49 protein-coding genes (2 of these 49 running past the window's edge) are annotated in these 57,671 nt (G+C 57.4%); 17 read left to right on the top strand and 32 right to left on the bottom strand.

Annotated elements, in window-relative coordinates; genetic code table 11:
- Positions 1 to 116, top strand: the final stretch of a protein-coding gene (queC, locus tag Poly51_RS10380; RefSeq protein ID WP_146457371.1) for a 7-cyano-7-deazaguanine synthase QueC. 586 nt of this gene lie to the left of the window's left edge; 116 of the gene's 702 nt are visible here — the last part of the coding sequence; its start codon lies off the left edge, out of view; the stop codon is at positions 114 to 116.
- Here the strand turns inward: queC and Poly51_RS10375 are convergent.
- The 15 genes from Poly51_RS10375 to Poly51_RS10310 all read right to left on the bottom strand — a co-directional run bounded on the left by Poly51_RS10375 (position 113) and on the right by Poly51_RS10310 (position 13,987).
- Positions 113 to 2,728, bottom strand: a complete 2,616-nt coding sequence (locus Poly51_RS10375; RefSeq protein WP_146456930.1) for a glycosyl hydrolase-related protein — start codon at positions 2,726 to 2,728, stop codon at positions 113 to 115. The genes queC and Poly51_RS10375 overlap by 4 nt on opposite strands.
- A gap of 27 nt (positions 2,729 to 2,755) precedes the next feature.
- Positions 2,756 to 3,208 (bottom strand): YraN family protein, encoded by a 453-nt coding sequence (locus tag Poly51_RS10370; RefSeq protein WP_246114398.1) that lies wholly within the window; start codon positions 3,206 to 3,208, stop codon positions 2,756 to 2,758.
- Between the two features lie 154 nt (positions 3,209 to 3,362).
- Positions 3,363 to 3,716: a 50S ribosomal protein L19 gene (gene rplS / locus Poly51_RS10365; protein WP_146456928.1), complete on the bottom strand. Its 354-nt coding sequence runs from the start codon at positions 3,714 to 3,716 to the stop codon at positions 3,363 to 3,365.
- Between the two features lie 9 nt (positions 3,717 to 3,725).
- Entirely contained in the window at positions 3,726 to 4,445 is a 720-nt protein-coding gene (gene trmD, locus Poly51_RS10360) for a tRNA (guanosine(37)-N1)-methyltransferase TrmD (RefSeq protein ID WP_146456927.1), read from the bottom strand.
- A gap of 28 nt (positions 4,446 to 4,473) precedes the next feature.
- A complete protein-coding gene (gene rpsP / locus Poly51_RS31675) occupies positions 4,474 to 4,839 on the bottom strand; it encodes a 30S ribosomal protein S16 (protein ID WP_390621775.1) in 366 nt (121 codons plus the stop codon).
- 176 nt (positions 4,840 to 5,015) lie between these two features.
- Positions 5,016 to 6,488: a signal recognition particle protein gene (ffh, locus tag Poly51_RS10350; RefSeq protein ID WP_146456922.1), complete on the bottom strand. Its 1,473-nt coding sequence runs from the start codon at positions 6,486 to 6,488 to the stop codon at positions 5,016 to 5,018.
- A 90-nt stretch (positions 6,489 to 6,578) separates the two neighbouring features.
- Positions 6,579 to 7,046: a DUF420 domain-containing protein gene (locus Poly51_RS10345; protein WP_146456920.1), complete on the bottom strand. Its 468-nt coding sequence runs from the start codon at positions 7,044 to 7,046 to the stop codon at positions 6,579 to 6,581.
- Positions 7,046 to 7,711: an SCO family protein gene (locus tag Poly51_RS10340; protein WP_146456918.1), complete on the bottom strand. Its 666-nt coding sequence runs from the start codon at positions 7,709 to 7,711 to the stop codon at positions 7,046 to 7,048. The genes Poly51_RS10345 and Poly51_RS10340 overlap by 1 nt, the downstream gene beginning before the upstream one ends.
- A gap of 15 nt (positions 7,712 to 7,726) precedes the next feature.
- Positions 7,727 to 8,569, bottom strand: a complete 843-nt coding sequence (locus tag Poly51_RS10335) for an ABC transporter permease (protein WP_246114397.1) — start codon at positions 8,567 to 8,569, stop codon at positions 7,727 to 7,729.
- Positions 8,562 to 9,473: an ABC transporter ATP-binding protein gene (locus Poly51_RS10330; protein WP_146456914.1), complete on the bottom strand. Its 912-nt coding sequence runs from the start codon at positions 9,471 to 9,473 to the stop codon at positions 8,562 to 8,564. The genes Poly51_RS10335 and Poly51_RS10330 overlap by 8 nt, the downstream gene beginning before the upstream one ends.
- A gap of 6 nt (positions 9,474 to 9,479) precedes the next feature.
- Positions 9,480 to 10,472 carry a protoheme IX farnesyltransferase gene (locus Poly51_RS10325; RefSeq protein ID WP_246114396.1) on the bottom strand — a complete coding sequence of 331 codons (993 nt, stop codon included), beginning with the start codon at positions 10,470 to 10,472 and terminating at the stop codon, positions 9,480 to 9,482.
- A 64-nt stretch (positions 10,473 to 10,536) separates the two neighbouring features.
- Complete coding sequence (locus Poly51_RS10320) at positions 10,537 to 11,607, bottom strand: COX15/CtaA family protein (RefSeq protein WP_246114395.1); 1,071 nt, start codon at positions 11,605 to 11,607, stop codon at positions 10,537 to 10,539.
- On the bottom strand, positions 11,604 to 11,780 hold the full coding sequence (locus Poly51_RS30380; RefSeq protein WP_186775457.1) for a hypothetical protein: 177 nt from the start codon (positions 11,778 to 11,780) through the stop codon (positions 11,604 to 11,606). The genes Poly51_RS10320 and Poly51_RS30380 overlap by 4 nt, the downstream gene beginning before the upstream one ends.
- The gene (locus tag Poly51_RS10315; protein WP_146456908.1) at positions 11,777 to 12,979 is read right to left on the bottom strand and encodes a cytochrome c; all 1,203 of its coding nucleotides are present in this window, start codon (positions 12,977 to 12,979) and stop codon (positions 11,777 to 11,779) included. The genes Poly51_RS30380 and Poly51_RS10315 overlap by 4 nt, the downstream gene beginning before the upstream one ends.
- Before the next feature lie 216 nt (positions 12,980 to 13,195).
- Positions 13,196 to 13,987 carry a methylamine utilization protein gene (locus Poly51_RS10310; protein ID WP_246114394.1) on the bottom strand — a complete coding sequence of 264 codons (792 nt, stop codon included), beginning with the start codon at positions 13,985 to 13,987 and terminating at the stop codon, positions 13,196 to 13,198.
- Positions 13,988 to 14,521: 534 nt separating this feature from the next.
- On the opposite strand from Poly51_RS10310, the gene purD reads away from it, so the two are divergent.
- Positions 14,522 to 15,808: a phosphoribosylamine--glycine ligase gene (purD, locus tag Poly51_RS10305; RefSeq protein WP_146456906.1), complete on the top strand. Its 1,287-nt coding sequence runs from the start codon at positions 14,522 to 14,524 to the stop codon at positions 15,806 to 15,808.
- 14 nt (positions 15,809 to 15,822) lie between these two features.
- Here purD and prmC read toward each other — a convergent pair whose 3' ends face one another.
- From prmC to Poly51_RS10280, 5 genes are all read right to left on the bottom strand, one after another.
- Positions 15,823 to 16,710, bottom strand: coding sequence for a peptide chain release factor N(5)-glutamine methyltransferase (prmC, locus tag Poly51_RS10300; RefSeq protein ID WP_146456904.1), 888 nt, complete (start codon positions 16,708 to 16,710; stop codon positions 15,823 to 15,825).
- 102 nt (positions 16,711 to 16,812) lie between these two features.
- Positions 16,813 to 17,895 carry a peptide chain release factor 1 gene (prfA, locus tag Poly51_RS10295; protein WP_146456902.1) on the bottom strand — a complete coding sequence of 361 codons (1,083 nt, stop codon included), beginning with the start codon at positions 17,893 to 17,895 and terminating at the stop codon, positions 16,813 to 16,815.
- 106 nt (positions 17,896 to 18,001) lie between these two features.
- A complete protein-coding gene (gene rpmE, locus Poly51_RS10290; RefSeq protein WP_146456900.1) occupies positions 18,002 to 18,241 on the bottom strand; it encodes a 50S ribosomal protein L31 in 240 nt (79 codons plus the stop codon).
- A 129-nt stretch (positions 18,242 to 18,370) separates the two neighbouring features.
- Entirely contained in the window at positions 18,371 to 19,324 is a 954-nt protein-coding gene (locus Poly51_RS10285; RefSeq protein ID WP_146456898.1) for a class I SAM-dependent methyltransferase, read from the bottom strand.
- A complete protein-coding gene (locus Poly51_RS10280) occupies positions 19,314 to 20,261 on the bottom strand; it encodes a bile acid:sodium symporter family protein (protein ID WP_146456896.1) in 948 nt (315 codons plus the stop codon). Before Poly51_RS10280 ends, Poly51_RS10285 begins: the two co-directional genes overlap by 11 nt.
- Before the next feature lie 103 nt (positions 20,262 to 20,364).
- On the opposite strand from Poly51_RS10280, the gene Poly51_RS10275 reads away from it, so the two are divergent.
- Positions 20,365 to 21,717, top strand: a complete 1,353-nt coding sequence (locus tag Poly51_RS10275) for a hypothetical protein (protein WP_146456894.1) — start codon at positions 20,365 to 20,367, stop codon at positions 21,715 to 21,717.
- A 147-nt stretch (positions 21,718 to 21,864) separates the two neighbouring features.
- On the opposite strand, the gene ccsA is transcribed toward Poly51_RS10275, so the two are convergent.
- The 4 genes from ccsA to Poly51_RS10255 all read right to left on the bottom strand — a co-directional run bounded on the left by ccsA (position 21,865) and on the right by Poly51_RS10255 (position 28,967).
- The gene (gene ccsA / locus Poly51_RS10270; protein ID WP_146456892.1) at positions 21,865 to 25,479 is read right to left on the bottom strand and encodes a cytochrome c biogenesis protein CcsA; all 3,615 of its coding nucleotides are present in this window, start codon (positions 25,477 to 25,479) and stop codon (positions 21,865 to 21,867) included.
- Positions 25,480 to 25,556: 77 nt separating this feature from the next.
- Entirely contained in the window at positions 25,557 to 26,735 is a 1,179-nt protein-coding gene (locus Poly51_RS10265) for a hypothetical protein (protein ID WP_246114393.1), read from the bottom strand.
- Between the two features lie 177 nt (positions 26,736 to 26,912).
- A complete protein-coding gene (locus tag Poly51_RS10260; protein WP_146456890.1) occupies positions 26,913 to 28,505 on the bottom strand; it encodes a helix-turn-helix domain-containing protein in 1,593 nt (530 codons plus the stop codon).
- 81 nt (positions 28,506 to 28,586) lie between these two features.
- A complete protein-coding gene (locus tag Poly51_RS10255) occupies positions 28,587 to 28,967 on the bottom strand; it encodes a hypothetical protein (RefSeq protein ID WP_146456888.1) in 381 nt (126 codons plus the stop codon).
- A gap of 278 nt (positions 28,968 to 29,245) precedes the next feature.
- Here Poly51_RS10255 and Poly51_RS10250 point away from each other — a divergent pair, with 278 nt between their 5' ends.
- The 5 genes from Poly51_RS10250 to Poly51_RS10230 all read left to right on the top strand — a co-directional run bounded on the left by Poly51_RS10250 (position 29,246) and on the right by Poly51_RS10230 (position 35,454).
- On the top strand, positions 29,246 to 30,769 hold the full coding sequence (locus Poly51_RS10250; protein ID WP_146456886.1) for a MotA/TolQ/ExbB proton channel family protein: 1,524 nt from the start codon (positions 29,246 to 29,248) through the stop codon (positions 30,767 to 30,769).
- Positions 30,766 to 32,958 carry a hypothetical protein gene (locus Poly51_RS10245; protein ID WP_146456884.1) on the top strand — a complete coding sequence of 731 codons (2,193 nt, stop codon included), beginning with the start codon at positions 30,766 to 30,768 and terminating at the stop codon, positions 32,956 to 32,958. The genes Poly51_RS10250 and Poly51_RS10245 overlap by 4 nt, the downstream gene beginning before the upstream one ends.
- A complete protein-coding gene (locus Poly51_RS10240) occupies positions 32,955 to 34,031 on the top strand; it encodes a hypothetical protein (protein WP_146456883.1) in 1,077 nt (358 codons plus the stop codon). Before Poly51_RS10245 ends, Poly51_RS10240 begins: the two co-directional genes overlap by 4 nt.
- 332 nt (positions 34,032 to 34,363) lie before the next feature.
- Positions 34,364 to 34,756: a PH domain-containing protein gene (locus Poly51_RS10235; RefSeq protein WP_146456881.1), complete on the top strand. Its 393-nt coding sequence runs from the start codon at positions 34,364 to 34,366 to the stop codon at positions 34,754 to 34,756.
- Positions 34,757 to 34,779: 23 nt separating this feature from the next.
- Positions 34,780 to 35,454: a hypothetical protein gene (locus Poly51_RS10230; protein WP_146456879.1), complete on the top strand. Its 675-nt coding sequence runs from the start codon at positions 34,780 to 34,782 to the stop codon at positions 35,452 to 35,454.
- 119 nt (positions 35,455 to 35,573) lie between these two features.
- Here the strand turns inward: Poly51_RS10230 and Poly51_RS10225 are convergent, their stop codons facing one another.
- Positions 35,574 to 37,586: a hypothetical protein gene (locus Poly51_RS10225; RefSeq protein ID WP_146456877.1), complete on the bottom strand. Its 2,013-nt coding sequence runs from the start codon at positions 37,584 to 37,586 to the stop codon at positions 35,574 to 35,576.
- Between the two features lie 801 nt (positions 37,587 to 38,387).
- Positions 38,388 to 41,456 (bottom strand): protein kinase domain-containing protein, encoded by a 3,069-nt coding sequence (locus Poly51_RS10220; protein ID WP_146456875.1) that lies wholly within the window; start codon positions 41,454 to 41,456, stop codon positions 38,388 to 38,390.
- A 78-nt stretch (positions 41,457 to 41,534) separates the two neighbouring features.
- Here Poly51_RS10220 and Poly51_RS10215 point away from each other — a divergent pair, with 78 nt between their 5' ends.
- Complete coding sequence (locus Poly51_RS10215; RefSeq protein ID WP_146456873.1) at positions 41,535 to 42,173, top strand: RNA polymerase sigma factor; 639 nt, start codon at positions 41,535 to 41,537, stop codon at positions 42,171 to 42,173.
- A 20-nt stretch (positions 42,174 to 42,193) separates the two neighbouring features.
- On the opposite strand, the gene Poly51_RS10210 is transcribed toward Poly51_RS10215, so the two are convergent.
- Together Poly51_RS10210 and Poly51_RS10205 are read right to left on the bottom strand one after the other, a co-directional pair.
- Positions 42,194 to 42,691 (bottom strand): hypothetical protein, encoded by a 498-nt coding sequence (locus tag Poly51_RS10210; RefSeq protein WP_186775456.1) that lies wholly within the window; start codon positions 42,689 to 42,691, stop codon positions 42,194 to 42,196.
- Between the two features lie 296 nt (positions 42,692 to 42,987).
- Entirely contained in the window at positions 42,988 to 44,007 is a 1,020-nt protein-coding gene (locus Poly51_RS10205; protein ID WP_146456871.1) for an ROK family protein, read from the bottom strand.
- Between the two features lie 305 nt (positions 44,008 to 44,312).
- On the opposite strand from Poly51_RS10205, the gene Poly51_RS10200 reads away from it, so the two are divergent.
- The 6 genes from Poly51_RS10200 (at position 44,313) to Poly51_RS10175 (ending at position 51,646) form a co-directional block, all read left to right on the top strand.
- Complete coding sequence (locus Poly51_RS10200) at positions 44,313 to 44,840, top strand: RNA polymerase sigma factor (RefSeq protein WP_261344112.1); 528 nt, start codon at positions 44,313 to 44,315, stop codon at positions 44,838 to 44,840.
- Positions 44,837 to 45,430: a hypothetical protein gene (locus Poly51_RS10195; protein ID WP_146456867.1), complete on the top strand. Its 594-nt coding sequence runs from the start codon at positions 44,837 to 44,839 to the stop codon at positions 45,428 to 45,430. The genes Poly51_RS10200 and Poly51_RS10195 overlap by 4 nt, the downstream gene beginning before the upstream one ends.
- Entirely contained in the window at positions 45,417 to 46,043 is a 627-nt protein-coding gene (locus Poly51_RS10190) for a hypothetical protein (RefSeq protein WP_146456865.1), read from the top strand. The genes Poly51_RS10195 and Poly51_RS10190 overlap by 14 nt, the downstream gene beginning before the upstream one ends.
- 124 nt (positions 46,044 to 46,167) lie before the next feature.
- Positions 46,168 to 48,978 carry a DUF1549 and DUF1553 domain-containing protein gene (locus Poly51_RS10185; protein ID WP_246114392.1) on the top strand — a complete coding sequence of 937 codons (2,811 nt, stop codon included), beginning with the start codon at positions 46,168 to 46,170 and terminating at the stop codon, positions 48,976 to 48,978.
- Positions 48,979 to 49,067: 89 nt separating this feature from the next.
- Positions 49,068 to 50,372, top strand: coding sequence for a DUF1501 domain-containing protein (locus Poly51_RS10180; protein WP_146456863.1), 1,305 nt, complete (start codon positions 49,068 to 49,070; stop codon positions 50,370 to 50,372).
- Between the two features lie 110 nt (positions 50,373 to 50,482).
- On the top strand, positions 50,483 to 51,646 hold the full coding sequence (locus Poly51_RS10175) for an NAD(P)-binding domain-containing protein (protein WP_146456861.1): 1,164 nt from the start codon (positions 50,483 to 50,485) through the stop codon (positions 51,644 to 51,646).
- Between the two features lie 242 nt (positions 51,647 to 51,888).
- Here the strand turns inward: Poly51_RS10175 and Poly51_RS10170 are convergent, their stop codons facing one another.
- The 4 genes from Poly51_RS10170 to Poly51_RS10155 form a co-directional block, all read right to left on the bottom strand.
- Positions 51,889 to 52,656, bottom strand: coding sequence for a hypothetical protein (locus Poly51_RS10170; RefSeq protein WP_146456859.1), 768 nt, complete (start codon positions 52,654 to 52,656; stop codon positions 51,889 to 51,891).
- A 400-nt stretch (positions 52,657 to 53,056) separates the two neighbouring features.
- Positions 53,057 to 55,678: a [protein-PII] uridylyltransferase gene (gene glnD / locus Poly51_RS10165; protein ID WP_146456857.1), complete on the bottom strand. Its 2,622-nt coding sequence runs from the start codon at positions 55,676 to 55,678 to the stop codon at positions 53,057 to 53,059.
- A gap of 78 nt (positions 55,679 to 55,756) precedes the next feature.
- A complete protein-coding gene (locus Poly51_RS10160; RefSeq protein WP_146456855.1) occupies positions 55,757 to 56,095 on the bottom strand; it encodes a P-II family nitrogen regulator in 339 nt (112 codons plus the stop codon).
- Between the two features lie 155 nt (positions 56,096 to 56,250).
- Positions 56,251 to 56,802 carry a cob(I)yrinic acid a,c-diamide adenosyltransferase gene (locus Poly51_RS10155; RefSeq protein ID WP_146456853.1) on the bottom strand — a complete coding sequence of 184 codons (552 nt, stop codon included), beginning with the start codon at positions 56,800 to 56,802 and terminating at the stop codon, positions 56,251 to 56,253.
- A 110-nt stretch (positions 56,803 to 56,912) separates the two neighbouring features.
- Here Poly51_RS10155 and Poly51_RS10150 point away from each other — a divergent pair, with 110 nt between their 5' ends.
- Together Poly51_RS10150 and Poly51_RS10145 are read left to right on the top strand one after the other, a co-directional pair.
- Positions 56,913 to 57,365 carry an NUDIX domain-containing protein gene (locus Poly51_RS10150; protein ID WP_146456851.1) on the top strand — a complete coding sequence of 151 codons (453 nt, stop codon included), beginning with the start codon at positions 56,913 to 56,915 and terminating at the stop codon, positions 57,363 to 57,365.
- Between the two features lie 159 nt (positions 57,366 to 57,524).
- Positions 57,525 to 57,671 carry the start of a nidogen-like domain-containing protein gene (locus Poly51_RS10145; protein WP_222435821.1) on the top strand. The gene runs 675 nt beyond the window's last position, so only the first 147 of its 822 coding nucleotides appear in the window; the start codon lies at positions 57,525 to 57,527; its stop codon lies off the right edge, out of view.

Genomic DNA, 57,671 nt, shown 5'->3' with positions numbered 1-57,671 from the left:
GCTACGACCCCGGCGATGAAGGATGCGCATGCGGTCGCTGCGATGCGTGTCTATTGCGGGCGAAGGGCTTTGCCGCAAACGCAATGGATGATCCGGCGAGCCAACGGTCGATCTAGACGTTCACTTGCAGCGTCAGCCATCCACGGGCCGGGATCGCAACGGCAACTTTGCCATCGGCGACCTCCATGGGGCCGATGTCTGTTTCGACGTGCGTCACCTGCTTGCACGATGTGATCGGGCGATTCATCGATACGGTACAACGCGCCGGCTTGTCGGCAAGATTCCAAAGTCGAACGACAAATCCGTCGCGAGTATCGGCAACCTTCATTGCTGACGCGATGATGGAATCACTGGACACGTTCAGTATCGATAATTCAGTTGGGTGAAGCGGACCATCGAAGCTTTCGATTTGGCCGACAACCAACGGATTGGCGAACTCCATCGATCCCCGCATCGCTGCGGCGATCGTTCGTTTGGGTGACGACGCGGTCAGCGCAAAACGTTGGACAAACGTTTTGTCGCCACCTTGATCGGGAATGCCCAGTTTCGATCCGTCGACTTGTCCACCGGCCAGTGCATAGATCGTGTTGGATGACGAATCCATCGGATCGGTCCTAGCATCGCCGAGGTGAAAGAACAGACAATCGCGATTGGCGATGGTGACCGCTGCGGTGGTGTCTCGCATCAACACCATGCGATTCATCGTCAACCAGTCCGTTCGCGCATTTCGATCGGCATAGTCGCCGCCTTCGGCAAGCGTGGACGCGCGGATGACGGCGCCGACCTCTTCATGAACCGTTCGTGGGAAACGCAGATTGAATACGTATCGCCAGCTTTCAACGCTGGAAAAATTCTCGCGCAGTCGGTTGTCGATTTCGATCCGATCGAGGTGTTCAAACAGCGTCACTCGCGTGGTTCGAGCGATCGGTCGGGCGACATCGACCCGCACGGTCGTGCTGATCGGTCCCGATGATTCGATGCTGATTTTTCCGAGTGCCGGTTCCAAGTGATTTCCTCGGGCACCCGGTTTGATCATCACTTTGCCCAATCGCGTCGCGCCCCAGAAATCGATCGCTCCATCGGGTGAAACGATGATCGTGTCGTGCGCCGAGACCATTTTTCCGTCCGTAACTCGGATCGTTGCCGCAGCGGGTTGCGTTTTCCCGGCTCGCAACTCGAACACGCGATAGCCGCACGCGGGGATCTTCTCGGCCAGAAATCGCAACGACGTGTGGCCTTCTTGAACAGCCACTTGCGAGACGAGCGTTTTCTCGTTGGCCTTGTCGACGACATGCCAATCGTCGCCGTCGATGGCGACATCAACGACGTCGGTTCGTTCCCAGGACAGCGGATTGAAAACAAAGATGCGTCGGTTGTTCTTCAGATCGCTGGGGTCATCCGAGCCGATCAGTTCACCCAGCGCCTTTGCAGCCAAGTCGTGCAGTGAATCGACATAGTCGACGATTTGTCGGGCAATCTTTCGTTGCCACGCGGCGCGTTGTTTACGCGACACCGGCCCGTCGGCCGTCCAATCGTGTTCCCAGTAAAGTCCCATCGCGATCCACGCTTGGTCTCGCATCCCGTCCAACGAGCGATCGAAGCCGGGGCGTTCTTGTTCCACCATAACGGCCATCGCTTCGGCGGCGCGAAGTTTCTCAGTGGCCCGTTTGACCGATGCGGATACCTCGGCCAACGATGCCGAATACAATTCCCATTCATTGCCAAACGAACACTGAACCGCTGGTAAACCCTTGCCGTGGGTTTGTTCCATGTCGTGGAAGTAGTCCAGTTCATTGCTGACGATGACTTGTCGAGTTTCGTCGGTCATCCGCTGGGCGACCGCGGGAAAGCTGTTGACGGGATCGTCAAGTTCGACCTTGGTTTCAAGGTCGTCCCAGCCTTGACCGAACAGCCCCAATACATGGTGCGGGTTGCGGCTTTGGAAGTCAGCGTCTGTTTCGACAAATTTGATTGCGGCTTCGGGATAGCGGGCCTCGGCATACCCGCCGGGACCCTCGTTCCAATACGATCCGTTGGTGACGGGCTTGTACAACGAATACCACTTCATCAAAACGCGGCTGCCGTCGGGGCCGACCCACCAGTAAACGTCGTGGTCGCGGCGACTGGCGGAATCTTTGATCTTACTTGCACAGCCACAGATTCCTCGCCACGAATATCGTACGCCGCTGCCAGCCCAGAGCATGCCAAGACCCAGCGGCAACGTTTGGTTCTCCATCGCAACAGCCATCGGCAACCGAATCTGGTATCGACGCTCGACTTGGCCGCCATAGTACAGGCTACGAATCGCGGCTTCGGCAGGCATCGCGCCATAGCACGACACCAGGACCGTCATCGGAAACGAAATGTGCCCGCTTTTGATTCGCCGAACCAGCCGGTCAACTTGTTCGGGTGACTTGTGCTGTTCGTATTCGCGAAGCCATAGCAGTCCGTCGCAATTCCAACGGCTTTGGAAATGCAGTGGCCGATCATCGGTTTGATCGGCCAAGTCCAAATAGTGATCGATCGTCTCTAAAAATGCTTGACGATACGTCTGCTCGTCGGCCGTCCACATGTAATCGGTGTGGTCATCAGCGGCGATATAGATCCGCTTGCGATGGGCCCCGACATCGTCATCGCCCGTCGCTACTGCGGCGACGACCGAAGTGGATGCGGCCAAACGCAACATCAAGCGTCGTGAGATGGGTTGGCCAACGGATCCGTCTGGCATTTGAATAAACTCTCGTTCCACGGAAGTTCAAAACATTTGATACTCGCCGGCGACTTCAAACGCCGACTCATAGTGTTCGATCTTATCGGGTGATTTACCTTTGCCGTGCCACCAGACTGCGATCACGTCGAAACGGGCGGTGATACCCAAGAGACTCTTGCGTTTCAAGTAACGCAGCGCCGCTCGAGATACCCTGCCCTGCTTTTCTGCGTCGACGCGTTCGGCTGGGTGCCCTGGTTTGGTAGTCGAGTGGGTTTTGACTTCGACAAAGATGATCGTTTTTTTCTTTCGGTCGATCGCGATCAAATCGATCTCGCCGCCTTTGTCGGATTCGCTTTCAGCAACGACGACCAGGCCTTTTTGGCGAAGCAATCGAGCGGCAGCTTGCTCGCCCCGCTTTCCCACCGAGGCGTTCTGGTCAATCGCACCGAACCGAATGTCGATGTATTGGTCGTGAACGCGTTTGACAAGTGGATGCACCGGAGCAGGCCCCTTGAGCACGTGACTATGAAACCGCCAACCCTGTATGGCCCTGCGACGGAGTCGCAGGGTGTACGTTTTTTTCGTGAACTGCTTTGCAGTTGTCCCGGCAACGGAGTCGCGGGTCCACGTAGGGTGCTGATCCAGCACGCTTTTACGTGCGGCGACGCTCTTTCAGGCGGACTGCCTTGCCGACGCGACCACGCAAGAAGTACAGCTTTGCACGTCGGACGACGCCGCTGCGCGTGACTTCGATCTTTTCGATTCGTGGGCTGTGGACGGGGAACTTGCGTTCCACACCTTCGCCCGCGACGATGCGACGGACCGCGAACATTTCTCGCGAACCGCTGCCGCTTCGTGCAATGACGACGCCCGAGAACACTTGGATGCGTTCCTTGTTGCCTTCAAGAATCTTCAAGTGAACATCGACGGTATCGCCGATTTCGAACTTGGGCATTTCATCTTTCAAGGCGGTCTTTTCGACCAGGTCCATAATCGCTTTGGACATTTTTATAGCTCACTCGTTGGGGTGTTTGTTTTCGATTTCGTTCTCGGCTAGCAAATCGCTACGCCGGGACTGGGTTCGCAATCGACTCTGTTCCGCTCGCCATTTGGCGATGGCTCCGTGATCGCCGCCCGTCAGGACGTCGGGCACGGTGTGGCCTCGGAACTCTCTCGGTCGCGTGTATTGTGGAAACTCGAGCAACCGGTTTCCCTGGCTGAACGAGTCATCAATGTTGCTTTGTTGATCGCCCAGCACGCCAGGGATCAACCGAATCACTGCTTCGATAATCACCATCGCTGCCACTTCGCCGCCGTTAAGGACGAAGTCGCCGATGCTGATTTCCTCGGGTTGCCAAATGTCTGTCACGCGTTGGTCGAATCCTTCGTAGCGCCCGCACAGCAGGATCAACCGCTGGTCGGATGCGAATTCTTCAGCCATGCGTTGGTCGAACGTTTTGCCACCGGGTGTCAACAAGATTCTTCTTGCTCTCACCGCTGACATCGCTTCGACTGCTTCGACACACTTCACCGTCGGTTCGACTTGGATCAGCATCCCAGGGCCGCCGCCGAACGGTTTGTCATCAACCGGACGGTGAACAGACTGGGGTGCAAATTCTCGCAAGTCGTGCCGATGAATATCGACGAGTTCGTTCTTAATCGCTTTGCTAAGAAGTCCTTCGCCAAGGTAACCCTCGAACAACGCCGGAAAGAGCGTGACGATATCGAATCGCATGGTTCTCTTTCAAACGTTCATCAATCGACTATTCGGACGCAGTTTCTTCCGCAGGTGCGGCTTCGGCAGCAGCTTCTTCGGCTGGTGCTTCCGGCGCAGCTTCGGCCTTCGGTTCTTCCTTCTTCGGCTTGGCCGGTTCGGGCGGTGCCGGAGTGTATTGTTTGCGTTTGCCGAGGCGTTCCATGGCTGCCTTTTGAGCTTCCAAGTGAGTGCCTTCAGTGCCGTACTTCTTGATCAGCACGCCGACCTTGTCGCTCGGTTGTGCGCCAACACCCAACCAGTAATCGATTCGTTCACCTTTAAGGTTGACGCGAGCATCCGTTTCGGGACACATCGGGTCGTAGGTTCCCAGTTCTTCGATGACGCGACCGTCACGAGGGCTACGTTTGTCCATCGCAACAACGCGATAGAAAGGGCGGTGAGCACGCCCCATTTTCTTCATTCGAATTCGAACTGCCATAAGTTTTTTGTTCCTAAAGGGAAACGAGTTTCGACGACTAGTCAGACTTCCTGGAAACCAAAACGTTTTCGGTAATCCGGGTCGGTGCCAGAACGACTGGCACTTTCTACTTACTTCTTGCGTTTCATTCGGCGTTTTAGCTTTTCACGCTCTTTTTTCTGCTGAGCCCGTTCGTTGGCGCTCAGCCTTTTACCGGTGCTTTTCTTAGCAAGCTGCAGTCCGCCGCCCATGGGATCACCCATGCCGCCGGCCTGCAGTTGCTGCATCATCTTCATTCGGTCGCCCATTCCGCCGCCCGCCATGCCCTGCATCAACGGCTTCATGACTTCGAACTGTTTGATCAATTGCGAGACGATCGGCGTCTGCACTCCGGCGCCTTTGGCGATCCGGTTGCGACGGTGGGCATCGATGATCTTGGGGTTGCGACGTTCTTCCATCGTCATCGCGTTGATCGCGCCGATGGTCTGGTTGATGCCTTTGGACGCTTCGTCGCTTTCCAGCACGTCCTTGAATTGCCCCATGCCCGGCATCAAGCCCATCATGCGTCCCATGATGCCAGGCTTCGAAACCTTTTGCATCATGTTTTTGAAGTCGTCCAACGTGAAGTCGCCCGACGCCATCTTGGCCTCGAGTTCTTCGCGTTCTTTTTCGTCGACGATTCGGTGCGCCTCGCGAGCCGCAGCGACGATATCGCCCATCTGCAAGATTCGGCTCGCCATTCCTTCGGGGCGGAACGGTTCAAGAGCATCAAAGTGCTCGCCGGTGCCGATGAACTTGATCGGCACACCGGTGACTTGCTTGACCGACAGCAACGCACCGCCGCGTGCGTCGCCGTCCAACTTTGTCATGATGACGCCGTCGAGCTCGAGCGCTTCGTTGAAGGCACCCGCGCTGTTGACCGCGTCTTGGCCGGTCATGCCGTCGACGACCAAATAAACTTGGTCGGGCGAGACCTTCTTGTCGATGCGTTTGAGTTCCGCCATCAACGTTTCGTCGATCGCCAATCGGCCGGCCGTGTCCAGGATCACGACACGGTTGCCGTCCTTGATGGCCTTGTCGACACCGGCTTTACAAACCGCGACCGGATCTTGATTGCCTTTGTCGCTAAAGACGGGAACACTTAACTGGTCGCCGATGACGTGAAGTTGGTCGATCGCGGCCGGACGCTGCAAGTCGGCGGCGACCAATAGCGGCGTGATGTTTTCTTCTTTGAGTAACTGGGAAAGTTTGCCGCACGTCGTCGTCTTACCGCTGCCTTGCAGGCCGCACAGCATGATGATTGTCGGACCGTCTTTCTTCAGGTGCAGCGACGGGTCGACTGGACCCAAGATCGAGATCAGTTCACTGTGGACGATGTTGACCAGTTCTTCGTGCGGCCGAAGACTCAACAATACCCGTTTGCCCAGCGCCCGCTCGGACACCTGAGCCATAAAATCCTCGACGACGCTGTAGCTGACGTCAGCCTCCAGCATTGACCGTTTCACGATCTCCAGCCCGTCTTGCATATTGCCTTCGGTCAACTTGCCTTTGCCGGACAAGCTCTTGAAGGCGGACTGCAGACCGTCGGAGAGGGACTCAAACACGAAAAATCGGCTCGGAAGCGAGAAATACGGGCAAATGCGGGGAAATCGAAGCCCGGTAGTCTACGCAAACAAGGTCCGATCTGTAAATGGCTAGACCGCGTACAGTTGATACAGCATCGCGTAAACCATCACGCCGGTCACCGAAACGTACATCCAGATCGGAAACGCATAGCGGACCAGCTTCTTGTGGGCCACGATTCGGCCCGTTTTGGCAAGATATACGGCCCGCACCGCCAAGAAAGGGACCGTGATCGCCAAAATTAGGTGAGTCCCCAAAATGCCGTAATAGGTGTACCGGGCCGCATCCGAGGCAATCGCCGGATCGGTCGGGAACCGCTTGTTCGGCTCGCCCGTCGCTTGGAACAACGCCACTTTGTGGAACAGGTAAAGCACCAGGAACAACGCGCTGACCCCCAGGGCCGCCAGCATGTATTTCTTGTGGACTCGAGCCTTGCCCCGCTTGATGTTCACCAACCCGAACGCCAGCAGCACCGCGGCGGTGGCGTTTAGTGCCGCGGTGACGTGAGGAAGGTTGTCCGCCAAAAATTGCCAATTCATCACGAGTCTTGGTCTTTCATCATTTCGCGGATCTGTTCTTTCATGGCCGCCAATTGGCGTTTCTCGGGCCAATTGTAAAAGCCCTCGATCTCGCCCTTCGGGTCAACCAAGACGAACCGTTCGGTGTGGAATTGTTTGTTGACCGGTTGCCGAAATATCTCGGCACCGATGCGGCGGATGTATGTCAGGTCGCCGGTCATGAACAGCCATTGTTCTTCGTCGGCACCGAACCGGGCCGCGTATTCCCGCAGTTTCTCCGGGGTGTCGTTTTCGGGGTCGACCGAGATCGCGACAAAGCGAACGCCCTGGCCTTCGAATTCGTCCTGCAGTTCTTTGATGATCTGATTCTGTTGGACACAAATGCTGGGGCACGTGCTGAAGAAGAAACTGACGACGTACGGATGGCCGGCCAGGTCTTCGCTCTTGATCGTCTTGCCGCTGCGCTCGGTCAACTCGAACCGGCTCAGCCATTCTTCGTCCTCGGGCGGCTTCGTCGGTGTCGCGTTTTCAATCTCGTTGGGATCGGTCGCCGCGGGCCCATCGTTGGTGAACACGGTTTCATCGGGACCGGGACCACCGAATCGTGCCGGTCGGAACGATCGGATTGCCAAGCCCAGCCCGACGCCGATCAAAAGAATCATCACAACGTTTGTCAGTGTTTTCATATTCGTTGGGCTCCTCTATACAATCACGTCAACCTTGCGACTGCCACGCATCAAATACCACGCGATCAACGTCGTCACCACGGCCATCGCGATCGAAACCGCCCAACACAGGGGCGACGACGGCGCGAAACCGACGGCAGCAAAATCAATATGCGGAAACATCAACCGGCGAAGCTCGACCATCGAATAGCTAAGCGGGTTCACGCGCATGATACCGCCCAAGATCCATTGTCCCCAGCTCGCCGACGCGTCCAGAACCGGAATCGGAAAGAACGAACCGCTGAGCAGCCACATCGGCATCAGTCCCAGCATCATGATCGCATGGAACCCCTGAGTGCTCTCCATCGGCCATGCCACGATCATGCCCAGCGAACACATCGCCACCGCGACGACCGCCAGCAGCACCAAGATCGGGATCACCGTCCAGCTGATCGAAACGGTGCCGACCACGTACACCAGCGTCAGGAACACGGCCGCTTGTACCCAGGCGATCGCGGATCCGCCGATCACCTTGCCGAACAACACCGGCCAACGACCCACCGGCGCGACCAGGACAGATTGCATGAAGCCTTCGCGTCGGTCTTCGATGACCGAGATCGTGGCAAAGATTGCGGTGAACAGGACGATCAGCCCGAGCGTTCCCGGCAAAAAGAACTGCATGAAGTCCAGTTCGCCTGATCCCGAGAACGCACCCTTCAGCCCGGTACCGAACAGCAGCCAGAACAGCAGCGGTTGCAAGATCGCTGCCGTCACGCGATTGCGTTGACGAAAGAATCGCACCCACTCGCGCCGCGCCAGCATCCAGGCCGCCCCGTAGCCGTCGGCAATCGTTGGGGCATGTCTCGCTTGGTTACTCAAAGACTTTTCCTGTTTTGGCGACGAACACATCTTCCAGGCTTGGCCTTCCGATCGAAATCGATTCCGCTTTGTCGCCCAGTCGTTCCAATAGCGTCGCCACCAGCGGCCCCGGTGCATCGGTGCGCAACCGGATCTGGTGGTGCAAGCATTGAGCGTCCAGGCCGAGTTCGTTTCGCAGGATCTGTTCGACTTCGGTTTCGCACGACGTCTCGATCGTCACCAACCCGTCGCCCATTTCGCTTCGCAATCCGTGCGGCGTCCCTTCGGCGATTTTTTTGCCGCTCGACAAAATGGCGACTCGGTCGGCCTTGTCGGCTTCTTCCAACAAGTGCGTCGTCATCAGTACCGCCATTCCCTCGTCGGCCATCTTGCGAATGGCACTCCACAGATTCAACCGCGCGGACGGGTCCAAGCCTGTGCTCGGTTCGTCCAGCAGCAGCAATCGTGGTCGGTGCAGCATGCCCTTGGCAAGTTCGACGCGTCGTTTCAGTCCGCCCGACAGCGATTCGCAAAAGTCTGCGCGTCGGTCCGTCAACTCCAGCATCGACAGCAGTTCGTCACGTCGCTTTGCTAGGTCTGCTCCGCGGATTCCGTAAAGCGCCGCTTGGCAGGCGATGTTTTCGTCGACGGTTAGTTTCTTATCCAAGCTGGGCGATTGGAACACGATCCCGATCTGGCCTCGCACGGCCAACGGGTTCGCCTTGGCGTCGAAGCCGCCGATCGTGATCGATCCCTGTTGCAGCGGCAGCAGCGTACACAGCAATCGAAACAGCGTCGTCTTGCCGCTGCCGTTCGGTCCCAACAACGTGACGATCTCGCCGCCGTCGACCGACAGATCCACGCCACCGAGCGCCACATGGTCACCATAGGCGTGGTGAATTTCTTTCGCGATACAAACTGGCATCAACGATTACCAGAACACGCGAAGGGTGACGATCAAAAGCACCGCCGGCAGCACCAACAACGACGACCGCAACAACTTACGAGCTCGTCCGTCGTCGGGCGATTTCGTAAACTGTATCGACGCCTTCAACATCGGTACCGTCGCGATCAGGACTCCGATCGCCGCGGGAATTGCGAACCACGAAAAGCCGTCGATGAAACACAGTGCGACACCACAGGCGATCAACGCAAGCGAACCGACGATGCTTTGCCATCCGGCGCTGCGTCCGGTCGGTTCGACGGTGGTGGTCATCTTAAAGCCCGCCGCGTCATACTGGTGTCGATACATCCAAGCGATCGCCATGAAGTGCGGATACTGCCACGTCGCCAGCACGCCGAATAAAAGCCAGCCGCTTACGCCCGTGATCGATCCGCCCATGGCGGTGTAGCCGATCAAGACCGGCAGCGCTCCGGCAACCGCACCGACCGTGGTGTTCCAAGCCGTGCGAGTTTTCATCGGCGTGTAAACCAACACATAAATCAACCAGGTCGCGATCCCCGCGATCGCGGGGATCGCGCCGAACATCGACCACAAAATCGCGGATCCGCCGATCCCCAACGCGGCGGTGTAGGCCACCGCGGGGAACAGGGCGACACGACTTGCCGGCAGCGGCCGATTCGCCGTTCGCGTCATGTTGCAATCGATCACGCGTTCCCAGATTTGGTTCGCCGCGCCGGCGCTTCCCGATATCGCCGCGGTGCCCAGCATCAGCCACAGCCAATCGACCATCGAAATCAAACCGCCCCCGCCGATGATGGCGGTCGCGGTTGTGGTCACCAAGATCATGGTGACGATACGAGGCTTGGTCAGTTCGACGTAATCACGAAAAACGGACGGCGTGGCCTTCGCTTTGGCGTTGCTTTGCGATCGGTCCAAAACTTCGGCACTCCCCTGCCCTACCCTGGTCGGTTCTTTCGAGGCACTGGCGCGGATCGGCTTAATTGCGGATGCATTGGTCATGGTTGCATCCTGCGGGGATGCATCGGCCGTCAGAAGATCAGTCGCCATGTCGGAAAAGCCGGTCCTAGGAAGTAACGGTCGCGGGAACGGAATCGGACGAGACCGCTAGTTCAGGTTGTTTGGTGATGGCGGAATCATCGCTGGGCGATTCGTTTCGTCGCCTCGATCTTTCTCTTCCTAACCGTGCAGTCAGCATCGCCGAAACTGCCAAAATCAGCGACCCCGTTGCCACGTGAGCCGTGACAATGATCGAATCGGCGAATCCCTTGGCTCGAATCAGGAAGTCCGCCGAGCCGGGCACCCACTCTAAAATCGATGGCCAGCCGTAGTTGACGACCCAAGTACCGATTCCCAACGCGATCTGCACAGCCACCAATCCTACCAATCCCGCCGCAGGACGCGAGAGCGTCAAATCGCCGCATCGCCGAAGCCGCAGCCACGCCCCCCCCGTCGCGGCCCACAAAATGAACGCCGTCATCACGTGCAGCATAATGATCATGGCGAAAATGCCGGGCCGAGTCGTCGGTTGGACGTGCCGAAGTTGGGCACCCAGGACGAGTTGCAGGTAACTGAGTCCGATCAGGCAAAATCCAACGGCCAAGATGCCTCGACCGATTTTCGGTAATCCCATCGTCGTCGAATCGTTTCGCCGCCACCAAAAATCGCTGGTCACCACCGCTGCGACGACACAAACGGCAAAGAACGCCGGTCCGAAACACCCGTGGACCATCGCCAGAGTCCGGTCGCCCAGGACAACTCGCATGCCGCCAAGCAACCCTTGCGCGATCACCATTACCAGCAATCCGACGCAAAACCATCGCACCCAGCGCCGCGGTTCTTTCGCAAACGCGGCAATCACGATCCCGATCGCAACGAAGCCGACCACGGCGCCAAGCAATCGGTGCCCGTGTTCGATGAACAGGTCGAACGGACCCAGCAACCAAGTCTTATACGGATACAGAAACAAGTTGTACCCGTAGGTCGCTGGCCAGTCGGGAACCGCCATGCCGGCGTCATAGGTCGTCACCAATCCGCCGACCCAAATCAGCGGCCAAACCAAGCATACCGCCAGCACACACAACCGGTGCAGCCAGCGGGCGGGACGAATGTCGGTGGTGGGAAGTGTGTTTGTCATCGTCGTTTTCTGGCGTGCCATTGCTCGGCGGTGATCGCGCCGACGACACAGAAGCTGGCACCAAAAATAGCCGCCGGCATCAGTCCCCCGTACCCGAGGAAGCTCATCAATACCCAGCCGGCAATCAATCCGGAAACGGCGCCGATTCGTCGCGCGGTGTCTTTGGCGATCAAGTGCTTGGGCCGCCGGTTTCGAGTGGTCGGGGGTCGAGCGACTGCAGGTATCGCACCAGGTCCCAGACTTGATCGCGGGTCAATCCACGGCCGTCTTCTTCAGCAACGACTTCCACGCCCGGCATCGGTGTGCCAGCGATCCCTTGGGTGACACGGCGATACAGCGTTGCCGCATCTCCGCCGCCGCGATACACGCCCTGTGTCAAGTTTCGCGGTTCGGCCGGTCGCGGCGGTAGTGCCCCCGCTTTGCGAAACGGACGCATGTCGTCGCGGTCGCTTGGCGTCAGCCCCAGTCGCGTTGAGTACTCTTTGCCCCAATCATCAAAGTCCAACATTACCGCTTCGCCGTTGCCGCCCGGTCCGTGGCATCCGACACAGTTGGCGATCTTGCCGTGAAAAATCTCGTTACCTCGCGCGATCGATTCGGCAATCGCCGCTCCGTCGATTGCGTCGGGTTCGGGCACCGTCACCACCTGCCCACTGGCCGACGTCCAATCACCGATCACTCGTTCAAGAACCTCCTTTACGACGTCCGCACCTTCGGTTTCGCCGCGTGCCGCCAGTTGCAAATCGGCATCCACCGATTCGTCGTCGCCGTAACCCAACTCGTCGATCGCAGCCGCCATTGTTCGCCGTTCGACCTCGCCGCGAATCGATAGATAGATTACATAGTCGATCAACGTCTCCAGGTCATCCGGCGCGACCGCCGCGAACGATGGCATTGCTGAACCTCCAGCACCGTGCTGCAGAATCGCCCGCAGGTCATCGCGAGTCGGCTTGGCCGCCCGCTCGGTCGACTTCCATTTGAAAACGCCGTGGCGGAAGTTGCGGGGATGCGGTTTCTGGTACAAGCTGGCCGGTCCCGCGCCACCGCCATCGATCCCGTGACACGTCACACAGTGTTCGCGGTAAAGCCCCAGGTGTGTGCCGTCCTTCTCGCTTGATACTGCCCCGGCCGCGCGAACCAGTCGCTTCAGGTCGACGACCGACTTCGCCCCTTCGGGGATCTTGGGCTGGTCGGGGGTCCCAAACAGAGCCTGCGTTACCGCAGCGGCGTCGCGGCCGGCGGCTTCGGTGTTGGCCGATCGGGATCGAGCCAGTGTCAACGAAAAAACGTCGTTGGGCGCAAACGATCCAACGGGCGCATCGCAGCCCATCAGGGCGGCGCACATCAGGATCAGGAGGGGCGATCGCCACATGGGTGAAAATTCGCGGACAAGGAGTGAAGGACACGTCATGCGAATTGAACCGCGAAACGCCGCCCACCGCAAACGCTACCGATTGTCGCACCCCCGAAGCGATCGGCCCGACGGCGCAGCAACTCGTTCACTAGCATCGCAAAAAAAAGACCAGGACGAATCCTGGTCTTCGGGAATCAGATTCCAACCGTTGTGGCGGGTGGTGATCGCGTCGGCTTAATTCGCGTCTAGCGAATCGGCGGGGATGACGACGGTGCCCATGTCGTTCATGCCAGCTTTGACTTTGGTTTCGAAACGGCTTCGCTTCCATTCTGCTTTTTTGCCGTCGATGGTGACATCGCTGATCGAGCCGGCTTCGTGGTAGGCGCGGAAGACCAAGTCGGTGTCGACCGGCAGTCCCTTGATCACCAATTCGCCATCCGCGTTGCTGACCGCCGCGAACGGATGTTCCAAGACGACAACGTACGACTTCATCCAAGGGTGGATGTTGCAGTCGACGGGAATCGGTGCGGGTTCGTCTTTTTCCAAATCGACGGTTTTCGACTGGCCGGCCGGAATCGTGAAATTCTGTTGCTTGTTGTTGAAGAAACCAAGGTTGGCGTTGTGACCAACCGAGTCAGGGTTGGTGACTTCCAGTGTGTCGCCGACTTGAGTGATGACGATGTGCGGCTCGAAGCGGCACTGGTCGTTTGCAAGCGTGTGAGTGTTCTTGACCGGATCCATTTTCGGCAAATCAGTGCCACCTCGTCCGGTGTAGACATAAACGACGACATTCTTGATGCCTTTGTTTTCCGCGTTGACCAGCAATCGCTCGTCCACCAAAGGGTTCTTGCCACAAAACTCGACGTCCTTGTTGACGTCGATGGGCGCCGGCTTGACCGCTTCGCCGCCGTATTCGAAACGAATTTTCAAATCACCGGTTTCTTCTGCGGCGGCTTGTTGGCCAGCGGACGACATGGTGGCCAAAGCGGCAATCAACGCGATCCGGGACACAATCGAAATCTTCAAAGCTGACTCTCCTAGAGAGAACGAAATTTTGCACGGTTGGGGGGGCAGCGGCACGAGACAACGCACCGCATACATCGATGATTTTCAAGCAATTGGCAGCAAAGGCAACCCTGCCAATCTTTCTGGATACGCATTGGTGTACCCATATCGCGAGTTTAATCGCTTTAAATTTTGGCGGGGGGGATCGCCCAAAGCCGGCGATTGACAGGAAATACGACGACAGGAGTTGCCGGAGGGGCAATCACGCCACCGTCGTTTTCAAATCAGTCGTGGGCGACGAGTGTGCTATCCCCAGGGGGTGGGATCAATTTAGGACAGCAGGAGGACACTCCTCGGCGAGCAAGTTGCATTGTATCCCACAGCGGCGAGGCGTCCACCGCTAAGCGAGTCGAAACGTGGCAATTCTAGCTATCGGAGGCCTTCAAGCGTGCCCGCTGTTGGCTGTGGCCTGTGCCGCGTAAATTGCCGGTTGAAAGTTTTTTGGCTCGATCGGATCCCCATCGAGCCGTCCCCCGCAAGGTCAAGGTTCGTGCGATGAAGGTTTTGGTGGTTGGTGGTGGTGGTCGTGAACACGCGTTGGCGTGGAAAATCGCCCAATCGCCACGCGTGAAGCAAGTCTTCGTCGCTCCCGGAAATGCCGGCACCGCACGCGACGCGACCAACGTGCCCATCGAAGTGACCGACAAGGCGGGGCTGATCAAGTTCGCCCAAGACGAGGCCATCGCGATGGTGGTTGTTGGGCCCGAGATCCCCTTGGTCGACGGATTGGTCGACGACATGGAGGCCGTTGGAATCAGGGTCTTCGGCCCATCCAAGGCGGCGGCAGAGTTGGAAGGCAGCAAGGTGTTTTGCAAAAACCTGCTGCACACGGCCAATATCCCGACCGCGACTTACCACACGTTTCGAAGCGCCGAGCAGGCGTCGCGGTACATCTGGGAGCGCTACTGTGACCCCAACGACCCGGTCCCGGTTGTGGTCAAGGCGGACGGGCTTGCGGCTGGCAAAGGGGTGATCGTTTGCGGCACGCGGGCTGAAGCACTCGACGCCATCGATCGCATCGCCGGGCAACGTGAATTCGGCGATGCCGGAAAAGAGTTGATCATCGAAGAGCGTTTGACCGGACAAGAAGCCAGCGTCCTTGCGATCACGGATGGCGAAACGATCGTCACTTTGCCCGCGGCGCAAGACCACAAGCCCGCGTATGATGGCGACACCGGTCCCAACACCGGCGGTATGGGGGCGTACTGTCCGACGCCAATCATCGACGAAGAAATGATGGCCCGCATCGAGGCGGACGTCTTGGTGCCGGTCGTTCACGCGATGAAGCGAGCGCGGCGACCGTTCAAAGGCGTGTTGTATGCCGGCTTGATGCTGACGCCGGGCGGACCCAAAGTGTTGGAATTCAATGTCCGCTTTGGCGACCCCGAATGCCAGCCGTTGTTGATGCGACTGAAGACGGACTTGGTCGATGTCTTGGAAGCCACCATTGACGGCAGACTCAGCGAAATCGAACAGCTAGAATGGGACGAGCGACCGAGCATTTGCGTCGTCATGGCCAGCGAAGGTTACCCAAGCAGTTACGAAAAAGGTCGCGAGATCAAAGGCTTGGATGCCGCCGACGCGATCGAAGACGTGAAAGTCTTTCACGCGGGTACCAAAACGATCGACGGCAAAGTCACCAACGACGGCGGCCGAGTGTTGGGTGTGACGGCGATGGGCGACACGATCGCGAAGGCGAAACTGCAAGCCTATCGCGGCGTCAAAGAAATCCGCTGGCAAGGTGCCTGGTGTCGAAAAGACATCAGCGACAAAGCAAGGTAGCGTTCGCTTGTCGATCAGGCTCGTTTAATCGAAAGGATCCGGCGGTGGTGGTCGAGATCTTTGATGAAGCGTTCGTCGGTGAAGTCTTTGCTGGCCTGCGCTAGCTGCAAACACGCATCGGCAATCATCGGGCTCAGTTCGATGATCAGCCGTCCGCCGGGCTGCATCCGGGCGGGTACCTCGCCAATGATCCGCTCGATCACTTCGGTTCCTTTAAGGCCCGATACCAATGCCGATTTTGGTTCAAAGTTACGCACCGTCGGTGACAGTTCGTCGTACTCGGCATCGCTGACGTATGGCGGGTTTGTGCAGATGATGTCGAACAATTTTGGCTCGTCAACGGCGGCCAGCAGATCGCTTTCGATACAGCGGACCCGATCGGTAACGCCGTGTTGGTCGGCATTCCAGGTTGCAATTTTCAGCGCCGCTTCGCTCAGGTCTACCGCTGTCACTTCGCAATTCGCAAACGTCTTTGCCACGGAAACGGCGATCGCGCCGCTGCCGGTTCCAATGTCCGCGATCTGTAGCGGTCGGTCGGTGATCATGCTGGCCTTGGCGACGTCGAGCGCTTCGATGACCAGGTGTTCGGTTTCGGGGCGCGGGATCAGTGTGCTGTCGTCGACGCGAAATCGCAGCGAATAGAACTCGCGATAGCCGACCAGTTGAGCGACCGGAGTGCCCTCGCCATGGCGACGGACCATTTCGCGAAAAGCGACCCGTTGTTCCTCTTCGGGTTCTTCACCGAACGCGGTGTAGAGTTGAATGCGGGTGCAGCCTCGCGCGTGCGCCAGCAGGACTTCAGCATCCAAGCGAGGAGAATCGCTGCCGTTTCGTTTGAAGAAATCTGTCGTCCATTCCAATAGCCGCAGCACGGTCCACGGATCTTGTTGGCTGGTGGACATGGCGTTTACTTCCGTGAGAGCGCCCCGCGGGGCCGGGGCATGTGATCTTGGGTGGCCGAACGGAGATGCCATTGGGCCAGTCAGGTCTGGGCTGGTCCGCAGTTACTCGATCATGTCACCGCGAAGTTGATCGCGATCGTACTCGATCAGTGCTTGGGTGACGGGCGAGACGTCGCCGGCGATGATTTGATCCAACTTGTACAGCGTCAAGTTGATGCGGTGATCGGTCAAGCGGTTCTGGGGATAGTTGTAGGTCCGGATGCGTTGGCTGCGGTCTCCCGACCCGGTCAAGCCTTTGCGAGTCTCGGACATCTTCGCTTCCTCTTCCTCGCGTTTCTTTTCGTAGATCCGTGCCTTTAAAACTCGAAGCGCCTTGGCCAAGTTCTTATGCTGGCTCTTTTCGTCTTGGCATTGCACGACGATGCCTGTTTCGTGGTGCGTCACACGGATCGCGCTTTCGGTTTTGTTGACGTGCTGGCCGCCCGGGCCGGAGGCACAAAACTTATCGATGCGATAGTCTTCCGACTTCACGTTGACTTCGATGTCTTCGGGTTCGGGCAAGACCGCGACCGTTGCCGCCGACGTGTGGACTCGGCCTTGCGTTTCGGTTTCGGGCACTCGTTGGACACGGTGACCGCCCGATTCGTATTGCAAATCGCGGAATACGCTTTCGCCTTCCAGCGACATGACCACTTCTTTGAACCCGCCCATTTCGGTCGCGCTCATGTCCATGATCTCGGTCTTCCAGCCACGAGCTTCGGCGTACTTGCGATACATTTCAAACAAGTCGCGCGCGAATAACGCGGCTTCGTCACCACCGGTTCCGGCGCGGATTTCCATCACGCAGCGGGTGCGGTGCGAGTCTTCGCCGCCGACGGTCAGCGACAACAGCTCTTCCCAAAGCTCTTCGCGATCAACCTTCAGCGAAGCCATTTCGGTTTCCGCCATTTCACGTTCTTCGACGTCTTCGGCGACCTCGACCAATTCTTTGCACTGGCGGATCTCGTCGGTCAGTCGTTTGAATTCGCGGTACTTGCCCGCGACTTTCGCCAATCCGCCGTGTTCCCGAGCGACGGCGCTGAAGCGGACCCCGTCGGCCTGGATCTCTGGCTTGGCCATGTCATTTTCGAGTTGGATGAACCGCCCGAGTTTTTCCTCGAGCGTGTCGCGAATGGTGCCGCTCATACGGAGGCGTCTTTGATCAGAAGAGAAGTGGAGTGGGGCAAAGAAAACAGCCGCATCGGTCCAGCGGGGACCGAGCGGCTGATCATGAAATTAGCAATCGGAGAAGCTACTTCTTCTTTCCCTTCTTCGGCGCCAGGCTGCCGTAGGTGCCGGCGGCAAACTTTTTCTGGAACTTGTCGATTCGACCGGCGGTGTCGACGAACTTCAACTTGCCGGTGTAAAACGGATGGCATTCGCTGCAAATGTCGATCCGAAGTTCGGGTTTGACGCTGCGCGTGGTGAACGTGCTGCCGCAACCGCAAACAACCGACGTTTCTTGATATTTGGGGTGGATGCCGTCTTTCATGGCTGATTCTTCATTAGGGGGTTTGGGCGGTTCTGGCTTGGTACAGTTCCGCATGGCCCCGGAGTGTATGCCAGGAGGGGCAGTTTGTTCAAGTGCGGCAAATCCCGGGTTGCGGATCGGGGGGGCCGATTACTTCACGATTCGCCAACATCGGTGAATTCGCTTGTTCCGAAAGTCTTCCGGCACCGTTTGGCTGCTGATTTCATGAGCCTCGCTGACGTAGATCGACTGTCGGTCGAACTTGAACTGCCGAAAATTGTTGCTGAAGTACATCACGCCGCCGTCCGGCATCAGCTTCAAGATTTCGTGCAGCAAGTCCATAGCGTCGTCCTGGACCGCCCAATCTTTTTCTGTTCGTTTGCTGTTGGAAAACGTCGGCGGGTCGACGACCACCAGGTCGTAGTGTGGCCCAGGCGCATGATTGACGACGAACTCGCGAGCGTCGGCGGCGACAAAGCGATGGTCGTCGCCGTCGAAGCCATTGCGAGCCATGTTGGCTTTCGCCCACTGCAAATAGTTCTTCGACAGGTCCACCGACGTCGTCTTTGTCGCTCCGCCGGCCGCTGCGTAAACCGTGAACGATCCGGTGTAGCAAAACAGATTCAAAAACGACTTTCCTCCCGCCGCGTCGCGAATCATCGATCGAGTGATCCGATGATCCAAGAACAGCCCCGTGTCGACATAGTCGCGCAAGTTGACCAGGAATTTCAGTCCTGCTTCGCCGACCTCCATTCGGTGTTCGGACTGGTCAACTTTCTCGTGCTGGGTCTTCCCCCGTTGGCGACTGCGTCGTTTGAAGAAGACGTTTTCCGGTTCGACTTCCAACGTCGCCGCCGCGGTTGCCGCCATCAGGTCGAGCCACTCTTCGTGCTCTTCATCGTCGCGGTCGTGCGGCCGTTCGTATTCCGTGATGTGCAAACAATCATCATAGCGATCGATCACCAACGGAATCTCGGGGATATCGCGTTCGTAAATTCGAAAGCACGAAACGCCTCGCTTTGTCGGCCATTTACGAAAGTGCTTGGCCCGCTTGGCAAGCCGCGAGGCGAACTCGGTCGTTTGTCGGACAGTTTTATCGTTCATCGTTTTTCTTTTTCCAACGATCGACGACCACCGTATCGATCACCAATTGGCTCAAGTGGTACACCAGCATCGGAACCACGCTGACGCCACAATCAATCGCGATCTGCAGTCCGACCATCAACGTTTTTTGGCTGCCGCCGATGCCCACCGCAATTTGGCGATCGCGATCGATCCCCATACTCCGTGACACCCCGATGCCCAGCGCCAACGCAACCGTGTGGATCACAGCAACGACGGCCAGCAGCATTCCGAGCGTCGACCATCCTAGCGGTCCGTCGCCGTTTTGATCGACGGTCTGGCGACTGGCGATCGCGCCGAAGACGACCATCACCAAAATCCCCCACTGACCTACCAGCGATAATCGCGGCTTGTTTCGATCTGCCCACCCTGCAAACCCGAGTCGACGCATCGCCTGGGCAACCACCAACGGGGCGACAACCAAACTGCCTAGCTTGATGATCTGGTCGGTCGCTGAAATTTCGCTTTCGCGGCTAAGCACCAGCATCAGCCCCACCGGCACGACCGCGACGCAGGCCAGATTGGTGGCCACGGTCGTCATCATCGCCACCGAATCGTCGCCGCCGGCGCGGCGAGTCCAAACCGATGCGGACGCCAACGTACACGGGACCAGTGATGCGACGAACAAGCCGCCGAAAATTCCGGCCGGCAAAATCCACTGAGCCGGCAGCGTCAGCAGCGGCACCACAAACAGGTTGATCGCGATCGCCAGCAGCCCGGCCGTCGGGCGGGCGATGCTGGTGCGAATTGTATCCGCAGCCAGGGTGACGCCCATCGCCCACATCACCACCAGCACGACGCCGTTGCGTAATCCAGGAACCTGCGTGATCGGTTCTAGCCACGGCGCCGTGAAATATCCGGCCGTGAAACACAAGCCAATCGAAATCAAGAACCAATGTTTGCTAATGGTTGCCCACATGCTGCGATCTTCCCAAACGACCTATCGGTGATCCAGAAAGTGAACGTAAGATCGCCGCAGAGAATGTACCAATATCATCCGCCGTTCGGGAAGGAATCCGGCCGTGCATGAACGAACGCAGCGAGCGATGGCTCGAATGATGTTCGTTTTCTGCTGCGCGGTCCCCACGTCGATCTCCCTGACAATCATCGTCGTGATGGCGACGCCGTGGTACGCCCGTCGAGTCAAATCGCACTTCGAGTCCGAACTGTCTCGCGATACGGGGCTGGTCGTCCAGATCGGCACATTGACCCAAACCGCACCCACGTCCATTCGCATCGACGAATTGCGACTGATCGAACCGGAAACGTCGGAAGAAGTCGCCTACGTTCGGCAACTCGATTGGGTCAACCGGCCGGCCGAAGTTTCGATTCTGCTGCACCAGCCGAAACTGCATTCGCGAACGCTGCCCGGTGCGTGGCGACTGATTCACGATCGATTTTTATGTCGCCCCGAACATACAGGAAAACCGATCCGGTTTGCCGCCAACGATTTGACGATCGCCGACGGCGTCACAGGCGGTCTGACCATGACCGATGTCGACGCTTGGATCGAGCCGACTCAGGACGCGGTGGAAGCCAGCATTCAAGGCGTGCTGGCACAATCGAAAACGGGAACACCGATTGGGATCACCTTTCGTCGCGACCGCAGCGGTGCTTCACCGGCGACCGACTGGACCGTCGATACCCACGACAACGCCCTGCCCTGCACCACGCTTGCCAAGTACGTCCCGGGCCCGATCGGGAATCTTGGCAACGAATCCACGTTCGCCGGTTCGCTTCGCTGGCACCTGCCCGGCGGCTTCGCCAACGATTCGTCGTGGTGGATCGATATCGCGGGCGACTTTTCGGACGTCGCGCTGGATCAGGTCTTTGAAAAACAATCCCATCGTTGGACCGGACGCGCGAATATCCATTTGGACCGCTGTCGATTCGAACCCGGCACCAGCATCGACGTCGCCGGCACGCTGCGCGTCGGCGACGGACAGATCGGTCGATCGCTGCTGGCGGCCGCCAATCGCAATCTCGGATTCGAGCTGCGATTACCCGAAGGAACCGAGGACATTCCGTTTGACCGCATCGCGATGCGATTCAGTTTGAACGACACACAACTTCGGCTTGACGGTATCTGTCACACCGAAGTCGGCTACACCAACTTTCCAGGCGACATCGTGATGCACTCGGGCGGCTATCCGATGGTGCGTTCGGGGCCGCAAACGTTGCCGTCCATCGCCTTGGTTTCAGCACTCGCGCCGTCGCACAGCGTGATGGTGCCGGTCGCTGGTCAGAATGCGAAACTGATCGAATTCCTAATTCCGCCCAGTCGCCCGATGCCCGCGGACCCCGAAGCGATGCGGGCCAGGATTCAAACGGCCCGCGATTGGTCCGGCGGCGAAGTCACGTCACAGCCGTATTAGCGAAATGAAACCGCCTTGCCACTGTTGGCGTTGTCATGTCCATCGGCCGCATGAGGTCGAAAGCCAAGCGTGCTATTACGTTTCCAGTACCTTTCCAGGCGGGCATCTTTGCGCGCCGGACTTTTTTCTAACGATCAAATCCGAAAGTTAGGCCGCCGGTTTTCCGAACCGTAGACCCATCATTCGGAACACGCCGTCGGCGACCATGAAGAACAGTTGTATGCCGACGAATAGGCTCAACCACATCAATACTCCGGACGTGAATCCGTAGCTGTGCAGTCCGATGCCCAATTCGTTGGTGCCGAACCAGCTCCATGCCGTCACGATGTTGCCGCCGATCGCCAGCACCGAAAATCCTCGCGCCGACACCATGCCGTCCCAGCGGGCGTGCAGCATCAGTGCGTTCCAAATCACAATCAAGAGAGCGCCGTTTTCCTTCGGGTCCCAGCCCCAGAACCGACCCCAGCTGTCATCGGCCCACAGGCCGCCCAGCACGGTGCCGACGAAGCTGAACAGAATTCCGAAGCACGCCGCACCATAGCAACAACGGTACAGGTCTCGCATCACTTTGCCGTCGCGGCCCAGCCAACCGGCGATCAAATAGCCAATGCCAAGCGTCCCCGCGACCATCGTTGCGACATAGCCCAGCGTCACGCTGATCACGTGCGTGGCCAGCCAAAACTGGGTATCCAAAACCGCTTGCAACACCGGCATTGTGTCGCCCGTGTTCAGTCCGTAAGCAACCAGAAGCGTCATCACGCCGGCTGCGGCCGACAAGATGTTTCCGATGCCGTACTTGAAAATTCGTTCAACGACCAAGCCGAACAAGACGGCCGCCCATCCGATGAACACCGCCGACGAATACAGGTTGATCACCGGTGCGCGTCCAGTGATTGAGATCCGGCACAGAATCGCAACGGTGTGAATCGCCATCGCCAAGGCGAGCGTTCCCCAGACCGCCTGACGCAGTCGCGGCAGATCGACCAAAAAGTAGATCAGTCCCATCACCAACGTGACCAGATAAAGCATCATCGCCACACCGGTCGGCCAATTCGATTGCATCCATCGTTCCAGCGACACCATTGCGGGTTTGTAACCGGGAATGGGATAGGTCTTGAACGCTGCCAAGCCCGAGTCCACCGCGTCGTTGAATTTCGCCGGGTCTTCACTGCCGTACGCTTGGATCATCTTGCCGAACGAATCGATTCCCGGACGCCCCTTGTCATCGGCACCCGCATCGCCACCGGCGACTTCGCGGAAATGGTCGAAGAACGCAGGACCGAACGCCGCCCACTGGGGTTCGTTGACGGACGCGGTGATCTCGTCGACCGTGGGAGCCACAACGCCTGGCGCTGACATCTGCTTGAGGGCTTCCAGACGACGCTGCAATTGTCTCAGCATCACCATTTGCCGATCACTCTCGGTCGCTTCGGGGAACACCTTCTTGAATTCGTCCATCGGGATGTCTTCGGGCACCGGTAATTGAAACGCAGCGGCCGTCAACGTGAAGTGACGTGTGCGCCGGTCGAGTTCGACCAGCTTCTTTTCCTTGAAGGTCATCTCCGATGCATCTTTGGGTGACGCCGTTTCAATGATCTTGCTGGCGCGGTCCCACTGTTTGCTGATCTCGTCCAGCGAATACAGTTTGCTTTCGCGGCGATCCAGTCCCAATTCGCTGCGGACCTCGTCCGAATCGATTCGGAACATTGGCAAGAAACGCAGTTCGGGCTTTTCAATGGCGACTTCAAACAACCACTGCATCGCCGACAATTTTCGTCCTTGGACGCGACCTTTGATGCCCGATGGCGCGGTGTCCAGCGGTAGCGATTCTTTGTTGCTGATCGCCTTCAACGTCTGACGTGCGTACGCGTCAAGCGGCATCACTCGGCCGCCGAATTGGGTGGGAAACTTTCCGGCCGCATAGAAGTCAAACGATTGCATGCGGTTGGTCGGGCGCAGCGTATTCATCGCGGCCGACCATGGCACCAGTGCCATCAATGCCAAAACGCCGAACCCACCGGCGGTCGCATAGACGGGCCACTGTGACGGTCGCTTGCCGGCAAACTCGGCCAGTTCTTCGCGTTCTTTGCGAGTTTCGCGGTCCCGGCGTTTCAAGAACCGCGTCAGTGTTCCCAAGAAGTGCGCCAGCATCCCCAGTGCGGTGATGCTGCAAGCGACATAGGGAATCAACCAGCCCGAGTTGCGGACGACTTGGATACTGGTGATCTCTTGGCCGTTGGGCAGGGTGTCGAAGCTGGATTGATAGAACGTCTCGCCACGGTAGCGCAGCGGGTTGTTCATCCAGATGCGTTCCTTGCGGTCTTCGCCGGTGTCTTCGGCAATGATGCGAACGAACGACGAGTAATCTCGCGGCGTTTGTGTGCCGCTGTAAGTGGTGCGTCGGAAATCTTCCAAATGGATCCAGTACGGTTTGACTTCGCGATGGAACTTCAAACCGAGTTCGTATTTGTCGTCTCCAACCGAAACCGAATCGAACAGGTCTTTGCCGGTACCGGATCGGGTCAACATCCCGCGATCGGAAAACAATTGGCTGACCAAGTGCCGACCCAAGGATTCGCCCGATGACTTATCCGTCAATTCGACGTACGCCGACGCCACATTCATGGCCGCATCCACGCCGCCCGATTTCGGTCGGTCGACCGCGCCGGCTTCCAAGCCCAATCCAACATTTGCCAAGTTGTCGGCCGGGACATCGCCCAGGGTCGAGTTGGGATAGAACGCCAGCACGTTGACGTCGACGGGCAGCGATTCGTCCGAGATCGCGGTCTTGGAATTCAAGGCGGCTTGCAGGCGAGTTCCCGGGATCGCCGTGACGACGTCTTCACCATCGAGTGACTTGATGAACGTCAATTCGATTTGATCCAAGTTGACGAACGAGTTGGTGGTTTCGCCTTCGACCATGCTCAAGCGTTGTTCGGTTTGGCGGTCGCCAAAGACGAATTGACCGACCATCAACAAACCGACACCGATGTGCAACAGCACGTTGCCGCCCTGCTTGCCGAAAACCAAATGGCATCCCGCCAAAAGGATGGCGCCGGCGCCGAGTCCCTTCGTCAACTGCCAAACGATCCGCAGGCCAGGTTCACCGATGCGGAACCCGCTGAACATCGAATACGCCACAACGCTCAATACGCTGGCCGCGACGACATACAACAGCGGCTTCATCGTCGAGTTGTTGACCTTGGACGCGCTGATCCCCAGTGCAATGCCGATGACCGTGATGCTGGCCAGCACGCCGGCCCACAGTTTGTCATAACCGAGCCATTCGGGCGGCGTACCTTGCAGACCGTCGCTATCGTGGCCCGCCATGATCACCACCGCGGCGACCGCACAGCCGAGTAAAATCACCGCCAGTCCGCCAAACAGTTTTCCGCCCGAAGAGTGAATCTTAAAACGTGTGATCTTGGCGGCGACCAAGTTGATCATCAACAGCACGCCGATCAACGCGCCGCCGGTAAACGGAATCACGCCTGCGATCGGTTTATCGTGCGGCAAAAACGCTTGCGGAAAGAAGTCGTCGATATGCAGCGGCGCTATCCACGACAAGAAGTACCGCTGCTTGACTTCCAACATGTTCATTTCGTCTTGAGCCAGTGTCCCCACCAGCACCAGGATCAACGAGCACGCGAACAAAAACACCGTCAATTTCAACGAGCCGGCGACCCGCAGGATTTTCCAGGCGAAGCCGTTCACCGTTTCGTCGCGATCGAAGGTTTGGGAGTCAGAAGCGATGGTCGCCATCTTGGGGTCTCTTAGAGAACGGTTGGATTCAGACATCTTCGCGGGCACGGCAATTCGAGATCGCCGTCACTTCACAACTACAACTTCAGTTTCAACGATTTCAAAAAATCGGCAATCGCTTCGGACTCACCGGACACCGTTTTCGCCGGCCCGGTCATCTTGATGAACAGGCTCATGCCGCCGTCCAGGGGGACGATGGTGGCGTCAATCGCTTGGCCGGCTTCGTCTTCGCTGGTCAGATAGAACCGTTGTCCCGGACGGCCATCAACTGTGACATCGATCGCATCCTCCATCGCTTGGTCGACGACGTCGTCGGGCGACTTGCCTTCACGAACTTGTCCGATCCATCGAGCCACGTTGCCTCGCAAATCACCACCGGCAGGAATGACCGTGATTTCGGCGGGCGCATCTTCCGGACCGACGTTGAACGCGGCCATCCGCATCGTACTCATCTTGCCGTCGCGCCATCCGGTGGGGCGATCAAACGTCAAGCGTTCGTCCGGCTGGGTCTGCTGGGCTTGCTGGGCCGGCAGCCCAGCGTCACGCGTTTGCGGAGCAGCCGTCATCGGTGGCTGGCCACCGCCAGCGAATGGAGCAGCGCCACCAGCAAACGGAGCCGCGCCGCTGGCAAAGGGAGGTGTCATCGGCGAATCGCCACCCTCACCAACCAAGTCGACCCATACCGATTTTCCGTCGGCGGCGGCCACTTTGATTTCGGCCGCTTCGGCCCAACGCTGGTCGGAATTGGGCAACGCGAGTTGGTTTCGCCATCGGTTGACGTTCATCGCCACCATCGCGTCATAGTCGTCCAGTCGGCCGAGTTGCGAGACGCTGACGTCCAACTGCTTGCCGGGCGTCTCGATATCGATCGACGCGAATCGCATGGGTTTGTCACCGCCTTTTCGCCAGCCGTCGGGAAGCTGGCTCAGGTCTGGCGAACCGTCGTTGAACTGGACGTCTTCGACGAAGCTGCGGAACGAATCGCTGATCGTCGAGACGGCCGTTTCGGGACCCGTGACTTTGAAAAACCAGACCTGATCGCCATTGGGTACCATCGCGGCCAGCATGCGGTCTTGAGGAGTGCGAAGTTCCTCGGGCACCTTCTTGGGAACGCGATAGGTGATGATCGGATCGGTTTTGTCGCAACCCGACAATGCAACCATGGCCGCGATCAGACAACCAAAGATCGTTTGAGCAAGCAGGGAGTGCCGAGAAAATGGGGGCGCTAGGTTATCGACTTGGTGCGTAGCAGCCATCAGTGGCTTTGCGTAAGAGGGGTTAGGTGGGCCGTGGGATCGAAATCCGTTTCGTCGTCACCTTAGCTTAACGCACCAACCCCACACGACGTACCCGACAAACCGACGCAGTCCGCCGGTTGAGCGTCAAACGCTCGCACGGCCGGATCGATCCGAGCCTACCGAATTGAGCCCTGTTTACTGGCCCCAGCCCATCAAACCGACCAGGGAATCGGTAAGCGAACTGACCGGAGCGCTGGTTTCAGTGTAGGTCCACATATTGCGAACCAAATCGGTCATCAACATGCCGCCTAGGCTTAGGACCATCAGCACCAACATCAATGTCACGCATTGCAACATCGTGAACGGAACTTCATAGCCACCCATCGATACCGGGCCCATGGCGACCGGTGACGACTCGTCAATTTCAACGGCTTCGCCGTCGTCATCCATCGCGAAGCCTTCTTCGACCGGTGCGTCGCCAAAGACGTCGCCGCCCATAGGATCCGCATCGCCAAATCCGGCGTCGTCAAATTCGACGGCTTCGGCGACATCGCCCGAGTCTTCGACTTCGATCACCTGGGATCCGCTTTCCATGTCGGCGTCTAGCCCGATGCCCGATGGCGACAATTGGAATTCTTCGTCGGCTTGGAAGTCGACCATCGATCCGCTACCGCCACCACTTCCGCTGCTGCCGCCTTCGGAAAGTTCGGCGCCAAGGTCCAATGCGGAAATGCTGCTGCCGGCCAAATCCAGAGGTTCGCTTTCCAGCGACAAGCCGCTGTCCGACGGGCTCATCAGGTTGATGCCGCTGTCACCGGCAACCGAAATGTCGCTGCCGGCGTTGCTGATCACCAAGTCGTCATCGTCGTCGGCGATGACCAAATCGTCATCGTCGTCCAACGCGTCGTCGAGCCCCGACACGTCGCTGTCCGACATGCCGTCGGCGCCGATACTGCTGCCCAAACCGGACGACATCAATAAGTTTTCACTATCACCCGAAATCAATCCGCTGCCAGATTGCTCGGCACTCAAAAGATCCAACTCGCTAAGCACGTCCACACCGCGCGATCCCAACGCATTCGCACCGCTGTCGCCGGAAAGCTTCAAGTCGTCCATCAATTCAAGGCTGCTGACACCCGAAGGAGCCGAATCCAGGCTGCTGCCCAACATGTCGTCATCGCTGTCGTCGAAGCTAAGGTTGCTGCTTGACGGACCTTCGGGCGCTAATACGTCCGGATGTGATTCTGCAATTTCTTTCAGCTCGGCGTCGGTTACCGGGCCCGTGCTGCCGGCGTTGGGTTCAATCGCCAAGTCCAGTTGAGCCGAATCGTGCATGATGGCCGAACCTTCAAGCTGCAAATCGGCCGAATCGATTTCCAACAGACCGCTGCCGGCGCTCTCCATCATCAGGTCGCTGTCGCTGGCGATGATGGCAACATCGCTGCCGTCGCCTTCGGACGCAATCAGGTTGACGTCGCTATCGCCCGTCACGGACTCGCCGCCGATTTCCAGATCGCTGCCACCGTCGTCGGACGGACTGTTGTCGCCGCCGATGATGCTGCTGCCGCTAGAAATGGACGAGCCAAGATCGTCAACCAAAATACCGCTGCCACCGGAGAGTGCATCGCCGAGGTCGTCTTTCAACTGCTCGATCGAATTCTCGGGGAACTTCCAACTTGCTCCGTCGCGGAATCCGCGGACTTTGCCCTGGCTGCGCAGTTCCACCAATCGTTCGGTGGGAATTCCAAGCTTCTTGGCTGCTTCCTCAAGTGACAAATAGTCTGCCATCGGATTATTCGGCTCCGCAGTTGCGTATCGGTGGATGAATGTTCTGACGCAGGATGATTCGCGCCAGCCACTTTTGCCACCTTACCGACGGCCGAGTTGGCGAATTTCTTCGGGCAACGGTGAAGTGGCGTTCAATTGGAGTGAAAAATCAGCGTCGATGGGGCGACTGCTGATCAGCCGGATCGTCCCGGACTTATCAATATGATACACGGCCATCCAGGATTTACCGGTATGAACTAGCGTAATTGTCTGAGTTCCCGAGGCGTCAGAACTGGAAAATCCGATCATGTCGCCCGCGACACCCATCTGCGGAACCCCCCGCTTGGTGATGGCCGCCCCGGAAAGGAACTCTGCGGCATCGGATTGAGTCGCCGGAGCCTGTCCCACCGAGGCCGTAGCGGCCGCGATCAAAAGCCCAGCAGCGAACAAGGCCGAAGTCAGTTTCACGCGGTGTTTTTGCATCTGAAACGCTCGCAAAGGGTCAATGTGTGGGGGCGGATCTGCCCGCGTCGAGACCCCCGTCGAGGCTCGCATTTAACGATTATTAGCGGTCGGCTGGGGTCGGATGCAAGCCAGATGGCAATTCTTAACGATTGGATAAAGTGGCTCGGTTGTGCCGGTCGATAAGAAGGTTGGGGTTGTGTCGTCGCGTCGCCAATCGCGACCATCACCGCCGCGACGGTTCGGACGGATCCGATTTCCGACGCCCCCAACTGAAGTCCCGATCCGAGGGTTGAACCTTGACTGACCACGGCAAAGCAATCGCCAGCGTGAATACAGATAGAAAACCATCGGCCAACGCATCACGGTCCACAGAAAAACCAACCCCGCCGATCGCGTTGTCGCCATTGACGGGTGCTCCGGTCGCCGGAAATTCGATGCTGGCAACCATTCTGGGTGCCGGCCTGTCGGTCGGTTTTTATTCGCTTTTGTTCGCTGCGATCAAATTCGGCCCCGAGTCCGCATTCACAGGGCAACTGCAACGCTATTTCTTGGGTCACCCCGTCGCCGTCGCGGCGACCATCCTGTTCTGTTTCGCCTCGTCGATATTGATCGCCAAGACGCTCGGAGTGATGGATCAATCCAGCCACTTGGCTCGCATCCGTGACAAAGACTTGCTGCCAACACGCGACAGCGACATCAGCCCGGCCGCATCTTGGCTGAGCGACAACGACGCCGGCCACGTCGCCCGAAATTGGTTGAGCGAACTTTCAAGTCTGTCGCAATCGATGCGAGCCAGCCACTTGGTAACGCGGCTCGAAGAAGTGCTAACGCGACAATCGCAACGCGGGTCCAGCAAGAACTTGGCTGACGACCTTCGCGAACTGGCCGGTCGCGATGCGGACGCGGCTCACGATTCACTAGGGCTGGTTCGGATCATCGTTTGGGCGATTCCGATGTTGGGGTTTTTGGGCACCGTGATTGGGATTACCCAGACACTTGGCGGATTAGATTTTTCCAGCGGAACCGCCGCCGTCGACAACTTGAAAAGCGGCCTGTATGTAGCATTTGATACGACCGCGATGGGCCTGGTACTCTCGGTCATCGCGATCTTCTTGCAGTTCCCTGTCGAACGTAGTGAGCAACGGCTGTTGGCCGCCATCGACGCCCGCGTCGGTCACTTGGTTTCGTCCACGTTGCCCGGCGACGAAGCGTCGGACAACCAAACGGTTCTGATTGCCGACCTTTGCCGGGGCGTTCAAGCGGCCGTCGCCGAATCGCTTGCCAATCAAGCCACCCTGTGGCGAGACACAATCGACTCGGCACAATCGCAGTGGCAACAGGTCCATGAAAAGAACAACACGACGTTGGCCGACGCATTCGAGCTAACGCTTGCACCGGCGCTATTGAAGCACGCCGAATCGGTCGCCGGTTCGTCGCAGGTCGCCGGTGAACGATTGGAAGTCCAATGTGATCGTTGGCAACAATCGATCGTGTCGGCGCAGTCGATGTTGGACCAATCCAGTCGTCAAAGCGCCGAACAGATCCGCAACCAAACGTCGGTCTTGAACGAAACGCTGGACGATGTCTGCGAAACATTGGCAAGTCAGCAACAAACGCTGGCCGGGCACTATGACTCGATCAATCAAACTCACGAAGCCATCACGCGTTTGACCGAAGCGACGACGGCGCTACAGCATCAGATGGCCAATCCGAACAATGACGCCATGGCCGACGCAATGTGCATCCTGGCTCGCGCGGTGGACAAGTTGTCGGCAAGAATGCCAAACGATACCGTGACTCCGACAAGGCGTGCAGCATGAGTCGGCGTAAGCGGGGCGGTATGTCGCCATCGCTGTTTCCGTTCCTAGCCGTTTTGGTTTGTACGCTAGGGACTCTGATCTTGTTGTTGGCACTGGTTTCGCAAGACGCAACCGACAATGCCAAGAAACAAGCGGATGCGGCGCGCGCGAAAGCCCAGCGCGAAAACGATGCGTTGCTGGCAGCGAAAACCGTCGAACCGGCCGCCGATCTCGCACCTCGCAAACCGCAAATTGCGGCCGAGGCCGCGACGAAGATGATTGCGGAAGAGGACTTTCGCGTCACCCAGCTAGTCGCCTTTCGCGACAAGCAGACGGCAGACTTGGAAGATCGCCGCGACAAGCTCGCGCACGTCGAGAACCACATCGGCCGACTGCGAACGGAGTTGAAACAATTGAGCGGCGAAGTCGACCGCGCCGTCGGTGGTGACGAATCACCCGCCGTGGACGACGCGACGTTGGCCAGCTATCGACAGAAAATCGAAGAAGTCAAGGAAACGATCGAGACGCTTCGCGTTGATTCGGGCAAACGCACACCGCGAGTCGTGATCGTTCCTCATAAAGGCCCCAACGGCACCGACCGTCGCCCAATCTATTTGGAATGCGTGGCCGAGGGACTGACCATCTGGCCCGAAGGCAATCGCATCACCCGGCAACAACTCGAAAACGCGGAATCCGGCGCCAACCCCTTGGATGCCGCGCTCCGCGCCGTGCGTCACCATGCAATGCAAACCTACGGCGACACCACCCCGCCCTACCCTTTGCTGGTCGTCCGTCCCGATGGCATCGACACCTACGGCATGGCGCGAGGCGCGATGGAAAATTGGGACGATCAGTTCGGGTACGAATTGGTGCCTGCCGAAGTCAAATTAGCTTACGCTCAGCCCGATTCAAATTTGAAACGAGAACTCGATGCGGTGATCGCTCGCGAGACGCGAAACCAATCGGCTCGCTCGATCGCAAGCGGTTTCGGATACGGCGGTGGTGGCATTGGAACGGGACTCGGCGGCTCGGGAATGGGCGGCGTTAATCGTTCCGGATCGGGTGGCTTGGGTGCAAGCGGTGCGACAGCAAGTGGTTCAGGAACAGGCGGCGCCGGGCCGCGGTCGCGCCCTCGCGTTCTTTCGGCTGCATCCCTGGATCGCGATGGCAGGTCCAGAGGGTATCACGGCGATCAGGACTTCTCTGATTTCGGATCGTCGTCGTCATCAAAGCGATCGCCCTACGTCAGCGGATCCGGCCAAGCGGGTGAGTCGTCGGTCAGTGGGGCCGCTACCAATGGTTACACCGGAACGGGTGCGTACACTCAAAACAATCCAAGCGAGATCGATCCGGCCATGCAGTCGAAATGGGCCGATGACATGAAAGCGGCCGCACAAGAAATGAAGTCGGGCGATTTTCCGAATGGTTCAACGGGCGGGGGCCGTCAGTTTGCCGGTACTGCAGGCGTCACCGACGCCAATGGTGAAGATTTCGATGGTATGACACTCGGCGGGCCGACCCAAAGCGACAACGCGAGTTCCGAAAACAGCACCCAAAATGGCACCGGAAGCGATGGAACGGAACCGGGCGGCGCGGGCGACTCGGCAACCGGTGCTCCGGCAATGCAGGGATTCGCAAACCAGGGGACTTCATCGTCGGCATCCAAAGCAACGTCAAAAATGTCGGCCGGCACCACCGGGACTGGCGGTACACAATCGGCGGGATCGCCTTCGACGGCTGCCCAACAAGGACAGTCATCAGCATCGGACGATGATTCTCAGTCACAGTCCGGCGCGCCCCAGATGCAAATGGATCTGTCGCCGCCCCCGCGTGAATTGGTTCGACGACAGGGACGCGACTGGGCGCTGCCACCGGAAGTCGCCGGCATGAAAGGCAACTCGGTGGTTCGAACGATTCGTGTGCTTTGTTACGAAGATCGATTCGTGTTGCTGCCGCCGGCCAGCGGTGGTGCAACGGAGATGTTTGGGATCGACGGCAACCGTATCGGTCGCGATGCGGAACGCGCGACGCTGGAACTGGCAACGTCCGTGCGTGACCGTGTCCAGCGTTGGGGCGTCGCACTGCCGGGCGGACGCTGGCAACCCCGCTTGGACGTCGAAGTGATGCCCGGAGGTGAACAAAGGTTCCATCAGTTGCGGTCTTTGATGGACGGCAGCGGTGTCCAAGTCAGCGGAAGGGGATCACAATGAGTGGCAATCGACGCAACCGAACGACGATCGAACTGGGGCACGATTCGTTCTTGGACATCGTCGCCAACTTGGTCGGGATCCTGATCATTTTGGTGGTCATCCTGGGGTCGCAGTCGACCGCGGTGATCGAAGAGATTCAAGAACAAGTCCGCGATGAATCGAAGCTCGAGTCCGTCGTTGACACCGAGGCGGAACGCGATGATCCTTCGCTATGGGCGACTGACGATCAGCTTTCGCGTCTGTCGCAGCAATCGATGCGCGCCGCCGCGGCCCAAGTCGAATCGAATCGATTGGAACAACTTGTCAAGCAGCACGACGCTCAACTGAGTGCTCGCGAGCAAGAGCGGGCAATGCTGATCGACTTGCTTTCCCAAGCGAGGTCGGTGTGGGACGACAAAAAGAAAGAGCTCGACCAAAAGATCATTGCTGCAGCTGAAAAGCAGACCGAATTGGAAAAGATCCAAACCGAGTTGACTCGATTGGAAGGCGAACGAAAACGTCTAGAAGATCAACCCGAAACCGTCGTCGCCGTCGAGCATTTGCCGACGCCGATGGCGAAAACGGTTTTCGGCGACGAAATCCATTTGCGACTCCGGGGTAACCTCTTGTCAGTCGTTCCGGTCGATCGCTTGGTCGACGAAATCAAGGCAGACTTTGAACGCGCGGCGATGGGTGCTAGAGAAGGCAAACTCGACGGCGCCGTCGGACCCGTACGCGGCTACGTCGCTCGCTATGTGATCGACAAAAGCCGCGGCCTTGTCGGCACCAGCGGCCGGTCACAGATGGCAACCCGAATCCAGCTGGTCGGCATGACGTTGGAACCACTTTCCGAACCGCACGGACAATCTATCGACAAAGTCTTGACCGGCGCCAGCGAACTGGACATCGAACTGGCCGGACGTGACCCCGGTAACACCACGATTACCGTGTGGGTCTATCCGGATAGCTTCGGTGCCTTCCGAAACCTGAAAGAGCGGCTCTACAACAAGGGCTTCGCCACCGCCGCCCGCCCGCTGCCGATGGATCACCCGATCAGCGGTAGTCCCGCCGGATCACGCTCTAGCGCGCAGTAAATTCATTCCCGCTGATCGGGAGTGGCGCGGATTGGGCCATGATCATACGTGCCGATCATCCGTGCTGATCGGCAAGGCCCAGCCGATCGATCGAAATCCATCGAATGGCCAATGGCGACTGTGAGTCGCTTGCCCCATTCGCTTGACGTCGGTCTGAAGCCAGTTGTTTGGGCGAAAAACGGGGTTGCAGCAAGTGCATTTCGGCCCGTTTGATTGTTTTTCCGTCACTCATTTTTTCGCGCGCCTTGCCTAGCTCCGTTCTGGGCCGTTCAATGTGCGGGGAAAGAGGCCGTATCCGTTCCAAGCAAGAATCTTTTTAGGAAAGCTACAAGATGTCTGACGAAGAAACCGTCTTTGTTGACTCGCCTTCGATGTTTCGAAACAATCCCATCGGATTCGTCGTCACCCTGATTCTGTGCCTTGTTGGGGTCGGAATTCCCATTCTGTTGGTATGGTACGTTCGTTGCCGGTCGACGGAATTGACGATCACCAACCTTCGTACGCGATTGCATCGAGGTTGGCTCAGTCGGTCGATCACCGAAGTCTGGCACCGCGATGTGCGTAACGTCCAGCTGGACCAAACGTTCTTTCAACGAATTCTTGATACCGGCCGGATCGGAGTCAGCAGTGCGGCTCAATCAGGGATTGAAATCGATGTCAGCGGCTTGAGAGGTCCCGATAAAATCAAAGGCATTATCGACAGCTATCGTGCCAAGGCCGACTGACGCACTCTCACTGACTAAAAATCATGACCGACCCCGCGAGCGATACGAGTCCCATCCCTCGCAAGCGGTCGGTTTTCAAACGGTTCTTCGGAGTGATGTGGCGATGGCGACCGCGATTTCGATTGCTTGACTTGATTTGGTTGTCGCTGTTGTCCGCGTTGTTGATGACCTGGTACCGCGATCACCAAAATCTAACGTCGCAACTTCAAGCGAGATTCGGCACAGCGCGGACGAGTTGGAGCATCGATCAATTGTTGGGCCGTCCGAACACACCGATGGCGGGTGACCAACAATCGGCCTGGACCACGCCCGGACAGAACGCCGGGATGCAGTGGTTCATCGTTGAATTTCCCAACAAAGTCAACGTTGGAAAGATCGAAATCGTCGAGACCTACAACCCCGGAGCTGTCGTTCGCATCTGCAGTGTCAGCATGACGGGTCAAGAAATAGAGATTTGGAAAGGGCAGGATCCCGTGGCACCGATCGCCGGTATGGGGAGTTCATTCATTGTCCCGTCAACAAAGATTCGCACTCGTCGAATGAAAGTCTTTTTGAACACGGACTTGGTCTCTGGATGGAACGAAATCGACGCCGTCGCACTGCATGCCGATGACGCAACCGTCCAGTGGGCAACCAACTCATGGGCCAGCGAATCCTACGGCGACAACCGCGAATCGCCACAGTGGTATTGGCCATAAACACCACGGTTGGTGTCCGCAGTCACCCAATATCGAAATGGTAAGCCAGCATCCCGGAATTGCTTCACGGGAAGCGTTTACGCTGCAACATAAGTCTTATAGGTCGAAGACGGGTGCGTTTAAGTTCGGGACTCAATGCAGCGGCGAGTCCTCCGCCGGTGAACGAAGCAGACCGTTAATCCACCCATCGCAAGCATAAGCGACGAGCTCAGTTCCGGAACTGCCGAAGCGCTGACCACCGATAGCACCCCGGTCGTATAAAGAGCCGAGCTGTTCCATAGCAATCCATTGCTGAGCGTGGGAAGCAACATGGATGAGAACGTGCCGTTGATCGTCGTGAAATCCAGGATATCGAATTGGTTGCCCAGTGCGGCTTCGAAACCGTTGTACCAAACAACTTCCAATTGGCTGGTTCCACCCAGGGTGATGGAGGTGGCTTTGAGTCGGTCGAAATCAGCAGCATTGGCGCCGCCAAGTTCCATCTGCAAGATACCGCTGTTGAGCGAATAGTTGCCGACCAAGTCGAGCAATCCAGGTGACTGGCCAGGTGCCAGAATTCCACCGACTTGGGTGATGTCGCCCGTCATGTTGCCACCAAGTTGAAGTGTCCCTTCATTCAAATTCAAGCTTGATATTGTGAGCATCCCGCTGGCGTATGTTCGGATGGCTCCGTAGCCTTGAGCATCCACCGTCATTGAACCGTTGATCGTCAAATGTCCGCCCACTTCGATGGAGCCGTTGTTGAGCACCAGGTCATTGAGCGACGCCATGCCGGATTGCCCGATATGCATGTGCGAACGAATTCCGTCGATCGTGGTTGTACCGCTGACGTTTAGTGAGGCCGCATGGACGCCGTTTCCAACTTCCATATTCGATACCGTCGTGTCGTTAATTTCGCCGCTGCTAAGCGTTAGATCCCCCGCGAATACTTTTCCCGTATTGGACGACGTACCATCGATGCTGAAGTTTCCACCGTTGACGCTCAATGCATTGATTCGATTGGCATCCGTGCCGACCGAACCTTTGACGAGAGTGTTGCTTTCGCTTTCAAAATTCACGCTATCGGCCAACAAGGTGCCGCCGACGTTGACGTTGGTGGTACCGCGCAGTTCGACTTGGTTTGCCGAAACCGTTCCACCAATGTCCGAGGCCGCCACGGAGTCTTGTTGTTGAAGGATCTTTCCTGCAACCGATAGAGAAGAACCGGCACTTGTTTGAAATGCGCCTTCGTTTTGAAGGGTCAAGTTTGACAGGGATGCCATTGCGTTTTGGCTGACTGTGAAATTTCCCTGAGCGATGTCTGCATTTCCTGCTGTGAGCGTGCCGTTGCTGGAAACTTGCAATAAATTATTGCCCATCGATCCTCCCGAACCATTGACACCCATCTTGATGTTTCCGTTGACGGAGAGTCGGTTGCTATCGACCAGTCCGCTGCCCGTCGACGATCCAATGGTCAGCGCCGGATTGGTTCCAACACCAATCCCAGTGATGAGTGCGTCCGAAGAAAATCCAGCCATTCCGCTGCTTCCGACAAACACTTGCTGCGCGCGCACGATGGGCACCGCTGCTGAAAGTGATTGTGAATTCGAACTCAGTTGGGTCAACCCGCTCATAGATCCACCGATGGTCAGTTTCTGGACATCAAGAATCGGTTGAGTGTGCGTGCCGTTGGATGAGATATTGATCGTTGCGCCGGATTCTGCGGCGCCGGCCCCATTCAATTGAATGTCGCCATTAACGACAACTCGACCGCCCAGGTTCCCGAGGAGATTCGTCGACTGGTTGTTCAGGATCATTCCCCCGTTCCCAACGGTCAATGTGCTTCGCACTTCCAGCAACGCGGACATCATTCCGGCATTCGCGACGACTTGATTCGCGAATGCCGGAGAGGTGATCTGTGGATTGGGGTTCCCCAAGCCAGACGTCGTGAATCCAGGTATAAACACATTCGAAGATTGTGTGGGTACTTGGCCGGGAGTCCAGTTTGCTGCGTTACTCCATAGTCCTGATCCACTGCCACTCACATTCCAGGTTTGCATTTGACCAAAAGCGATCCCCGGGGCTTCCGCGATCGCAATGCCAATCATCAAAAAGGTAGCCAGCAAGTACGGATTCTGCGCGCAACGATTCATGGGGTTTGACTCCGGTAACAAATTGAAACAAATGTTCTCTGTGATTGTTCGCACGAGCCAAAGTGCGAAGAAGGCTTCCTTGAGAAAGGAGGGAAGCCAAATCGATTCCGATACAAGCACTACCGGATTTCTGTTTTCGATTGCGCGCGATTCTATTCTCGCCGACAGGGGAAAAGCAATCGTTCGCAAATCATTCTTGTGACTTTTCCGAAAGAGAAAACGTCAAACGGTTCGGACGTGTACGCAAAGCTACTGCCCATCCTTGCTTTCGTTGATTATCAATCAAATGTCACTAATTCGTTTGCGATTCGTTTGACATTCTTCGAGGGCGGGAGTCTCTTCGCGAGGATCATGTCCATAGTTCGCTATGCGGCTCACGGGAGGGAATTAGAAGCGGCGGGGCCAGATTGTCTTTGTTGCGCCGCGTTTTCGGGGTCAGTAACTGGGCGTCAATTGCGTCAGCGACCGAGGGTTGGTGACGATGTGGTCCGTCCAAGTTTTCTGGGATCCATCGAACATACTCGCATCGATTTCTTCGGCCGCGCGCCTAGCACATTCGGTCGGCGCGTGCTGGTGAAGTTCGTTTTTGGAGCACGATGACCTTCGGCGTCCTCTTGTCGGTCCCATTGCGTTTCGCTTTCGCGATGGTCGACATCGCCGGCTTATCGATTAACAGTTGGTGGCCGTTCAAAGAAATTTTGCTCCCGAAAATTAAACTGAACTGCCGATCAGGCTTCCAGTTGTTTCCGCGTATCGGCAACGGAGCTCGGTGACACGTTGTTTCATAGTCTAACGATGCAGCTATTCGGGTCGCACGATTTCGCCGCCGTCTTTAGTGACTAGCGCTTTTAGCTTGTCAATGTCGATCGGCATCATCGAATGCACGGATCCTTCGGCCAGTGCATAGCGAAGTGCCTGCGTATTCGCGAACGTGGGAATCCCGTCCAGGTCTTGCGGTTTCGTCCAGGGTACCGACGTTTCAGTTTCCATGATCAGCAACGTGTTGGAGGTTCCGTCGCGGATGTCACGCATCTTGACGCCGTCGTCCGTACCGATAGCACCGGCGCCGTTGGCGATGCCTTGATAGTTGGCGTGACTGGTGGGTTGATCCTGTGGTGCGGTGGGGCTGCGATACATGCTTGGCATCTGATCCAGTAACTTCAAATTGGTTTCGCTGTCCCAAGGTTCGTCGAAGCGATATTGATTGAACAGATTCTCTTGTCCGATGTACGGCAATATCGCTACTCGCCAAGAGAACGGTTGAATTTGCGATTCGTCGTTGACGCCCCGCGAACCGTCTCGTTTGGTGCATGCCGAAGCGGGGAACTTTCGATAGTCGTAGTGGAAGTTGAGAAAACCAACGGCCAACCGTTTTAGGTTGTTGCTGGACTCGGCTTCATGAACGGCCGCTTGGGCTTTCGTGTGGGCGATCGAAACGCTTCGAATGGCGATTGCTTTGCCTTGCTCAATCAAAGTGAGAGCCTTGTACAGCTTGCCTCGAGCATCGGGATCGATTTCCAGCATCTTCGGGCTTGTTATCAGGCTCGAAACTTGTCGCAAGTCGCTGGGCATGTCGCCGATGCGTTCGATGACGTACTTTTCGTAGCCCGTTTCACCACCGATGCTCGACGACTGTGCGACAGGCGACGGGGCGATCCAGCTAAATTCGATTCGGTCGTCGGCAAGGAAACGGTAGGTCGCCGTTTCTTCCGGCGGCCCCCCTGGAACCGCGTTTTTCAGGACAATCTGTTTTGAATCGCCATCACTTAACGACATGCTCCCGGCTGCTAGAACCGAACGATCACTGGCGATCACAAACAGTGAATCATCACGCACGGAACGATCGAATGCGATGATCGAATGACTGGGCCCGGCGACGATTCGCCAAACGCCCTGGAACCGTTGGGGATCGGAAAGCGGTGGTTGCCGGTCTGCCGGCTTGGACAACGGTTCGACGAGTCCGCTGCCCAAAGCATCCATCAGGAACTTGATTTCTCCATCGCTAAACCGGCCCGAGATCGCGATGTCGCGTCCGACTTCCGACAGGATCGTTGGTGCCATGCGAATGCTGCCGTTGACGATGATCGCCAATTGCTGCTGCATGTTGTTACCCGTCAGAGCCCGCATTGCTTTTCCGGTCGGTTCGCTCAGCCTCAGTTCGACCCGTTCCCTACCTTGGGACTGAGCCGATTCAACTTGTTCGCGCAGGTCCGTTGCGGTGAACTTCAGTGATTCGGACTCGCGCACCAGGTGAAACGCTCGCCCATCCTTTTCGTAATTCTGTACGACCGTCACGTCCGGATCCACGGCGTACCATCGCAACCCGTCCTGGGCGATGGGCAGGTCGTCCGATGGCTCACCGTACTTGGCAACGTGCCGATCCGATTCAGCCTTTGACGCCAAAATCGCAAACGTCAGAAACGGTTCGCTAGAAGGAGCTTCGGTTTGCGATAGGGCGGATGGTTGAGTCGTCGCATCCGTCGTGTCCGGATGAATGCCGATCTCGCTTCCCTCCGGTGCATTCATGGTCACGACGGTTCCGTCAGGCGACTTGATGCGAATCAGAAAGCCTCCGCATAGGCCGACGAATAACCCGATAAAGCCTGCGGCGATTGCAACGAACCGGGGAACGGTTCGCCGCAACCAAGGCTGTGTCTTGGCCTGCGATCGAGAGTGCGATCCGCTTGCGGCGGCTTGATCGGGCGCAAGCGTTTCGGCATGTCGAATCAACGCACTTAGGTCGGCGTCGCTCGCAAACGGAGTCAGCTTTTCAGCGACTTGCATGGGAGTCTGTGGTCGTGACGTCGGATTTTTGGCCAACATGGATGTAACCAAATTCGACAGTCCGCGCGGCGCGTCGGGAAGCAGATCGCCGATCGTTGGCGGAGTCGAAGAAACGTGCGCGGTCATCTTTGCGAACGCCGTTGAGTGTTCGGGGCCGGCAAAGGGCGCGTGTCCGGTCAGCAATTTGAACAGCGTACAGCCGAGTGAGTAGATGTCGGCGCGAACGTCGACACTGCGGCTGTCGGTGACTTGTTCCGGTGCGATGTAGTCAGCCGTCCCCATCGCTTGCCCGGTGCCCGTCAATTCAGATGGCTCGTGAATGGTTTCTTGCAGTCGGGCCAGGCCCAAGTCCAGCAACTTCACCTCGCCGCCGCTTCTCAGCATGATGTTGGACGGTTTGACGTCGCGATGAACGAATCCTTGGTCGCTGGTGTATTGCAGTGCCATAGCAACTTGCCGGACAAGATCGCAGGCGTCTGCAGCGCTGATTGGTCCGGTCCGCGAGACCAATTGGGACAAGTCCATGCCGTCGATGAACTCCGTCACCAACACCGCCGTGCCGTCGATCTCGCGAGCATCATGAGCGGTGACGATGCCCGGATGACTCAGTCGTCCGACGGCCCGCATCTCGGCCTCGAATCGTTCCTTCATTCTGGCGTCGGCCAGGCGATGGTTGGCCAAGACCTTGATCGCAACCAGTCGCCCAAGTTTCGTGTGGCGGGCCAAATAAACGTTGCCCATGCCGCCCCGTCCGAGCGGTCGAACGATTTCGTATTCGCCGATCGAAACGGGAAAGGCGGGGATATCCGAAACCGTGGGTGATTGCGGGCGGCTGCCGATGGCACCCAAGGCCGCGATCACCGCGATCTGGCACTGGGGTTCGCTGGCCAAACCCGAATCGTCGTCGGGGGACCGGATGGCGTGGATCAGCGAGTCCTCGCCATCGCCGATCGTTTCCAATTCCGATTGGCAAACTTCACAATCACGAAGATGGTCCAGCAGCGAATCGCTGTCTTCTTCGGCCAATCGGCCCAGCGATAGGTCTCTGAGTCGTTCAATCGATGGGCATTCGGTGGCGGTCATCATGGCGTTCTCCGGGCTTGTTAGGGTAACTCACCAGGATGAACGCAGGCGTCTGACACGAATTGCTGATAAAATCTTTTTATGGACAAATCCGCTGCCCAAGACGATCATCCCACGCTGTCATCGATGTTGATCAGCGGCGTCAAGGAAATGGACGCCGAGAGTTGGAGTCGGCTGGTCAACACGTTTGGTCCGATCGTTTACCGGTGGTGTCGGACATCGGGGATCGCCCCGTCCGACGCGCCCGACGTGGTTCAAGAGGTGTTCGCGTCGGTCGCGCGAGGCATCGGCGATTTTCAACGACAAAAAGCCGAGGGTAGTTTCCGGTCGTGGCTGGCCACCATCACTCGCAATCGGGTTCGCGACCATTTCCGACGGTTGGCTAAGCGCGCGGCCGCCGAGGGACGCGCGACAGGCGGGGCCGAAGCGCTCGATCAGTTGCACCAAATCCGGCAGTTGCACCAAATCCAGGAAGAAGATTTGCTGGATTCAACGATCTGTCCGGCGTCGATCGAGAGCCCATTGATTCGACAAGTGTTGGCGTCCGTGGAATCGGAGTTTGAAGCGACGACATGGCAAGCGTTCTGGGCAACCGCCGTCGACCAACAACCCGCTTCGACGGTGGCAAGCACGTTGGGTTTGTCCGTCGCCAGTGTTTACCAGGCGAAGTCGCGAGTGCTGCGGCGGCTAAGAACGCGGATGGCCGAATTACCCGGGTAGGGTGTGACCCAAACCGGTGCCTAATCCGAAGAGGCTTCGGCGCGATTGTAGCGGCTATGGATGGCGGTCCAACTTCTTTTCCATTTGACCGGCTTCGAGTGCTGGCCCGCGTCACGTCGCGTCTCCGTTTGGCAGCGACTGACACCGCCCTGAAGAACGAATTCGTAGTTGCCTTCCTCGGTCAAGTGTTCGAGCGTGAACCGCATCCCGCCGCGCGGCAGCGATGCCGTTTCTTCGGCCGTCAACTGCAGCGTCCAGATTCCTTTGGGATCAAACTTGCACCGCTCGGGATCGGTAATCTCCACCGCGATCAGCCGGTCGACAACCTGGCTGTAGACACGAAACCGTGGAACGTGACCGGCCAAGTCAATCGGGGACCCACTTTCGCTGTCGGACAGTTCGAGCGCGATCTCACAAGACTTTCCCGGATCGATTTGGAACCACAGCGGAGGTCCTTCGTGGTTCGACATCAGCGGCTTCGCCTGAATCGCCATGGCATGACCCTTCAGTCGTGGCATTGGGTTGGGTAACAGATGTATCGGAACCGACCAGCCAATCAATCAGCAGCCGGGATCCGACACGTGGCTATCCCGATAAGCGAAAGGTGTGCCACCTACAACAACTTCGCGAAGAAACGGCAACCGGCAACGATCGGCCGGTAGGCCCCGTTGTTGGTTTAGAATGTTCCGTTATCCGCTGGGTGCGAAAAGCCGCTCGCCCAATGACCGGGCAGGCTGCCTCGCGAGTTAGCACCTGCGCACGTCGATCGCAGCGTTGATCATAGCGTTGATCCGCTCATACGGCCCGCGTCGATCTACTTCGACGTTTCGGTTGCTGTCGCCGATTTCGTGGTTGCCGGTGTCAATTGGCGTTTCGCCCATGCCGCGGCGCCCAGGACGCCGGCGTCGTCGCCCAGCTTGGCGGCTACGACATCAAAACGGTCTTTGTAGACGCTCATCACGTTGGCTTTAGCGGTTTTCTTGACCGTCGACACGATCAAGTCTTCCATCGCTTCGACCAATCCGCCACCCAATACGATTTTGTCGGGAGCTAGGATGTGGACGATATTGACGACCGCCAATCCGATCGTCTGGGAAGCTTCTTCGACCAGTCGCTTGATCGTTTTATCACCGTTTTCGATGGCTTCGGCGATCGCACCACTTCGAATTTCGGCCAGATCGGTGCCCACTTTTTTCGCCAAGTACGGGGCGTCGCCGCGGAAGGCGGCTTTGGCGGATTCCGCGGCGATCGTCAGCCGGCTGGCTTCCGATTCGACGGTGCCCGTCATCGCGATACCGCTGCCGCGATTGCTGCTGCTGATCCGTGTGTGGCCGATCTCCATGCAGCTGATGCCTGCACCTTGCAGGATTTTTCCTTCGTAAACACACCCGCCGCCGACGCCGGTGCCTGGGAAAATTCCGACGACGCATCGAGCACTCTTGGCGGCGCCGAATTCATATTCACCGTAGACGCCTGCGTCGACATCGTTAAGCACGACGACGGGGCAATCGAACTGCTTTTTCAAAAAGCTGCCAATGTCAACGTCGTCCCAGCCCAGATTGGGAGTCGTCAGGATCGAGCCTTTTTCGAGATCGATCGGTCCCGGGCAACCAATGCCGATGCCGGCGATCGCGTTCTTATCGAGGTTGTTTTCTTCCAACAGACGCGAAATGGTCGACACGATTCGCTGGGCTCCGTTGTCGGATCCCTCACGTCCGCGCGTTTTGCGACGGCGTCGGCCCAGTTCTTTCCACTGGCCGTCATAGGCGACCGTCAGCATCTTGGTGCCGCCCAGATCGAAGCCGATCCAAATATTTTTTTCGTTCTCGGCCATCAAACAACGGTTCCGAATGATGAAGGGGGATCGGCTGGGGTATGGTCGTCAACAGAAAATTTGTCGAGCAAACACGCACGCGAGTCAAACTTAGGATTTGGTCAGAGAAGACCGTAACCCTGCCACATCTTCAACCCACCTAGCCGCCATTGGAAAGCTCCAGTTGGTAAAAATGTTCGATTCCTAAAATAATCGGCACCCCTGGCGCATCTAGTATCAACGACGACTCAGCGATTATCGAATTGCCTGCCGAAAACTTCCCCCCCGATCCATCCGACGCGTCTCCGCGGGAACCTATTCCCACGGTGGGCCATCGTCGTCGATCCGGCACGGAGGTCGATGAGGATGCTTTTCGAGAGGTGTTTGAGGAGTCAACGCCAGGTTTGAGACGTTTTTTGGCGGGGAGATTGAAACAGACTTCGGACATCGACGACTGTTTGCAAGCCGTTTGTGTCGCAATGATCCAAAGTGGTTCTCGTGTCGTCCCGGCGGCTCGGAGGGCCTGGTTGTTTCGTGTTGCGGCCAATGAAGCATCGCAAGTTTGGCGTCGCCAAGGATCAACCGAAAAAATGATGTCGACGTACGGCCAAGCCGACTTCGTCGATGACGACCCAGCAATCCAAGCAATCCGAGACGAAACGCGACAGTTGGTGTGTGATGCGATCGGGCGGCTTCCTGCGGAGGAACGCGACGTCGTGTCGCTGAGGATGCAAGACAATTTAACTTTCCAACAGATCTCAAAACGACTCGGAATCCCTCTCGGGACGGCGTTGACGCGAATGCGACGGGCGCTCGAACGACTACGACATGAAATTCAGCCTGACGACCGATGAACTCGCAAGACCCAATGAACTCGCAAGACGCAATGAACGACCTGGCCAGCAAATCTGCCTATGAATTGATGAGTGACGATGATCAATGCAGCCTTTATTTGTTGGGCGAGCTATCGGCGTCGGATCGATCGACGTTTGAAGAACGCTTGGCGACATCTTCGGAGTTGTCGGATCGATTGATGCGCCACGCCGATTTAATATTGGCGGTCGCGGATTCGTCGATGGCGTCCGCGCCAGCGGCCGTCGTGACGCCGACGCGGGAGACTTCGCATCGGTCGTTGGTCGCCACAATCCTTGCGATCGCTGTCTGTTTAGCAGCGATCGTCACGGGAATTAAGATGCGGAACAGCGGCGCCAACGAGGAGCTTCAGATTGCCCAGGCTTGGGTCGACAACTTGACGTTCGTAAACGTGGCGGGTTCCGATCTTTCGGAATCCGATGTTGAGCGGGCGGTGGAGGATTCAGGTACCGAAGATTCGATGGATGCGGCACTCAGTTGGATGGTTGCGGCCGTTGCAGCCGAGGTTCGCATTCCCGCGGATAAGGCAACGATGCCAGCGTCGGTTTCGGAGTCACATGATGAAGGCTAGAAGTTCAGTCGCATTTCTCGTGTTGGCGGTGACGATGGCTTCGGTGGCTGTGGCAATCGAGCCGGTGAAAATCATTGGCCCCTTGGCCGAAAAGACCGCCACGACGACAACCAAACCGAACAAGTCGGCGTCCGCCGTTGCCCCCGACGTCGAGTCGAAGGTGTTAGAATTGGTCGACATTCATTTGCCCGAGTTGGGGACGATGTTGGACCGGCTTCGCGACGTTGATTCACGCCAGTACGAGCGTGCGATTCGCGACCTTGCCAAATGGGCTCGGCGACTTGATACCGCCCGAAAACGTGACACGGAACTGTATAAGATCGAGGTCAGCCTGTTGAAGGCGGAAAGCGCCGTTAACTTGCTGAGTGCGAAATTGAAGGTCCGCGACAACCCGGCGGATCGCAAATCACTTCGCGTCGCGATGGATCGTTTGCACGACGCCCGGCTGTCCCGCGCGAACTACGACGTCGATGTCATGAAGCAACGACTGCAGCGTGCGGAAACCGCCTTCGATTCGGCAAACGATCGATTTCAAGCGATCCAATCGAAAACGGCCGACGAACGCGAAGAAGAATACGTCGGTTTGCTTCGCAAAGTCGGCCGTAGACCTTGAAAGCTGATGATACCGAAACCCTGATCTAACCGCTCCGCTTCCCCGCCCCGCCCTGTTCTGGCGTCACCCGATTTCTCTGTCCCCTATGAAAATCATGCTTCAACCCTCCGAGCGATTTCGAATCATGTCAATCCGACCTGCGGCGTTGATGATGTTGGCTTGTGTGGCGGTCGCGGGCTGGTTCGGCTCGTACGTTGGTGCCGAACCCATCAAGCCGGCAGCGGCTCGCATCGACACACCGACAAGGTCGTCCGATGTCGCGGCTCCGCTGAGCGTTCGGTTTGCGGGCGACTCATCCGATGAAACTCCTGATTTTCAAAAGCATGTCGTGCCGCTGTTGGGCCGACTGGGTTGCAACGGACGCGCGTGCCACGGTTCGTTCCAGGGTCGCGGCGGGTTTCAATTGTCGTTGTTCGGTTACGATTTCAAGGCCGACCACACGGCGCTGTTGGACGAAGCGACGGGGCGCGTCGATGTTGATGATATCGACGAAAGCTTGATTCTCGCCAAGCCGCTTGATGCCGATCTGCACGAGGGTGGCAAGCGGTTCGATGAAGGCAGTTGGCAGCACCACGTGCTGCGACGCTGGGTTGAAACCGGTGCGATCTATGCGAACGACGAACCACAAACACTCAATCGTCTGGAAGTCATTCCATCGGAAGTACGATTCACCGGCGAGCAAGAAACACTTTCGGTCAAGGCGATCGCGCACTGGCAAGACGGTTCCAGCGAAGAGGTCACCGAATTGTGCCGGTTCAGTTCCAATGACGACTCGATTGCCGCCATCAACGATGAAGGGCTGCTCGCTGCAGGGCAAACCGGCGATACACATATCGTCGTTTACTATGACAATGCGGTTGTGCCGGTTCCAGTGATGCGAGCCGTTGGGCCGACGCCACTTTCGCCTTCAAAGTACGATCACCCCATCGACCAACTCGTCGCACAGAAACTGGACAAGCTTGGCATTCAACCGTCGGGCATTTGCACGGACGAAGAGTTCATACGTCGATCGTCGTTGGACATCACGGGCATTCTGCCGTCGGCGGACACCGTTCGCGAATTCTTGGATGACGCATCGCCAAACAAGAGAGAAGTCTTGATCGACGAGCTGCTCGATTCGCCCGGATACGCGGCGTGGTGGGCTACTCGCCTTTCGGACTGGACCGGAAACAGCGAAGAACAACTCAACAATGCGTTGCCGATTCGCAATGTGGCGAGCCAGTTGTGGTACGAATGGCTTCGCAAGCGGTTGGCCGAAAACGTCCCCTACGACGAACTGATCGAAGGCATCGTGACGGCGAACAACCGCCAGCCCGGCGAAGACTATCGCCAGTTTTGTGAGTCGATGACAAAAGCGTGTGCGCCCGGCGGCGAGAGTGAGTTTGCGGGCCGCGATGGGATGCCGCTTTACTGGGCACGACGCAACTTTCAAAAGCCCGAAGAGCGTGCGATCGGATTCGCCTACTCATTCTTAGGCGTGCGGATCGAATGCGCCCAATGCCACAAGCATCCGTTCGATCAATGGTCCAAGGATGACTTTGAACAGTTTTCGAAATTGTTCACCCCCATCCGCGTCAACGCCAATCAAGTCGCACCCGACGGCAAAGCCACGCGTGAAGAGTTGATGGCCACGATCACCGACGGCAAGAAGCTTGACAACGGTGCGCTTCGGAAGGCCGTTTACGAAGCGGCACGCAGTGGCGAGATCGTTCCGTTCGGTGAACTTTTGGTCAACACCAGGGGCCTTTCCGACCGGGCCGAAAAGGCGCGGGCTCGGGCGAAGAAAAAAGGCACCAAGGTACCGCCACTTAACATTCCAAGCGGCAAGATTCTGGGACAAGGCGAGCCACTGTTGCTCGACACGGATCCTCGTATCGCGCTGATGGATTGGCTGCGTTCGCCCGAGAATCCGTATTTCGCCAAAGCGATCGTTAATCGTGTTTGGAGCAACTATTTTGGCATCGGGATCGTTGATCCGTCCGACGACATGAACTTGGCGAATCCGCCAAGCAACGCACCCTTGTTGGATGAATTGGCAAAACAGTTCATCGCCAATGACTTCGACTTGCGTTGGTTGAACCGGACCATCGCGACCAGCCAAACGTACCAACGTAGCTCGGCGACGAATGCCACCAACGTTCGCGACCAAAGAAATTTTTCACGGCACGTGCCGCGTCGTTTACCGGCCGAAGTGGTTTACGATTCGGTCGTTTTGGCGACCGGATCGGACAAGCAAGCCGAACAGCTTCGCAGCGAGTTGGACGACATGGCCATCGCCGACGGAAAGCCTCGCCAACAAAACAAACAAGACTTTGCGTTGGAAGTGTTCGGCCAATCGATTCGAGAATCCAACTGCGATTGCGACCGCAGCGATTCGCCCAGCTTGCTGCAATCGATTTATCTGCGAAACGATTCCGACATGTATCGCCGTTTGGCCGACAAAGACGGTTGGGTGAACCAGGCTTGCAAGAGTTTGGGCGTCGCCGGTCCCGCCCAAAAGGTCGATCCTAAACAGGCCCTCGTCCTGCGTCGGGCGTTGGAGCAACAGAAGCAATTGATCGCTCACATCAAGTTGTTTGCGAACCAGCCCAATCAAAAACGCGTTAAGTTTGCCGCCCAATTACGCGGCGAGCACGATCGCCTAACAAAGAAGTTTAAGCAGTACAAGCTTCCGATTCCCCCGCTGGACGATTTGATGGCGGATCCCGATTCATGGAAGCCACTTGATGCAAACGACCAAGTCAATGGACCATCGACGTTAACGGTGGATCAACTTGTCGAAGAAGCGTACTTGCGAACGCTCAGTCGGTTCCCCGATTCGGACGAGACCCAAATTTCGGTCGACTTCATCAAAGAGTCTGAAATACCTTCGAATGGTTTGCAATCGCTGCTGTGGGCTTTGGTGAACACGAAAGAGTTCATCATCAGCCACTAGCGACGATGCTGCGAGCCGAGCCAATGTGCGAGACAATGTGCTCGCACGATTTTTACTTCCACCCTGCCCTGCCTTTCTGAGACCTTGCCATGAAGTTCAATCGTACTTGTGACGGAGTTAGTCGACGCGACATGTTGCGTGCCGGGACCCTTTCGGTCGGCGGGTTGTCGCTAAGCGGCTACATGAAACTTGCTGACGCTGGGCAAGTCACGCCCGGTAAAGCAACGCGGGCGATCTTCATCGAGCTTCCCGGTGGGCCATCTCACTTGGACACGTTCGACATGAAGCCGGACGCTCCCAGCGAGTTCCGTGGTTCGTTCAACCCGATCAAGACGAATGTTCCCGGCATCGAAATCTCCGAGCATCTGCCGAAGCTGGCCAAGTGTGCCGATAAGTTCGCGATCCTGCGAGGCGTCAGCCATACACTGGCCGCGCACCGATTGGGCCAAGAGTACGTCAACACGGGCAGCAAGCCGATCCCAGCGTTGGAATACCCCAGCTTCGGTGCCGTGCTGGCCAAGGAGCAACCCAGTGCACCTGAGATTCCAAGCCAAGTTGCGATTCCCAAGGTTTCGCAGGGACCAGGCTTCTTGGGCATCCGTTACGCGGCGCTGGAAACCAACTCGACACCCAATTTCGGGCAACCCTATTCGGTCCGCGGCATCTCGCTTCCCGGCGGGATCGGCGTCGACGAAGTGAAGCGTCGCCAAACGTTGCTGTCGAAACTGGATCGCCGATTCGCTGACTTGGAAAAAGACGACCAACTGCTGGACGGATTGGATCGATTCGGCGAGCAAGCGTATTCGATGATCACGTCTCCGCTGGCTCGACAAGCCTTTGACATCAGCAAAGAACCGGCCAGCTTCGCCAGCCAGTTTGGCGAGTCATCGTTCGGCCAAAGCTGTTTGTTGGCGTTGCGGTTGGTGGAATCGGGTGTGCGTTTGGTCAGTTTGCAATTGGGCGGCTGGGATACGCACACGGATAACTGGACCAAGTTAAAGGACAACAATCTGCCGAAGCTGGACGAAGGTTTGGCCGGTTTGTTGGTCGGTTTGGAACAACGCGGCATGTTGGAATCCACCGCGATCTATGTCACGGGTGAATTCGGACGGACGCCGAAAATCAATAGCCGAAGTGCCGAAGGTGGCCGCGACCATTACCCGCGTTGCATGTTCATGCTGATGGCCGGCGGCGGTGTACGGGGCGGCCAAGTGATCGGCGAAAGCGACGATACCGCCGCAGGACCGCGACACGAAGCAATCACGCCCGACGATGTCGCGGCCAGCTTCTATCACAACCTGGGCATCGATCCGTCGTTGGAATACGACAGCAATACGGGTCGGCCGATCACGTTGGTGCGTGACGGCAAGGTGATCAACCAGCTGTTTTCGTAATCAACGAAAGTCGACCTCGCGACGGCCAAACGTGTTTAGAATGGGTGGACAGTCAATTGTTGGCTGTCCGCCCTATTTTTTTAAACACTGTCCCCGCTGCCGACTTGTCGATGACCCCTTCTGAAGCGAGCTCTCCGTCCCGTTGTGATGCTGTTGTGATTGGGGGCGGCCCCATAGGAATTGAAACGGCGATCGCGTTGAATGCCGCCAAGATCGAGTGTCGCGTGTTGGAAGCCGGTTCGATCGGTCACACGATATCTTGGTGGGCGCCGCAAACCCGTTGGTTCAGCAGCAACGATCGCATCTCCATCGCAGGTGTCCCGCTTCAAACGATCGACCAAAACAAAGCCACACGCGAAGAGTATCTGAACTACCTGCGTTCGGTCGTCCAACAGTTTCGTGTGCCGATCACGTCTTTCACTCGCGTCATTTCGGTCGATCGAGGCGACGACAATGATTGGTTGGTCCGAACCGTCGCGAGTCATCACGCCGATTCGGAATCGTCGCACCCCGTCGACCAACCCGCGACGGTCCAAACGATTCTCGCTTCGAATGTCGTGTTGGCGATCGGCGGTACCGATCGGCCCAATCGTTTGGGTGTCGAGGGCGAGGAATTGCCGATGGTCGACGGTTACCTTCGTGAGCCTCATCGGTACCACGGCCGCCGGGTTTTGATCGTCGGCGGCCGTAATAGTGCTGTCGAGGCCGCGATTCGGCTGCACCGGGTGGGAGCCAAGGTGACGCTTTGCTACCACGGTCCATCGCTGCCGACGGAAAGCATCAAGTATTGGTTACGGCCGGAGATCGAAGGCTTGGTCCGCAGCGGCGCGATCGAGGCGGCTTTCGGATCTCGCGTCGTTAAGATCGAGCCGGGTTGCGTCGTGCTGAACCAAATCGGCGAAGACGGATCGGTCCAGCGAGTTTCGGTAGCCGTCGACGATGTTTTGACGCTGATCGGATACCAGCAAGATAAGTCACTGTTCAAACAAATGGGGATCCCGCTTAGCGGACCGGCACTGGCTCCGGTCTTCAATCCGGTGACGATGGAAACGGACTTACCCGGCATCTATGTTGCCGGCACTGCGATTGGTGGAACGCAAAGCAGCAAGTACCAAATCTTTCTTGAGAATTGCCACGACCATTCGACAAAGATTGCCAAGGATATTGTCGCGAAGCGAAGTCGCGAGGGGCAAACAGCGGCTGGTGAAGGGACCGACACGTCGGCCGCGGATCGCCAACTGGCCCGGCAAATTGAGCTCAGCCCGGAAAGCTGAACTGGGAACTAGAAAAGCGGCCGGTCTAAGCTGGGCGCAAAAAAGAAGGGCCATGGTGAAGCCCTCCCTGCCTCACCATGGCCCATCAATGCTGGAACGATGGCACCGATCGTTCCACCCTCCCAATCCATGGTACCCGTGACATCGGCATTTGAGCCGGGGCACCTGAAATCGAATTGGTCTTGAGGGTGGATTTTCTTGGAACGACCCAAAATGGAGGCTGCAGGTGAGGCGATTTGCAACTATCGGTCGCAGCCGGTATCGCAGGGGCTGTCACAAGCCTTGTCGCAACCTGCACATCCTCCGCAACCGGTACGGCCGCACGGCGCCAGCAACTCGCCACACGACCGCGACTTGTTAAAGCAGTCACACGTGCCATGGCTGTGGGCGTGAACCCGTCCGCATGGACGGCTGTAGTTGTCCCAAACGTTGGTGTTGCATTTCTCGCTTCGGAAGTACTGGATGAACGACGATGAGGGAAGATTCGGAGCCCTGTGCGGCGTGCAATCGATCACCGTCTCGTTGCCGCGGTTCCCGCAACCGCCGCACCCGCAGTTTCCCCCGGCACAGGTGGGGGAATCGCAGCCTGCGGCCCGATGTCGTCCGAGTCCAACGGATTGGGCGGCGACGCGATTGCCGCTGGATTCGAACTCTTGAACCGCGAATGCGGTGTTCAGGTCGATATCCGTTGGTCCGCTCGAGCGGTTGTTCGCCACGAAGGGATCGCGAAGTGATGCCTGAGGAACTGGCAACGCGAACGATTGGGGGACAGGCCTCAGTTCTTTCGCGACTTCGCGGGCTGCGACTTCTAAGCCGTTCGACGTTGGGAATTCAAGCGAACGTTGGGGCGAGTTGAGCGAAGGCAATTCGGATCGCATTTCCGCTGCCGAAGGCGGGGCGTCACCGAAACTCAAGTCGGCCAGCAACGCGCTGAAATCATTCTTGGCGGATGCGGTGGACGCCAGCGTCGTGGCGACGACAAGAGCGATGGAAAGTGCGGAGATTCGCATGGTACGACTTCCTTGTTCTAAGCGGTTTTGGGGGGCTGATTGGGAACCTACCCAGCCCTCGGTTTCCTTGCCGATCCGAATGTTTCGTCCGACGCTAACCATCAGGTGGGTGGCCGAGTGACAGGATTCCCGTGCTTGAACAAGACAGTGCTTGCGTCGGATGACAGGACCCGTCGAGCGGCCATGGTTGATGAACCACGGAAGCATTGCCGCGCCGTCAATAGGTGGCAAGAAATTGCTGCGGTCTTTTTCAGATTTCGCCCAACGCCGTCTGGCAGAATCCTAGCAATCCCATTCGATTCGCTAATCGACAAACTCTACCGAGTCGTCGCGTTGGTCACGTGATGACGTTCAACGGCGCCGGCGGGATTCGTCGATTCGAATTCGACAACAAGTGACGTCAGTTGACGACGTCCAGCAACGCAGCTCGAACTTCTTCTTGACGCTTCGAGTCGATCAACTTCGAACCGTCGATTTCCGAAACATAAAAAACGTCGGCGACTTGATCCAAGTGCGTGTCAATTTTGGCGAACGACAACACCAGTCGTTTCTCGGCCAGCGCCGATGCGATGCGGTAGAGCAAGCCGACTTCGTCGTACGCAAAGAAAGAAACGATCGTGTATCGATCGACCGTGTCGTTGTCAAAGACCACTTTCGTGGGCAACACCTGGACTTGGTTCGGTTCGATGACGGTGCTGGGTTTCCATCGCGAACGATACGCGGGCAGGGGTGCATCCGGCACGTCCAGCAATCTACACACACGATCACTGACTTCGCTGGTTCGATGATTCGACGCGGGGCCGTCGGGCGATTGTGGATCTAAAACCCAGAAGTGATCCCACGCATAATCGCCCACCATTTCGATCTGCGCTCGCATGATCGTCAAGTCGCTCGTCGCCAGCGCTCCGGTCGCGCGTGCAAACGTTCCGATCGAGTGTTTGTCTTCACGCCGAATCACGGTGTAAAGCATCGCCTTGAAGCTGTCGTCGAAACGGCACAAGCAAATCGTCTTGCTGTCTCGATCCGACCGATCCGCAACGGCCATGATCTCGTTGGCCAGGTCCTGCGGTTCACACCGACTTAGCAGTGATAGCGGAATCTGTTCAAGCAGTTCGGTTGCGATCGGTGAAGCGGAGCGAGTCGATAGTTCTTTGGAAACCCTCTCACGAGTCGATTCGATTTCGGGATCATTGGGGCTGCCGGGCAAGTCGCCGGAATCGAAGTAGCGGCGTGTCCGCTTGTAAAGGTCTTCGATCAGATTCATTTTCCAATCCGTCGCGACACCCGGCCCCACCGAAATCAAGTCCGCGACCGAGTGAACGACCAGCAGTTCCAATCGACGAATGGAACCGACTTCTGCGGCGAACGACAGCACGATCTCGGGATCACTCAAGTCGTGGCGAAACGCGGCGACGTTAACGGCCAAGTGTTTCAGCACCAACCATTCCAGGGTTTCCGCAGTGGCCGAATCAAGATTCAATCGCTTGGCCGTGTCACGGGCAATTCGGGCGCCGACGATGCAGTGATCTTCTTCGTAGCCTTTGCCGATATCATGAATCAACAACGCCAGGTGCAAGAGTCGCTTGTCGTCGATCCGTCGATAGCGACGGCCCATACCGCCGGGATCGTCTTGCATATTGGTCGCTGCTTCGACCGCAAGAAAGCTGTGCGCGTCGACGGTGTACTTGTGATAAGCGTTGAACTGCAGCAAGCCTCGCATCCGCCGGAACTCGGGGATCAACTGTTCGATGATTCTCAGCTCGTGAAGTCGCCTCAGCAGTGGTGCCAGTCGACCGGGATTGCTTAGCAGCGACAAGAATGCTTCGATCGTTTCCGGTTTCGGTTGAGTCGGGGATCGGTCCTGCATCGCCAATCGAATCGCTTGCCAGGTATGGTGCGAAATGCGTCGGTTATGCTGATTCGCCAAGCTCATCAACCGCAGGACTTCCGGCAAGCTTTGCGAGAACGATGGCAAGCGGTCTTCGCGAACCCAAATGTGTGCAGGGCCCATTCGAATCTTTTCATCGATCTTGCGAGAAAAGACACGTTCATAGACGCGATGCAACCACGGTCGGCTGTCTGCGTCATCGGCAAAATAGGACGACGCGTATCGAACATTGCGCGCCTTATCAAAGTAGTCCTGCATGAACTGTTCGACGGGCAAGACTCCTTCGGTTCCGGCGTAACCCCAGGTTTGGGCAATCTCCATTTGCGTCGCGCGGTCCAGTACGTCTTGGCCTTTGCCTTCGCGAAAATGCAGTTCGTTGCGCAAACGCAGCATGAACGCAAACGCTTGGCGAACATTTCGGTAATCGTCCTCGGGCAGCGCACCCAGCCGAAGCAATCGATCCAGATCGGTTTCGCCGTAACGGGCAAACCCGATCCATCGAATCAGCTGGATGTCGCGCAGCGCGCCTCGCGAACGTTTGACGTTCGGCCGAAGCAAGTACGTTGTCTCGCCCCACTTGGCCCGTTCTTCGCGCCGGGCGGCAACGATGTCACGGATGATCTGCTTGCTGCGTCGCATCGCTCCATGCCGAAACGCATCAAAGTAATTTTTGTACAACTGCAAGCTGCCCGCCAACAAACGTGACTCGGCCAGCGACGTGAAGACGATCGGGTCCGTCCAGGACATGCTGCACGCTTCGGCAGCCGAGCGGATGGAAAGTCCCGGCGTGATGCCTGAATCGCTGAGGTCACGAGTCAGATTACCCGCTATCTTTGTCGCGAGGCTTTCGGAACGTGGCGTTGTTAGAAGCATCAGGTCGGCGTCGGAGTACGGCGCCAAATCACGCCGCCCGAAACCTCCGTGCGCGATCAAGCACAAACCGCCCAGCCGATCATCGGTTGCAAATTCGCGAGTCGCTTCGTTCCACACATCCAGCACGACGTCGTCGTACAAATCAGCCAGCAGGGTCGAGATCTGTGTCCCAGGCGACCCGCTGCGATGTTGCTGGTGTGCTTTCTCGCGACCCTCGCGAAGCAATTCGCGACAGCGCAGTACGATCGGTCGCATGGACATGTTGGGCCTTTGGCACTGCTGCTAAGAATCAACGCTCCGGCGCAGCACGCGAAATACGCGCAGTGCACGAAAGGCTGATTAGAGCGCGTCCTCGCCCCGTTCACCGGTTCGGATGCGGATCGAATCTTCCAAGTTCGTCACGAAGATTTTACCGTCGCCGATCTGGCCGGTTTGAGCCGTCTGCAGAATCGTGTCGATGACCGTTTGAAGGTTTTCGTCAGTGCAGACGACTTCGATTTTCACTTTGGGAACGAAGTCGATCGCATACTCGGTCCCGCGATAGATTTCGGTATGACCTTTTTGGCGCCCAAAGCCACGCACTTCGCTGACCGTCATGCCGTGAATGCCCTGATCGGTTAGGGCATTCTTCACGTCCTCGAGCTTAAAGTGACGGACAATGGCTTCGACTTTCTTCACGATCGTACCTCGGTCGGTGGCGTTTGATCTATCGGTTTGGATAATCACAGGTGGTGTCCTGCATTGTACACCTCAATTCGGGTTGATCTAGCGGGCTGATCCACCACTGCGTGGTGGAAAAACCCAGTATTTCCAGTTACCGGTGCGGCCCGCGATCAAGTTGGGCGAATCCACTGGACTTCTTCGATCCCCGCGTTGTGGTTCACCGCCCGAGTCAGGACGAACAAAAGGTCGCTCAACCGATTCAGATAGACAATCAACTCTTCCGAAATTTGAGTCTCGTGATGCCGGACCAACGTGACGACTCGCCGTTCCGCACGGCGGCAAATCGACCGGGCCAAGTGCAGGGTCACCGATCCGGCGTGTCCGGCCGGCAGAATAAAGTGCTTCAGCGGCGGCAGATTCTTTTCGTGATGATCGATCCATTGCTCCAGTCGTTCAATGTGACCCGTGGTGATGATTCGCATCTGAAACGCATCCGGATCCGGTGTCGCCAACTCGGCGCCGATCGAAAACAGTTCGTGCTGGATTTGGGACAATTGCTCGTCAATCTCGCTTCCGACGCCCGCTGCTCGAGCCATTCCGATCGCAGCGTTGAGTTCATCGACTGTGCCATAAGATTCGATCCGGTCATCATCCTTCGACACACGAGGCCCACCGAACAACCCGGTACTGCCAGTGTCACCGGTTCGCGTATAAATTTTCATTGCACTAGATTTGGATCGAGGGAGGGTCGCGAAAGTTTGGACATGTTGGTGTCATGATTCCAGCGCGGCAAGCGGATGGATGGGGCCGACATTTCGAAAGGCGGGATTTGATGAAGAAAATCGTTGGCGAAGCGGTTCGAGCGGCAGGGATTTTACTGTTTTCCGACTCGGAATCGCCAAGCCATTTTCTGTTGATGCGTCACCGTGATCGCTGGGACTTGCCCAAAGGCCACTGCGAGAAGGGCGAGTCGTTCAAGCAAGCCGCGATTCGCGAAACCGAGGAAGAAACGGGCATCCCAGCAACGGATATCGAATTAGAAAACGATTTTCACTTCGATCTTCGATATCCCGTCACCTACAAGCGGCATGGCGACGTGGTTTTCGACAAGCACGTTCGTTACTTCATCGGCTATGTCACCGGACAGCCGTCGCTAACGCTGACCGAGCACGAATCGGCTGAGTGGTTCCAATGGAAGTCTCCACCCGAACCCGTCCAGGCCGAAACGATTGATCCGCTCCTTGCCGCCGCCGCGGGATTCCTGGCCAATCAACGCCCCCAATGATGTACCTCTGTCGGCTGTTTCTGGACTACCTAACATGTACGCATGTTTCAGTTTGGGAGATTTAGGGCTTATTTGGTGAGTGGGTAGTTGACGTGGCATTTTACGAGAGTTATCACCAGAGTCGTAGATTTCAAAGGCTCATTCTGGGGGGATAAGATGATGAAGAAGTGGTTCAGGGTTTTAGCTTTGGGGATGACTTCCCTGCTGTTCATCGGCGGATCGGTCGACGCAGGTGTGATTCGCTCGGGTTTCGACTCAACTGATCAATTCCGAAATGATGACGGTTTCGAAGGTCCAGTCGCGATT

The organism is Rubripirellula tenax (assembly GCF_007860125.1).
GTDB lineage: Bacteria > Planctomycetota > Planctomycetia > Pirellulales > Pirellulaceae > Rubripirellula > Rubripirellula tenax.
The sequence above is the reverse complement of the archived record's forward strand: the minus strand, read 5'-3'. Positions and strand labels throughout refer to the sequence as shown.

Excerpts from the sequence above, each read along its gene's own strand:
- Poly51_RS10185 (WP_246114392.1), top strand. The coding sequence starts at position 46,168 with ATGTCAATCCGACCTGCGGCGTTGATGATGTTGGCTTGTGTGGCGGTC.
- Poly51_RS10265 (WP_246114393.1), bottom strand. The coding sequence starts at position 26,735 with ATGGCTGCTACGCACCAAGTCGATAACCTAGCGCCCCCATTTTCTCGG.
- rplS (WP_146456928.1), bottom strand. The coding sequence starts at position 3,716 with ATGTCCAAAGCGATTATGGACCTGGTCGAAAAGACCGCCTTGAAAGAT.
- Poly51_RS10320 (WP_246114395.1), bottom strand. The coding sequence starts at position 11,607 with ATGACAAACACACTTCCCACCACCGACATTCGTCCCGCCCGCTGGCTG.
- Poly51_RS10230 (WP_146456879.1), top strand. The coding sequence starts at position 34,780 with ATGACCGACCCCGCGAGCGATACGAGTCCCATCCCTCGCAAGCGGTCG.
- Poly51_RS10330 (WP_146456914.1), bottom strand. The coding sequence starts at position 9,473 with ATGCCAGTTTGTATCGCGAAAGAAATTCACCACGCCTATGGTGACCAT.
- glnD (WP_146456857.1), bottom strand. The coding sequence starts at position 55,678 with ATGTCCATGCGACCGATCGTACTGCGCTGTCGCGAATTGCTTCGCGAG.
- Poly51_RS10155 (WP_146456853.1), bottom strand. The coding sequence starts at position 56,802 with ATGAAAATTTATACGCGAACCGGTGACACTGGCAGTACCGGGTTGTTC.
- Poly51_RS10280 (WP_146456896.1), bottom strand. The coding sequence starts at position 20,261 with ATGTGGGCAACCATTAGCAAACATTGGTTCTTGATTTCGATTGGCTTG.
- prfA (WP_146456902.1), bottom strand. The coding sequence starts at position 17,895 with ATGAGCGGCACCATTCGCGACACGCTCGAGGAAAAACTCGGGCGGTTC.
- rpsP (WP_390621775.1), bottom strand. The coding sequence starts at position 4,839 with ATGGACAAACGTAGCCCTCGTGACGGTCGCGTCATCGAAGAACTGGGA.
- Poly51_RS10240 (WP_146456883.1), top strand. The coding sequence starts at position 32,955 with ATGAGTGGCAATCGACGCAACCGAACGACGATCGAACTGGGGCACGAT.
- Poly51_RS10190 (WP_146456865.1), top strand. The coding sequence starts at position 45,417 with ATGATGAAGGCTAGAAGTTCAGTCGCATTTCTCGTGTTGGCGGTGACG.
- Poly51_RS10245 (WP_146456884.1), top strand. The coding sequence starts at position 30,766 with ATGAGTCGGCGTAAGCGGGGCGGTATGTCGCCATCGCTGTTTCCGTTC.
- Poly51_RS10215 (WP_146456873.1), top strand. The coding sequence starts at position 41,535 with ATGGACAAATCCGCTGCCCAAGACGATCATCCCACGCTGTCATCGATG.
- Poly51_RS10170 (WP_146456859.1), bottom strand. The coding sequence starts at position 52,656 with ATGCGAATCTCCGCACTTTCCATCGCTCTTGTCGTCGCCACGACGCTG.
- purD (WP_146456906.1), top strand. The coding sequence starts at position 14,522 with ATGAAGGTTTTGGTGGTTGGTGGTGGTGGTCGTGAACACGCGTTGGCG.
- trmD (WP_146456927.1), bottom strand. The coding sequence starts at position 4,445 with ATGCGATTCGATATCGTCACGCTCTTTCCGGCGTTGTTCGAGGGTTAC.
- Poly51_RS10180 (WP_146456863.1), top strand. The coding sequence starts at position 49,068 with ATGAAGTTCAATCGTACTTGTGACGGAGTTAGTCGACGCGACATGTTG.
- Poly51_RS10285 (WP_146456898.1), bottom strand. The coding sequence starts at position 19,324 with ATGAACGATAAAACTGTCCGACAAACGACCGAGTTCGCCTCGCGGCTT.
- rpmE (WP_146456900.1), bottom strand. The coding sequence starts at position 18,241 with ATGAAAGACGGCATCCACCCCAAATATCAAGAAACGTCGGTTGTTTGC.
- Poly51_RS10150 (WP_146456851.1), top strand. The coding sequence starts at position 56,913 with ATGAAGAAAATCGTTGGCGAAGCGGTTCGAGCGGCAGGGATTTTACTG.
- Poly51_RS10255 (WP_146456888.1), bottom strand. The coding sequence starts at position 28,967 with ATGCAAAAACACCGCGTGAAACTGACTTCGGCCTTGTTCGCTGCTGGG.
- Poly51_RS10315 (WP_146456908.1), bottom strand. The coding sequence starts at position 12,979 with ATGTGGCGATCGCCCCTCCTGATCCTGATGTGCGCCGCCCTGATGGGC.
- prmC (WP_146456904.1), bottom strand. The coding sequence starts at position 16,710 with ATGTCCACCAGCCAACAAGATCCGTGGACCGTGCTGCGGCTATTGGAA.
- Poly51_RS10235 (WP_146456881.1), top strand. The coding sequence starts at position 34,364 with ATGTCTGACGAAGAAACCGTCTTTGTTGACTCGCCTTCGATGTTTCGA.
- Poly51_RS10325 (WP_246114396.1), bottom strand. The coding sequence starts at position 10,472 with ATGACCAATGCATCCGCAATTAAGCCGATCCGCGCCAGTGCCTCGAAA.
- Poly51_RS10195 (WP_146456867.1), top strand. The coding sequence starts at position 44,837 with ATGAACTCGCAAGACCCAATGAACTCGCAAGACGCAATGAACGACCTG.
- Poly51_RS10225 (WP_146456877.1), bottom strand. The coding sequence starts at position 37,586 with ATGAATCGTTGCGCGCAGAATCCGTACTTGCTGGCTACCTTTTTGATG.
- ccsA (WP_146456892.1), bottom strand. The coding sequence starts at position 25,479 with ATGGCGACCATCGCTTCTGACTCCCAAACCTTCGATCGCGACGAAACG.
- Poly51_RS10205 (WP_146456871.1), bottom strand. The coding sequence starts at position 44,007 with ATGGCCGAGAACGAAAAAAATATTTGGATCGGCTTCGATCTGGGCGGC.
- Poly51_RS10260 (WP_146456890.1), bottom strand. The coding sequence starts at position 28,505 with ATGGCAGACTATTTGTCACTTGAGGAAGCAGCCAAGAAGCTTGGAATT.
- Poly51_RS10210 (WP_186775456.1), bottom strand. The coding sequence starts at position 42,691 with ATGCCACGACTGAAGGGTCATGCCATGGCGATTCAGGCGAAGCCGCTG.
- Poly51_RS10340 (WP_146456918.1), bottom strand. The coding sequence starts at position 7,711 with ATGAAAACACTGACAAACGTTGTGATGATTCTTTTGATCGGCGTCGGG.
- Poly51_RS10175 (WP_146456861.1), top strand. The coding sequence starts at position 50,483 with ATGACCCCTTCTGAAGCGAGCTCTCCGTCCCGTTGTGATGCTGTTGTG.
- Poly51_RS10375 (WP_146456930.1), bottom strand. The coding sequence starts at position 2,728 with ATGCCAGACGGATCCGTTGGCCAACCCATCTCACGACGCTTGATGTTG.
- Poly51_RS10345 (WP_146456920.1), bottom strand. The coding sequence starts at position 7,046 with ATGAATTGGCAATTTTTGGCGGACAACCTTCCTCACGTCACCGCGGCA.
- Poly51_RS10220 (WP_146456875.1), bottom strand. The coding sequence starts at position 41,456 with ATGATGACCGCCACCGAATGCCCATCGATTGAACGACTCAGAGACCTA.